57 protein-coding genes and 1 tRNA gene (1 of these 58 cut by a window edge) are annotated in these 55,266 nt (G+C 63.7%); 12 read left to right on the top strand and 46 right to left on the bottom strand.

Features of this window, described 5'->3' with window-relative positions:
• Positions 1-437: 437 nt before the first annotated feature.
• The 26 genes from ispF to RBA40_RS00995 all read right to left on the bottom strand — a co-directional run bounded on the left by ispF (position 438) and on the right by RBA40_RS00995 (position 22,844).
• The gene (ispF, locus tag RBA40_RS01120; protein WP_306624410.1) at positions 438-953 is read right to left on the bottom strand and encodes a 2-C-methyl-D-erythritol 2,4-cyclodiphosphate synthase; all 516 of its coding nucleotides are present in this window, start codon (positions 951-953) and stop codon (positions 438-440) included.
• 18 nt (positions 954-971) lie between these two features.
• Complete coding sequence (ispD, locus tag RBA40_RS01115) at positions 972-1,658, bottom strand: 2-C-methyl-D-erythritol 4-phosphate cytidylyltransferase (RefSeq protein ID WP_306645226.1); 687 nt, start codon at positions 1,656-1,658, stop codon at positions 972-974.
• An 8-nt stretch (positions 1,659-1,666) separates the two neighbouring features.
• A complete protein-coding gene (locus RBA40_RS01110) occupies positions 1,667-2,365 on the bottom strand; it encodes a hypothetical protein (protein ID WP_306645224.1) in 699 nt (232 codons plus the stop codon).
• Between the two features lie 6 nt (positions 2,366-2,371).
• Entirely contained in the window at positions 2,372-2,944 is a 573-nt protein-coding gene (locus tag RBA40_RS01105) for an NUDIX domain-containing protein (protein ID WP_306645222.1), read from the bottom strand.
• 15 nt (positions 2,945-2,959) lie between these two features.
• Entirely contained in the window at positions 2,960-3,283 is a 324-nt protein-coding gene (locus RBA40_RS01100) for a DUF2818 family protein (protein ID WP_306645581.1), read from the bottom strand.
• The gene (gene nuoN, locus RBA40_RS01095) at positions 3,283-4,800 is read right to left on the bottom strand and encodes an NADH-quinone oxidoreductase subunit NuoN (protein WP_306645220.1); all 1,518 of its coding nucleotides are present in this window, start codon (positions 4,798-4,800) and stop codon (positions 3,283-3,285) included. The genes RBA40_RS01100 and nuoN overlap by 1 nt, the downstream gene beginning before the upstream one ends.
• Positions 4,801-4,808: 8 nt before the next feature.
• Complete coding sequence (locus RBA40_RS01090) at positions 4,809-6,314, bottom strand: NADH-quinone oxidoreductase subunit M (RefSeq protein WP_306645218.1); 1,506 nt, start codon at positions 6,312-6,314, stop codon at positions 4,809-4,811.
• Between the two features lie 24 nt (positions 6,315-6,338).
• Positions 6,339-8,522, bottom strand: coding sequence for an NADH-quinone oxidoreductase subunit L (gene nuoL / locus RBA40_RS01085; protein WP_306645216.1), 2,184 nt, complete (start codon positions 8,520-8,522; stop codon positions 6,339-6,341).
• Positions 8,523-8,578: 56 nt separating this feature from the next.
• Positions 8,579-8,887: an NADH-quinone oxidoreductase subunit NuoK gene (gene nuoK, locus RBA40_RS01080; protein WP_099876580.1), complete on the bottom strand. Its 309-nt coding sequence runs from the start codon at positions 8,885-8,887 to the stop codon at positions 8,579-8,581.
• Positions 8,884-9,579, bottom strand: coding sequence for an NADH-quinone oxidoreductase subunit J (locus RBA40_RS01075; RefSeq protein WP_306645214.1), 696 nt, complete (start codon positions 9,577-9,579; stop codon positions 8,884-8,886). Before RBA40_RS01075 ends, nuoK begins: the two co-directional genes overlap by 4 nt.
• A gap of 54 nt (positions 9,580-9,633) precedes the next feature.
• Positions 9,634-10,122 carry an NADH-quinone oxidoreductase subunit NuoI gene (gene nuoI / locus RBA40_RS01070; RefSeq protein ID WP_099876575.1) on the bottom strand — a complete coding sequence of 163 codons (489 nt, stop codon included), beginning with the start codon at positions 10,120-10,122 and terminating at the stop codon, positions 9,634-9,636.
• Between the two features lie 10 nt (positions 10,123-10,132).
• Entirely contained in the window at positions 10,133-11,224 is a 1,092-nt protein-coding gene (nuoH, locus tag RBA40_RS01065) for an NADH-quinone oxidoreductase subunit NuoH (RefSeq protein WP_306645212.1), read from the bottom strand.
• Positions 11,224-13,563: an NADH-quinone oxidoreductase subunit NuoG gene (nuoG, locus tag RBA40_RS01060; protein ID WP_306645210.1), complete on the bottom strand. Its 2,340-nt coding sequence runs from the start codon at positions 13,561-13,563 to the stop codon at positions 11,224-11,226. Before nuoG ends, nuoH begins: the two co-directional genes overlap by 1 nt.
• 15 nt (positions 13,564-13,578) lie before the next feature.
• Positions 13,579-14,874 carry an NADH-quinone oxidoreductase subunit NuoF gene (gene nuoF / locus RBA40_RS01055; RefSeq protein ID WP_167085075.1) on the bottom strand — a complete coding sequence of 432 codons (1,296 nt, stop codon included), beginning with the start codon at positions 14,872-14,874 and terminating at the stop codon, positions 13,579-13,581.
• Positions 14,871-15,350, bottom strand: coding sequence for an NADH-quinone oxidoreductase subunit NuoE (nuoE, locus tag RBA40_RS01050; protein ID WP_054263646.1), 480 nt, complete (start codon positions 15,348-15,350; stop codon positions 14,871-14,873). Before nuoE ends, nuoF begins: the two co-directional genes overlap by 4 nt.
• Positions 15,351-15,375: 25 nt before the next feature.
• Positions 15,376-16,629 (bottom strand): NADH-quinone oxidoreductase subunit D, encoded by a 1,254-nt coding sequence (locus RBA40_RS01045; RefSeq protein WP_306645209.1) that lies wholly within the window; start codon positions 16,627-16,629, stop codon positions 15,376-15,378.
• On the bottom strand, positions 16,622-17,236 hold the full coding sequence (locus RBA40_RS01040) for an NADH-quinone oxidoreductase subunit C (protein ID WP_099876559.1): 615 nt from the start codon (positions 17,234-17,236) through the stop codon (positions 16,622-16,624). The genes RBA40_RS01045 and RBA40_RS01040 overlap by 8 nt, the downstream gene beginning before the upstream one ends.
• A 15-nt stretch (positions 17,237-17,251) precedes the next feature.
• Complete coding sequence (locus tag RBA40_RS01035; RefSeq protein ID WP_054263649.1) at positions 17,252-17,728, bottom strand: NuoB/complex I 20 kDa subunit family protein; 477 nt, start codon at positions 17,726-17,728, stop codon at positions 17,252-17,254.
• A 3-nt stretch (positions 17,729-17,731) separates the two neighbouring features.
• Positions 17,732-18,091, bottom strand: a complete 360-nt coding sequence (locus RBA40_RS01030; RefSeq protein ID WP_099876556.1) for an NADH-quinone oxidoreductase subunit A — start codon at positions 18,089-18,091, stop codon at positions 17,732-17,734.
• 172 nt (positions 18,092-18,263) lie between these two features.
• Positions 18,264-18,350: transfer RNA gene (locus RBA40_RS01025), tRNA-Leu, on the bottom strand.
• A gap of 166 nt (positions 18,351-18,516) precedes the next feature.
• Positions 18,517-18,999 (bottom strand): preprotein translocase subunit SecG, encoded by a 483-nt coding sequence (gene secG, locus RBA40_RS01020; RefSeq protein WP_306645207.1) that lies wholly within the window; start codon positions 18,997-18,999, stop codon positions 18,517-18,519.
• A gap of 36 nt (positions 19,000-19,035) precedes the next feature.
• Positions 19,036-19,782 (bottom strand): triose-phosphate isomerase, encoded by a 747-nt coding sequence (tpiA, locus tag RBA40_RS01015; RefSeq protein WP_306645205.1) that lies wholly within the window; start codon positions 19,780-19,782, stop codon positions 19,036-19,038.
• An 83-nt stretch (positions 19,783-19,865) separates the two neighbouring features.
• Positions 19,866-20,846 carry an NAD(P)H-quinone oxidoreductase gene (locus RBA40_RS01010; protein WP_306645204.1) on the bottom strand — a complete coding sequence of 327 codons (981 nt, stop codon included), beginning with the start codon at positions 20,844-20,846 and terminating at the stop codon, positions 19,866-19,868.
• A 236-nt stretch (positions 20,847-21,082) separates the two neighbouring features.
• Complete coding sequence (locus RBA40_RS01005; protein ID WP_306645203.1) at positions 21,083-21,697, bottom strand: tetratricopeptide repeat protein; 615 nt, start codon at positions 21,695-21,697, stop codon at positions 21,083-21,085.
• A gap of 76 nt (positions 21,698-21,773) precedes the next feature.
• Positions 21,774-22,565 carry a GIN domain-containing protein gene (locus RBA40_RS01000; RefSeq protein ID WP_306645202.1) on the bottom strand — a complete coding sequence of 264 codons (792 nt, stop codon included), beginning with the start codon at positions 22,563-22,565 and terminating at the stop codon, positions 21,774-21,776.
• 81 nt (positions 22,566-22,646) lie between these two features.
• The gene (locus tag RBA40_RS00995) at positions 22,647-22,844 is read right to left on the bottom strand and encodes a hypothetical protein (RefSeq protein ID WP_306645200.1); all 198 of its coding nucleotides are present in this window, start codon (positions 22,842-22,844) and stop codon (positions 22,647-22,649) included.
• Between the two features lie 178 nt (positions 22,845-23,022).
• Between RBA40_RS00995 and RBA40_RS00990 the strand changes: the two genes are divergently transcribed.
• Positions 23,023-24,333 (top strand): GMC family oxidoreductase N-terminal domain-containing protein, encoded by a 1,311-nt coding sequence (locus RBA40_RS00990; RefSeq protein ID WP_306645198.1) that lies wholly within the window; start codon positions 23,023-23,025, stop codon positions 24,331-24,333.
• A gap of 14 nt (positions 24,334-24,347) precedes the next feature.
• Here RBA40_RS00990 and RBA40_RS00985 read toward each other — a convergent pair whose 3' ends face one another.
• Positions 24,348-25,034: a methyl-accepting chemotaxis protein gene (locus tag RBA40_RS00985; RefSeq protein WP_306645196.1), complete on the bottom strand. Its 687-nt coding sequence runs from the start codon at positions 25,032-25,034 to the stop codon at positions 24,348-24,350.
• Between the two features lie 517 nt (positions 25,035-25,551).
• Between RBA40_RS00985 and RBA40_RS00980 the strand changes: the two genes are divergently transcribed.
• From RBA40_RS00980 to RBA40_RS00965, 4 genes are all read left to right on the top strand, one after another.
• On the top strand, positions 25,552-26,109 hold the full coding sequence (locus tag RBA40_RS00980) for an FxDxF family PEP-CTERM protein (protein ID WP_306645194.1): 558 nt from the start codon (positions 25,552-25,554) through the stop codon (positions 26,107-26,109).
• A gap of 177 nt (positions 26,110-26,286) precedes the next feature.
• Positions 26,287-27,696: a M16 family metallopeptidase gene (locus RBA40_RS00975; RefSeq protein WP_306645192.1), complete on the top strand. Its 1,410-nt coding sequence runs from the start codon at positions 26,287-26,289 to the stop codon at positions 27,694-27,696.
• An 11-nt stretch (positions 27,697-27,707) separates the two neighbouring features.
• The gene (locus RBA40_RS00970; RefSeq protein ID WP_306645191.1) at positions 27,708-29,123 is read left to right on the top strand and encodes a M16 family metallopeptidase; all 1,416 of its coding nucleotides are present in this window, start codon (positions 27,708-27,710) and stop codon (positions 29,121-29,123) included.
• A gap of 128 nt (positions 29,124-29,251) precedes the next feature.
• Positions 29,252-29,806: a hypothetical protein gene (locus RBA40_RS00965; protein ID WP_306645190.1), complete on the top strand. Its 555-nt coding sequence runs from the start codon at positions 29,252-29,254 to the stop codon at positions 29,804-29,806.
• 232 nt (positions 29,807-30,038) lie between these two features.
• Here RBA40_RS00965 and RBA40_RS00960 read toward each other — a convergent pair whose 3' ends face one another.
• The gene (locus tag RBA40_RS00960; RefSeq protein WP_306645188.1) at positions 30,039-30,737 is read right to left on the bottom strand and encodes a glutathione S-transferase family protein; all 699 of its coding nucleotides are present in this window, start codon (positions 30,735-30,737) and stop codon (positions 30,039-30,041) included.
• Between the two features lie 91 nt (positions 30,738-30,828).
• On the opposite strand from RBA40_RS00960, the gene RBA40_RS00955 reads away from it, so the two are divergent.
• The 3 genes from RBA40_RS00955 to RBA40_RS00945 all read left to right on the top strand — a co-directional run bounded on the left by RBA40_RS00955 (position 30,829) and on the right by RBA40_RS00945 (position 33,782).
• Positions 30,829-31,794 carry a GlxA family transcriptional regulator gene (locus RBA40_RS00955; RefSeq protein ID WP_306645187.1) on the top strand — a complete coding sequence of 322 codons (966 nt, stop codon included), beginning with the start codon at positions 30,829-30,831 and terminating at the stop codon, positions 31,792-31,794.
• 122 nt (positions 31,795-31,916) lie between these two features.
• Positions 31,917-32,132: a hypothetical protein gene (locus RBA40_RS00950; protein ID WP_306645185.1), complete on the top strand. Its 216-nt coding sequence runs from the start codon at positions 31,917-31,919 to the stop codon at positions 32,130-32,132.
• A gap of 285 nt (positions 32,133-32,417) precedes the next feature.
• Entirely contained in the window at positions 32,418-33,782 is a 1,365-nt protein-coding gene (locus tag RBA40_RS00945) for a sigma-54-dependent transcriptional regulator (RefSeq protein ID WP_306645183.1), read from the top strand.
• A 13-nt stretch (positions 33,783-33,795) separates the two neighbouring features.
• Here RBA40_RS00945 and RBA40_RS00940 read toward each other — a convergent pair whose 3' ends face one another.
• The 8 genes from RBA40_RS00940 to RBA40_RS00905 are packed head-to-tail and all read right to left on the bottom strand — an operon-like array spanning position 33,796 to position 41,819.
• Positions 33,796-34,521 (bottom strand): amidohydrolase family protein, encoded by a 726-nt coding sequence (locus RBA40_RS00940; protein ID WP_306645181.1) that lies wholly within the window; start codon positions 34,519-34,521, stop codon positions 33,796-33,798.
• Entirely contained in the window at positions 34,518-35,147 is a 630-nt protein-coding gene (locus tag RBA40_RS00935) for a hypothetical protein (protein WP_306645179.1), read from the bottom strand. Before RBA40_RS00935 ends, RBA40_RS00940 begins: the two co-directional genes overlap by 4 nt.
• A gap of 36 nt (positions 35,148-35,183) precedes the next feature.
• Positions 35,184-35,873, bottom strand: a complete 690-nt coding sequence (locus RBA40_RS00930) for a GIY-YIG nuclease family protein (protein WP_306645177.1) — start codon at positions 35,871-35,873, stop codon at positions 35,184-35,186.
• Positions 35,857-36,930 (bottom strand): aminotransferase class I/II-fold pyridoxal phosphate-dependent enzyme, encoded by a 1,074-nt coding sequence (locus RBA40_RS00925; RefSeq protein WP_306645175.1) that lies wholly within the window; start codon positions 36,928-36,930, stop codon positions 35,857-35,859. Before RBA40_RS00925 ends, RBA40_RS00930 begins: the two co-directional genes overlap by 17 nt.
• A gap of 13 nt (positions 36,931-36,943) precedes the next feature.
• Positions 36,944-39,100 carry an MSCRAMM family protein gene (locus tag RBA40_RS00920; RefSeq protein WP_306645173.1) on the bottom strand — a complete coding sequence of 719 codons (2,157 nt, stop codon included), beginning with the start codon at positions 39,098-39,100 and terminating at the stop codon, positions 36,944-36,946.
• A gap of 10 nt (positions 39,101-39,110) precedes the next feature.
• A complete protein-coding gene (locus RBA40_RS00915; RefSeq protein ID WP_306645172.1) occupies positions 39,111-40,430 on the bottom strand; it encodes a hypothetical protein in 1,320 nt (439 codons plus the stop codon).
• A gap of 5 nt (positions 40,431-40,435) precedes the next feature.
• A complete protein-coding gene (locus RBA40_RS00910; RefSeq protein WP_306645170.1) occupies positions 40,436-41,158 on the bottom strand; it encodes a hypothetical protein in 723 nt (240 codons plus the stop codon).
• A gap of 58 nt (positions 41,159-41,216) precedes the next feature.
• Positions 41,217-41,819 (bottom strand): hypothetical protein, encoded by a 603-nt coding sequence (locus RBA40_RS00905; RefSeq protein WP_306645169.1) that lies wholly within the window; start codon positions 41,817-41,819, stop codon positions 41,217-41,219.
• Positions 41,820-42,136: 317 nt separating this feature from the next.
• Between RBA40_RS00905 and RBA40_RS00900 the strand changes: the two genes are divergently transcribed.
• Positions 42,137-42,937: an isocitrate lyase/PEP mutase family protein gene (locus RBA40_RS00900; RefSeq protein ID WP_306645168.1), complete on the top strand. Its 801-nt coding sequence runs from the start codon at positions 42,137-42,139 to the stop codon at positions 42,935-42,937.
• Positions 42,938-42,957: 20 nt separating this feature from the next.
• Positions 42,958-43,197, top strand: coding sequence for a hypothetical protein (locus RBA40_RS00895; protein ID WP_306645166.1), 240 nt, complete (start codon positions 42,958-42,960; stop codon positions 43,195-43,197).
• Positions 43,198-43,291: 94 nt separating this feature from the next.
• On the opposite strand, the gene RBA40_RS00890 is transcribed toward RBA40_RS00895, so the two are convergent.
• From RBA40_RS00890 to rpsO, 4 genes are all read right to left on the bottom strand, one after another.
• On the bottom strand, positions 43,292-44,164 hold the full coding sequence (locus RBA40_RS00890) for a PEP-CTERM sorting domain-containing protein (RefSeq protein ID WP_306645165.1): 873 nt from the start codon (positions 44,162-44,164) through the stop codon (positions 43,292-43,294).
• A 204-nt stretch (positions 44,165-44,368) separates the two neighbouring features.
• A complete protein-coding gene (locus RBA40_RS00885) occupies positions 44,369-44,764 on the bottom strand; it encodes a DOPA 4,5-dioxygenase family protein (protein ID WP_306645164.1) in 396 nt (131 codons plus the stop codon).
• Positions 44,765-44,853: 89 nt separating this feature from the next.
• Complete coding sequence (pnp, locus tag RBA40_RS00880) at positions 44,854-46,971, bottom strand: polyribonucleotide nucleotidyltransferase (protein ID WP_306645162.1); 2,118 nt, start codon at positions 46,969-46,971, stop codon at positions 44,854-44,856.
• 164 nt (positions 46,972-47,135) lie between these two features.
• Entirely contained in the window at positions 47,136-47,405 is a 270-nt protein-coding gene (gene rpsO, locus RBA40_RS00875) for a 30S ribosomal protein S15 (RefSeq protein WP_054263682.1), read from the bottom strand.
• Positions 47,406-47,579: 174 nt separating this feature from the next.
• Here rpsO and RBA40_RS00870 point away from each other — a divergent pair, with 174 nt between their 5' ends.
• The gene (locus RBA40_RS00870) at positions 47,580-48,083 is read left to right on the top strand and encodes a hypothetical protein (RefSeq protein WP_306645160.1); all 504 of its coding nucleotides are present in this window, start codon (positions 47,580-47,582) and stop codon (positions 48,081-48,083) included.
• A 93-nt stretch (positions 48,084-48,176) separates the two neighbouring features.
• Here RBA40_RS00870 and RBA40_RS00865 read toward each other — a convergent pair whose 3' ends face one another.
• Positions 48,177-48,953, bottom strand: coding sequence for a substrate-binding periplasmic protein (locus RBA40_RS00865; RefSeq protein WP_306645158.1), 777 nt, complete (start codon positions 48,951-48,953; stop codon positions 48,177-48,179).
• Between the two features lie 298 nt (positions 48,954-49,251).
• Between RBA40_RS00865 and RBA40_RS00860 the strand changes: the two genes are divergently transcribed.
• The gene (locus RBA40_RS00860) at positions 49,252-49,992 is read left to right on the top strand and encodes a hypothetical protein (RefSeq protein WP_306645156.1); all 741 of its coding nucleotides are present in this window, start codon (positions 49,252-49,254) and stop codon (positions 49,990-49,992) included.
• Between the two features lie 106 nt (positions 49,993-50,098).
• On the opposite strand, the gene RBA40_RS00855 is transcribed toward RBA40_RS00860, so the two are convergent.
• From RBA40_RS00855 to ilvC, 5 genes are all read right to left on the bottom strand, one after another.
• Entirely contained in the window at positions 50,099-50,779 is a 681-nt protein-coding gene (locus RBA40_RS00855) for a hypothetical protein (protein WP_306645154.1), read from the bottom strand.
• Positions 50,780-50,784: 5 nt separating this feature from the next.
• The gene (locus RBA40_RS00850) at positions 50,785-52,329 is read right to left on the bottom strand and encodes a 2-isopropylmalate synthase (RefSeq protein WP_306645152.1); all 1,545 of its coding nucleotides are present in this window, start codon (positions 52,327-52,329) and stop codon (positions 50,785-50,787) included.
• 63 nt (positions 52,330-52,392) lie between these two features.
• Positions 52,393-53,262, bottom strand: a complete 870-nt coding sequence (gene pssA / locus RBA40_RS00845; protein ID WP_099876483.1) for a CDP-diacylglycerol--serine O-phosphatidyltransferase — start codon at positions 53,260-53,262, stop codon at positions 52,393-52,395.
• Positions 53,263-53,375: 113 nt separating this feature from the next.
• On the bottom strand, positions 53,376-54,122 hold the full coding sequence (locus RBA40_RS00840) for an SIMPL domain-containing protein (RefSeq protein WP_306645150.1): 747 nt from the start codon (positions 54,120-54,122) through the stop codon (positions 53,376-53,378).
• Between the two features lie 224 nt (positions 54,123-54,346).
• Positions 54,347-55,266, bottom strand: the 3' portion of a protein-coding gene (ilvC, locus tag RBA40_RS00835; protein ID WP_054263690.1) for a ketol-acid reductoisomerase. Its footprint extends 97 nt past the window's final position; 920 of the gene's 1,017 nt are visible here — the last part of the coding sequence; its start codon lies off the right edge, out of view — the gene reads right to left on this strand; its stop codon occupies positions 54,347-54,349.

Genomic DNA, 55,266 nt, shown 5'->3' with positions numbered 1-55,266 from the left:
GGAGCATGTTGTTGTCGCTGCGGTCCGTATGGTCCTGCAGGATGTTGGCGTAGTTCGCCCTGCCTTCCTGACGAACGTTCACACCCGCCACAGTGGCGATCTGGACAATGCCACTTTCACCCAAGGCCGAGTCGCCGATGACATTGTCGGTACCGATTTGCGTCACGGTAACCTGGGCATGGTCCTTGCTCTCGCGCTGCTCGACATGGCTCTTGTTGCCGCTGCCCTGCTGGCTGGTGTTGACGAATACCTGCGCCAGCGCCGGGCCGCTGGCGAACGCCAGGGCGGCGGCGAGGGCCGATAGTGCGGATTTCATGATCTTTCTCCCCATGGTTGAACTTGTTGAATCAAGCTCAAGTCTAGGGGCGCGTTTTCAGGCCCGCCTGACGGCGATCAAGGTTCCCGGTCGCCGGCCCGGCGGGCCTCGCCGCCGATGCTTACGCGGAGGCGGACTTGATCAGCAGACAGATCGCCTCGGCGGCCATGCCCTCTTCCCGCCCCAGGTAGCCCAACTTTTCGTTGGTCTTGGCCTTGACGTTGACCTGCTGGGGCGACACGCCGATGTCTTCGGCGATGCGCGAAATCATCTGCGCAATATGCGGCGCCATCTTCGGCGCCTGGGCGATGATGGTGGCGTCGATGTTGCCGATGGTATAGCCGGTGGCGACCACGCGGTGCGCCACTTCGCGCAGCAGGGTGCGCGAATCGGCGCCGGCGAACATCGGGTCGGTGTCCGGGAAATGCTTGCCGATGTCACCGAGGCCGGCCGCGCCGAGCATCGCATCGATGATCGCGTGCAGCAGGACGTCGGCGTCCGAATGGCCCAACAGGCCCATGCGGTGCGGGATTGCAACCCCGCCGATGATCAGTTTGCGGCCCTCGACGAGGGCGTGGCAGTCGTAGCCGGTTCCGACACGGAACGGCGGGGTGGGATTGTAGGATGCCAGTGCCATGGTCTCACTCATTTCAGGTTAAGGCGCGGCCAGGTACATCTCGGCGATCCGGATGTCCGCCGGCAGCGTCACTTTTAAATTACGGGGATGTCCTTCAACCAGCTTGGGCGACAAGCCCAGGGCCTCGACCGCACTGGCGTCATCGGTAATGACGCTGGCGTCGGTGGCCGCCGCCAGTGCATCGCACAGCAGCTTGTAGCGAAACATCTGCGGGGTCTGCGCCAGCCACAGGCCGTCGCGTGCGACGGTGCTGACGTGATCGCCGCCGCGCTTGACGGTGTCGACCACGGGCAAGGCCAGGAGGCCGCCGACCGGATCGTCGCCGACCGCGTCGATCAGCTTGCCGATCAGCGCGGCGTTCAATCCCGGCCGCGCCGCGTCGTGCACCAGCACCCAGTCATGTTCGTGCAGCTCGCCCTCCAGCGCCCGCAGGGCGTTGCGGACCGACTCCATGCGACTGGCGCCGCCGCAGCGCAGCACGGTGGCTGCGCCGGACGGTACAATGGCGTCGATATACGCGTCGTGCGCGCTGACCACGACGTAGGTATGGGCGATCAGGGGGCTCGACACGAAGGCGTCGAGCGTATGACGCAGCATCGGCTTGGCGCCGATGGGCAGATACTGCTTTGGACTGCTCGATGCCATGCGCGCGCCGACGCCGGCGGCGGGGATCAGGGCAATATAGCGCGGTGCGATCTGCTTCATGGCTGTCTTCATCTGTCTCGGTTAGCCGGTCTTACAAGGGACTGTACCTCACCTGCGCAAACTTTGCTCAGGCGCGCATACTCTTGCGGCGTGTCGATGGCCGCTTGTAGCGGGTCTACTTTGGCCATCTCTTTTTGTATGTACGGCGCCCAGCCGGTATTGAGTTCCTGCTGCAGCAAGGCCATGGCCTGGCCGCGCGGCGCGTACAGGGGTTTGTCGGTGAAGCGCCGTGCCAGTGCCGCGCGCACCGTTACTTCCACTTTCGGCAAATGGTCGAGATAGGTCTTGAGGTGGCGCATCTCATGCGCAAGAATCTCCTGATATGCACAAGAACCCGGGCGAAACTCGCGTCCGACGTACACCACTACCGGGCTGTACAGCAGCGAGACGGTGATCCGCGGCGCCACGCACTCGTAACCGGTGACCGGATCGATCAGCATCGGCGCCTTGAGCGAAATCGTCGAGCGCGACTCGGTGCGGGTCAACCCCAGCACAAAGGTACCGGGCGCGCCCGGCTTCATGGCGGTGAGACCGTGGAAGGACACCGTGTTATTGATGGTGTAGCCGTTCGGGGTCGAGTGCAGCACCGAAATCCCCTTGTCCATCGCGTCCTCGCACTGCGCCTGGAAGGCGCTGCGCGCCGCCCAGCTGCTGGACGAGCAGAGCATGGCAAGCGCCAAGGCGGGGACGAACGCCAGGATTTTCATGGCGGATCAAGCCGGCGGCCAGCTTCCGCCGAGGAGTTTATCGAGCCAGAAGGCGCCGATGATGGTCTTCACGTCCGTGATCTGGCCGCTGCGCACCATCTCGAGCAGCTCGGGCACGGTGGCGCTGAAGGTCTCCAGGAACTCGCCCTCGTCCAGGCGCGCCTGGCCGGCGGTGAGGCCGCGCGCGACGAACAGGTCGAGGTGCTCGTCGGAGTAAGCGATCGCGTTGTGGATGGTGCTGATGAATTGCCAGTCGCTCGCCGTATAGCCGGTTTCTTCCTGCAGCTCGCGCCTGGCGCAGGCGAGCGGCTCCTCGCCCGCATCGATTTTCCCGGCCGGGAATTCGATGAAGACGCGCCCCAGCGGATAGCGGAACTGGCGTTCGAGCAGCACCCGGCCGTCGTCCAGCAGCGGCAGGATGACGACGGCGCCCGGATGGCGGATGTATTCGCGGGTGGCGATGGCGCCGTCGGGCAGGCTGACGCGGTCGCGCGAGACCTTCAGAAAGCTGCCCTCGTAGGCCAGTTCGCCATCGATGCGGCGCTCTGTCAGATGATCCTCGTTCAGGTTCGGCTCCATGCGCTCTCCGATGAATTAGTGATGGCGCTTGCGCAGGTAGCGCATGACGAAGCCGGGGAACGCCAGCACCACGAACAGCGGCACGGTGATCATGTAGAACTCCTTGGTCTGGCTAAAGACGTTGCCGATGCGCGCTTCCAGCAGATAGGCGATGGCGCCGACGACAAAATACAGCACCACCAGTTCCAGCACGCGCCACCAGCCGCCCTTGACCGGCCCCTGGTCGGCGCTCGCGCGCCCGACCGGGAAAAAGCCGAACAGCCGTTCATTCATGAACGGCAGGTTGGCCGCCGCCAGTGCCAGGGCGATGGCCAACCAGCTCGATGCCGACACGTCCATCAGGAACCGATAGTCTTCGTCATCGCGTTCAGGCAAGCGGCCAGCAGCGGACCGGCGAACACTCCCAGCAGCACGGTCGCGATCCCGTTCATCGAGAGCACGGCGCGCATGTCGAACGGCGCCACGATCGGGGTGGTATCAAGCGGTTCGTCAAAGTACATCACCTTGACCACGCGCAGGTAGTAGAACGCGCCGATCAGCGAGAACATCACCGCCAGCACGGTCAGCCACACGGCACCGGTCGAAAGCACCGATTCGAGCACCGCGAACTTGGCCGCGAAGCCCATCATCGGCGGCACGCCGGCCAGCGAGAACAGCAGGATCGCCATGACGGCCGCGAACCACGGGCTGCGCCTGGCCAGGCCCTTGAAGTCGTTCAATTCTTCCGCTTCGAAGCCGGTACGCGCCAGCATCATGATCAGACCAAAAGTACCGAGCGTGGTCAGCACATACGTGATCGAGTAGTACATGGCGGCGCTGTAGGCCGAAGCGGCATTGCTGGCGTCGGGAATCGCGTTGGCGTCGAGCGGATTGGCGACCACGCCGGCCAGCAGGCCCAGCAGCACGAAGCCCATCTGTGCGATGGTCGAATACGCGAGCATCCGTTTCAGGTTGGTCTGGGCAATCGCGGTCAGGTTACCGATCGCCAGCGACAGCACGGCCAGCACCATGAGCATCTGCTGCCAGTCGATCGCCATCGGCAGCAAGCCTTCCACCAGCAGGCGGATGCAGATCGCGAACGCCGCCAGTTTCGGCGCGCCGCCCAGCAGCAGGGTCACCGCGGTCGGCGCGCCCTGGTACACGTCCGGCACCCACATGTGGAACGGGACGACGCCGAGCTTGAACGCCAGGCCGGCCACCAGGAACACCAGGCCGAACACCAGGATGTTCAGGTTGGCGGTGGACGATGCCGCCGCCTTCGAGATTTCATTGATGTCGAGCGAACCGGTGGCGCCGTACAGCATCGAAATACCATACAGCAGGAAGCCGGACGCCAGCGCGCCGAGAATGAAGTACTTCATCGACGCTTCGGTCGAGACGGCGTGATCGCGGCGCAGCGCAACGAGGGCGTACAGCGACAGCGACATCAGTTCCAGCCCCAGGTAAATGATCAGCATGTTGTTACCGGAGATCATGATCATCTGGCCGAGCATCGAGAACAGCGCGAGCACATAGAATTCGCCGCCCAGGTTACCGGACAACATGCCGCGTTCGGTCGCATAGGTGCGCGAATAGACCAGCGTGATGCCGATGGCCAGGTAGGTGAACAGCTTGAGCAGGTTCGCCATCGGATCCGACACGAACATGTTATGGAACGTGTAGACCGTGGTGCCGGCCGCATAGTCCGAGTAAGTCAGGGCGGCGCAGCCGACCAGTGCCGCCAGCGACAGCCAGTAGGTCAGGACGCGCTTGCCATCCTTGAGGAACATGTCGATCAGCAGGATGGCCGAAGCGGCGACCAGCAGGAAGATTTCGGCGTAAACCGGGATCAGGTTGGGATTCGTAGTCTGGATCATAGTCTTCTTTATTGCGGCAGTTTCGACACGGAGACATGCTGGAGCAGGTCCGCGACCGAGGTTTGCATCGTGTCGGTGAACGGCGCCGGGTACAGGCCCATGGCGATCACGGCGATGGCCAGGATGCCGAGCATGACGAATTCGCGCGTGTTCAGGTCCGTCAGTTCGGCGACGTGCTTGTTGGCGACAGCGCCGAAGACGACGCGCTTGACCATCCACAGCGAGTAAGCCGCGCCGAAGATCAGGGCGGTCGCCGCCAGCATGCCGATCCAGAAATTGAATTCGACGGCGCCCAGGATGACCATGAACTCGCCCACGAAGCCGGACGTCGCCGGCAGGCCGCAGTTGGCCATCGAGAACAGCACGATAAAGGCGGCAAACTTGGGCATGCGGTTGACCACCCCTCCGTAGTCGGCGATCTGGCGCGAGTGCATGCGGTCGTACAGAACGCCGATACACAGGAACATGGCGCCCGAGATGAAGCCGTGCGAGATCATTTGCACGATGCCGCCCGAAACCGACATCTGGTTGAACATGAAAAAGCCCAGGGTCACGAAACCCATGTGCGCGATCGACGAATAGGCGACCAGTTTCTTCATGTCCTTCTGGACCAGCGCCACGAGGCCGATGTAGATCACGGCGATCAGCGACAGGGTGATGATGAAGCCGCCCATGTAGTGCGATGCGTCAGGGGTGATCGGCAGCGAAAAACGCAGGAAGCCGTATGCGCCCAGTTTGAGCATGATCGCGGCCAGCACGGCCGAACCGCCCGTTGGCGCTTCGACGTGGACGTCCGGCAGCCAGGTGTGAACCGGAAACATCGGCACCTTGACGGCAAACGCCATCAGGAAGGCCAGGAAGATGAAGATCTGCTCTTTCATCGTCAGCGGCAGCTTGTGCCACGTCAGGATGTCGAAGCTGCCGCCCGAGACGTTGTACAGGTAGATGATGGCGACCAGCGTCAACAGCGAACCGAGGAAGGTGTACAGGAAGAACTTGAACGACGCGTACACGCGGTTCTCGCCACCGAACACGCCGATGATGATGAACATCGGGATCAGGGTCGCTTCGAAGAAGAAGTAGAACAGCAGGCCGTCCATGGCGCAGAACACGCCGATCATCAGGCCCGACAGGATCAGGAAGGAACCCATGTACTGGGCCACGCGCTTTTCGATCACTTCCCAGGCCGAGATCACGACGATCACGGTGATGAAGGCCGTCAGCGGCACGAACCACAGCGACAGGCCGTCGATCGCCAGCGAGTACATGATGTTGAAGCGGCCGATCCACGGCGTGCTTTCGACGAACTGCATGCCGTGAGCGGCGTTATCGAAGTGCTGGATCAGCGGCAGCGTCACCAGGAAGCTGGCGATGGAAGCGATCAGCGCCATCCACCGGGTCATGCCCGGCTTGTCGTCGCGGCCTATCGCAAGAATGGCCGCGCCAAGGACGATCGGGAGCCAGATCGCCAGGCTCAGATACGGAGGGAAGTTAGAAATCGTAGACTGCATCATGTTTTGTTGTCTTTGCGTGTCTGATTAAGCGTGCCAGAACGGGAGGAAGTACATCAGTGCGCCAAGCACGCCGATGATCATCACGAACGCGTAATGGTAGATATAGCCGGTCTGTCCGAGACGGACGATGGAGGAGAACCAGCCAACCACTTTCGCGCTTCCGTTGACGACCAGGCCATCGATCAGGCCCTTGTCGCCGATATTCCACAGGCCGTTGCCAAGCAGGCGCGCGCCACCGGCGAACACCACATCGTTGAACTTGTCCATGTAGTACTTGTTGTCCAGCAGCGTATGGACAGCCGTGAACTTGGCAAAGAACCAGGCCGGTACACGCGGATTGATCATGTAGCAGTAGTAAGCTGCGGCCACGCCGGACAGGGCCAGCCAGAACGGCGCGGTTTGCAGACCGTGGATGACCATGCCGACCGGGCCATGGAAGCCTGCGGCCAGTTCCTTCATGGCGCCGTGGTTGTCGCCGACGGTGATCACACCCTCGAAGAATTTACCGAACAGCATAGGCTCGATGGTCAGGAACCCGATGATCACCGATGGAATGGCCAGCAGGATCAGCGGCAGGGTCACCACCAGCGGCGACTCGTGCGGCTTCTGGCCCGGGGCCAGGCCGTGGTGCGCATGGTCGTCGTGCGCGGCCTCTTCGTGGTGCGCGTCGGAGTCGTGCGCGTGTGCGTGCGCATCGGCGTGCTTGGCGTCGTGCGCCGTAGCGTGCTTGGTGGCGTCCTTCTTGGCGTCCTTCTTCGCGTTCTTCTTGGCCTGCTTCGCATCGTGCTTGGCGTCGTGCGCATGATGGTCATGCGCATGCGCCTTGCCGAAGCGCTCTTCGCCATGGAACACCAGGAAGTACATGCGGAAGGAGTAGAACGCCGTGACGAACACGCCGGCCAGCACCGCAAAGTTGGCAAAGCCAGCGCCCCAGATGTGGGTCGCGTGCACCGCTTCGATGATGCTGTCCTTCGAGTAGAAACCGGAGAAGAATGGCGTTCCGATCAGCGCCAGGGAGCCGAGCAGCGCGGTGATCCAGGTGATCGGCATGTACTTGCGCAGGCCGCCCATGTTGCGGATGTCCTGGTCGTGGTGCATGCCGATGATGACCGAGCCGGCGCCGAGGAACAGCAGCGCCTTGAAGAATGCGTGGGTCATCAGGTGGAACACGGCGACCGAGTAGGCGGACGAACCGAGCGCCACCGTCATGTAGCCGAGCTGCGACAGGGTCGAGTAAGCGACCACGCGCTTGATGTCGTTCTGGATGATGCCCAAAAAGCCCATGAACAGCGCCGTGATCGAACCGATCACCAGCACGAACGACAGCGCCGTATCCGACAGCTCGAACAGCGGCGACATGCGTGCCACCATGAAGATGCCGGCGGTAACCATGGTTGCGGCGTGGATCAGTGCCGAGATCGGGGTCGGGCCTTCCATCGAATCGGGCAGCCAGACGTGCAGCGGGAACTGGGCCGATTTGCCCATCGCGCCGATGAACAGGCAGATGCAGGCAACGGTGAGCAGCATCCAGTCCGAACCCGGCAAGGTCATCAGGGCAAGCGCTTCTTTTTTGGCGAACACTTCGGTGTAATTCATGGAACCTGCGTACGCCAGCAGCAGTCCAATACCGAGGATGAAGCCGAAATCGCCGACGCGGTTGACCAGGAACGCTTTCATGTTCGCAAAGATCGCGGTCGGGCGGGTGTACCAGAAACCGATCAACAGATAGGAGACCAGGCCCACCGCTTCCCAGCCGAAGAACAGCTGCAGGAAGTTGTTGGCCATGACCAGCATCAGCATCGAGAACGTAAACAGCGAAATGTAGGCGAAGAAGCGGTTGTAGCCTTCATCTTCGGCCATGTAGCCGATGGTATAGATGTGCACCATCAGCGACACGAAGGTGACCACGCACATCATCATCGCCGACAGCGAATCGATCTGGAAGCCGACTTCCATTTTCAAGGTGCCGACGGTAATCCAGTTATAGATGGTGCCGTTGAAGCTGGCGCCGTCGAGCACGGCCATCAAGGTCTGCACCGACAGGACCAGCGCGATCAGCACGCCCAAAATCGTGACGGTATGCGACGTTTTACGGCCGACCAGGTTACCGAAGAATTTTGTTCCGAACAAGCCCGCAATCACAGCACCAGCCAGCGGCGCCAGTGGTACGGCAAGAAGGACGTTAGGGTTAAGAAGTTGCCCCGCCATGTTGAACCTTAATCGTTATGTATTCGAGTATGAATGTAAGCGCCAAACGGACCGGATTAGCCTTTGAGGGTATCGAGGTCTTCCACATTGATCGTGTCCAGGTTACGGAACATGACCACCAGGATCGCGAGGCCGATTGCCGATTCGGCGGCGGCCACGGTCAGGATGAAGAAGACGAAGATTTGTCCCGCCGCGTCGCCCAGGTAGTGGGAAAACGCGATGAAGTTCAAATTCACGGCCAGCAGCATCAATTCAATCGCCATCAGCAGGACGATGACGTTTTTGCGGTTCAGGAAGATCCCGACGATCGAGATCGCGAACAGGATCGCGCCCAGGACCAGGTAGTGTGCGAGCGATAAGGTCATTTTGTCTCCTTGGGGGCGGCAGCGACGTCGGGCGCGGCGGCGGCCTGGGCTTCGGCAGCCGCCAGCGCGGCCGCTTTCGATGCCGCGTCGAGGGCGGGCTGGTCGACCGTGGCCATCTTCACGATGCGCAGGCGGTCGTTACGCTTGACGCGCACGGCGTCGCCCGGGTTGAAGGCCTTGGTATCCTTGCGGCGGCGCAGGGTCAGCGCCACGGCGGCCACGATGGCCACCAGCAGAATCGCCGCGGCGATCTCGAAGCCGAGAATGTACTTGGTGTAGATCAGCAAACCCAATTCCTTGGTGCCGCCGATGTTCGCGCCGACCGTTTCGGCCTCCTGCTCGAACTTCATGAAACCGCGCCACAGCACCGCCGCCATTTCCAGCACGATGAGCGCGCCGATGCCGGTGGCCAGCGGCAGGTAGGACCAGAAGCCCTCCCGCATGCGGTCCATATTAATATCGAGCATCATGACCACGAACAGGAACAGCACCATCACCGCGCCGACATACACGAGCACCAGCACGATGGCCAGGAACTCGGCCTTGAGCAGCATCCAGATGCCGGCCGCATTGAAGAACGCCAGCACCAGGAACAGTGCCGCGTGGACCGGATTGCGGGCGGTGATAACGCGGGTCGCGGCGAGGATCATAATCGCCGAGAACACGTAGAACAACACAGTTTTAAATTCCATAACTAACCCAGAGTTCTTGCAATTGAATTTGCTAAATACATCGTTGGCTAACGACTAGCGGTAAGGGGCATCGGCCGCGCGCGCGGCGGCGATGTCGCCTTCGTAGCGATCGCCGACAGCCAGCAACATCTCTTTCGTATAGTACAGATCGCCGCGTTTTTCGCCGTGGTATTCCAGCACGTGCGTCTCGACGATCGAGTCGACCGGGCAGGATTCTTCGCAAAAGCCGCAGAAAATGCACTTGGTCAGGTCGATGTCGTAACGCGTGGTGCGGCGCGAACCGTCGTCGCGCTGTTCCGATTCGATCGTGATCGCCATGGCCGGGCACACCGCTTCGCACAGCTTGCAGGCGATGCAGCGCTCTTCCCCGTTGGGGTAGCGGCGCAGCGCATGCAGGCCGCGGAAACGCGGCGACATCGGGGTCTTCTCTTCCGGATACTGCACGGTGATCTTGCGCGAGAACGCATAGCGTCCGGTCAGCGCCAATCCCTTGATCAGTTCGGTCAGCAGCATGCTGCTGAAAAAGTCTTTCACTCGTTCCATTATCTCTTCCTTACTTCCAAATATTCCAGGATGTCTGCATCCAGCCTGCGACCAGGACCAGCCAGACCAGGCAGATCGGAATGAAAATCTTCCAGCCGAGGCGCATGATCTGGTCATAGCGATAGCGCGGGAAGGTGCCGCGAACCCAGATGAACAGCGAGACAATCACAAAGGCTTTGGCGAACAGCCAGAAGAAGCCGAGGAAGCCGCCCAGCACGCCGCCAACTTCCATGAAGGCGAACGGCGCGTGCCAGCCGCCCAGGAACATGATCGCAGCCAGGGTGCCGATCAGGATCATGTTGGCGTATTCGGCCAGCATGAACATGGCGTAGGACATGCCCGAGTACTCGACCATGTGGCCGGCCACGATTTCCGACTCGCCCTCGACGACGTCGAACGGGGAACGGTTGCATTCGGCCAGGCCCGAGGTCAGGTAGACCACGAACAGCGGCAGCAGCGGCCACACGTTCCACGACAGCATGGAGACGCCGTGCGCCACGCCCCAGCCCATGTTCTGGCCGGCGACGATGTCGGAGAAGTTCAGGCTGCCCGAGACCATCAGGATCACCACCAGCACGAAGCCGATCGGAATTTCGTACGAAATCATCTGGGCCGAGGCGCGCATGGCGCCCATGAACGAGTATTTCGAGTTCGACGCCCAGCCGGCGATGATGATGCCGTACACCTCGATCGAGGTGATCGCCATCAAGAGCAGCAGGCCGGCATTGACGTCGGCCAGGGCCACGCCAGGACCGAACGGCACCACCACCCAGGCGGCCAGCGCCGGCATGATGGTCATGATCGGACCGAGCACGAACAGGCCGCTCGATGCCTTGGCCGGCACCACGATCTCTTTGAAGAGCAGCTTGAGCGCATCGGCGATCGGCTGCAGCAGACCCATCGGGCCGACGCGGTTGGGACCGACGCGGATCTGGATCCAGCCGATCAGCTTGCGTTCCCACAGGGTCGCGTAGGCAACCAGGCCCATCAGCGGCAGCAAGACGCACATGATCTTGGCCATGGTCCAGAACAGCGGCCAGGCGTAGCCGATGTTGGTCGCGCCCCAGGCGTTGATGCCATCAATCATTCCAGGCAGATCCATCAGACCCCCTCCCCTGCTTTTTCAACTGTGATTGCACCGAACATGGCGCCAAGCGTGGCGGTAGCCGGGTGCGCCGAGGCGACACGCACGGTATTCGCCGGCAGGCGCGCATCGATGCCGGCAACGAGGATGGCCGAACCGGAACCCTGCGATACCTTCACTTTGGCGCCGGAGCGCACGCCCAGCTTGTCGGCCAGGGCCGACGGCAAGGTAACCAGCGGCGCGTTGGCGTCGGCGGTGCGCAGCAGCGGCTCGGAACGGCGCGCGATGGCGTCGGCGAAATAGATCGGCACGTCGGTCACGCGCTCGAGGGCACCATTGGTGCCGAAGGCCGCGGACTTCAGGGCGGCCTTGCCGGTGTTGTTCAGCTTGGCCGAGAGGTCGGTCACGCCTTTGCCGAACAGCTCGTCGCGGATCGCTTCGGAGGTGTCGTATTCAAAACCGGACAGGCCCAGCAGATTGCCCAGCACGCGCAGCACTTTCCATGCCGGACGGGTGTCGCCGAGCGGCTTGACGGTGCCGTTGAAGCTTTGCGCGCGGCCTTCGCAGTTCACGAAGGTGCCCGAGGTTTCGCTGAATGGCGAAATCGGCAGCAGCACGTCGGCGTACTCGAAACCATGCTGGAAGGCCGACATGACGACGACCATTTCGGCGGCATCCAAAGCGGCGCGGGCTTGCTGCGGGTTGGCGCAATCGAGTTCAGGCTCGGCGTTGAGCAGCACATAGGCTTTTTTCGGTACCGAGAAGGCCGGTGCGGCGTTCTTGGCGACGGCGCCCACCAGGTAGCCGCCAACCGTGTTGGCAGCTTCCGTCAGGTAGCCGAACTTGGCGCCGGTCTGTTCGGCGATCCACTGCGCAGCCGCGTGCAGCGCGGACGCTTGCGGGTGGTGCGCGGCGGCGTTGCCCAGCAAGACCACGCCCGGCAGGTTTTCGTCGCCGGTGTTCAGGCTGGCGGCGATGGCCTTGGCGGCGTCGGTGGCTTCAATATTCTCGAAACCGGCTGGGGCGGCCACGCCCTTGGCGGCGGCAACAGCGGCAACGATGCCTGACAAGGCAGCGAGCCAGTCGGACGGCGCGGCGATGATCTTGTTGGCGGTCGGGATCAAGAGTTCGTCATCCGACGCGTGCACCAGCGACAGCTTGGCGCCGCTCTTGACGGCGGCGCGCAGGCGCGTGGCGACCAGCGGGTGATCCTTGCGCACGAACGAACCGATGACGAGGGCGCGCTTGACCGTCGAGAGTTCGGCGATCGGCATGCCCAGCCATGGGGTGACCTGGCCGTCCAGCGCGAAGTCGCTCTGGCGCAGGCGGAAGTCGATATTCTCGGAACCGATGCCACGCATTGCCTTTTGCAGCAAATGCAGCTCTTCGACGGTCGAATGCGCGGTGGCGACGGCGGCGATGCTGTCGGCGCCATGCTCATGCTTGATGTTGCGCAAGCCGTGCGCCACGTATTCGAGCGCGGTCTGCCAGTCGGTCTCGGCCCACTGGCCGCCCTGCTTGATCATCGGCTTGGTCAGACGCGACTGGTTGTCCAGCGCTTCGTACGAAAAACGGTCTTTATCCGAAATCCAGCATTCGTTGATGCCGTCGTTTTCCAGCGGCAGAACGCGCATGACTTTGCCGCCCTTGACCTGAACGATCAGGTTGGTGCCGAGCGAATCGTGCGGGCTGATCGATTTGCGGCGCGACAGTTCCCAGGTACGGGCGCTGTAGCGGAACGGCTTCGAGGTCAGTGCGCCGACCGGGCACAGGTCGATCATGTTGCCCGACACTTCGGAGTCGACGGTCTTGCCGACGAAGGAAGTGATTTCGGCGTGTTCGCCGCGGCCCAGCATGCCCAGTTCCATGACGCCGGCCACTTCCTGGCCGAAACGCACGCAGCGGGTGCAGTGGATGCAACGGGTCATTTCCTGCATCGAGATCAGCGGGCCGGCATCCTTCGGCGGAACCACGCGTTTTTCTTCTTCGTAGCGCGAGTTCGATTTGCCGTAGCCGACCGCCAAGTCTTGCAACTGGCATTCGCCGCCCTGGTCGCAGATCGGGCAGTCGAGCGGGTGGTTAATGAGCAGGAATTCCATCACGGATTTCTGTGCCTGTACCGCCTTCTCGCTGTTCGAGCGCACGATCATGCCCGCCGACACCGGCGTGGCGCAAGCCGGCAAAGGCTTCGGTGCCTTCTCGACTTCGACCAGGCACATGCGGCAGTTGGCTGCGATCGACAATTTCTTGTGATAGCAGAAGTGCGGAATGTAGGTGCCCAGCTTGTTGGCTGCGTCCATCACCATGCTACCCGGTGGGACTTCTACCTTCTTACCGTCAATTTCAATTTCAACCATGAGAGTTCTCTGGCCTTAGATATAAGCGGGCACCAGACAGTGCTTGTGCTCGATGTGATATTCAAATTCTTCGCGGAAGTTCTTCACGAAAGCGCGTACCGGCATCGCCGCCGCATCACCGAGGGCGCAAATGGTGCGGCCCTGGATGTTGTCGGCGATCGAGTTGAGCATGTCCAGGTCGTCGGGACGGCCCTGGCCGTGCTCGATGCGGTGGACCATGCGGTACATCCAGCCCGTGCCTTCGCGGCACGGCGTGCACTGGCCGCAAGACTCTTCATAATAGAAATACGACAGGCGCAGCAGCGACTTGACCATGCAGCGCGTCTCGTCCATGACGATCACGGCACCCGAACCGAGCATCGAGCCGGCCTTGGCGATCGAATCGTAGTCGAGATCGGTGTTCATCATCACGTCGCCGCGGATCACCGGGGCGGACGAACCGCCGGGAATGACCGCCTTGATCTTTTTATCGCCGCGCATGCCGCCAGCCAGTTCCAGCAGCTTGGCGAACGGCGTGCCGAGCGGCACTTCGTAATTGCCCGGCAGGTTAACGTCGCCCGAGATCGAGAAAATCTTGCTGCCGCCATTGTTCGGCTTGCCGATGGCGGCGTACTTCTCGCCACCCATGTTCAGCAGGAACGGCACGGCGGCGAACGTTTCGGTGTTGTTGATCGTGGTCGGCTTGCCGTACAGGCCGAACGAGGCTGGGAACGGCGGCTTGAAGCGCGGCTGTCCCTTCTTGCCTTCGAGCGACTCGAGCAGCGCGGTTTCTTCGCCGCAGATGTAGGCGCCGTAGCCGTGCGCGGCGTGCAGCTGGAAGTTGAATTCGCTGCCCATGATCTTGTCGCCCAGGAAGCCGGCGGCGCGCGCCTCGTCCAGTGCGTCTTCAAAGCGCGCGTATTCGGCCCAGATTTCGCCGTGGATGTAGTTGTAGCCGACCGTGATGCCCATCGCGTAGGCGCCGATGGCCATGCCTTCGATCAGCGCGTGCGGATTGTAGCGAATGATGTCGCGGTCCTTGAACGTGCCCGGCTCGCCTTCGTCGGTATTGCAGACGAGGTATTTCTGGCCCGGGAACTGGCGTGGCATGAAGCTCCACTTCAGGCCCGTCGGGAAACCGGCGCCGCCGCGGCCGCGCAGGGAACCGGCTTTCAGTTCGGCGATGATCGCTTCCGGCGTGATTTTTTCTTCCAGGATACGGCGCAGCGCGGAGTAACCGCCGCGGTTCACGTAATCCTGCAAATGCCAGTTCTGGCCGTCGAGGCCGGCCAGGATGACCGGGTCGATGTGACGTGAATGGAGCGATGTCATTTCTTGAGTTCCTCGACCAATGCATCGATTTTGCTATCCGACATCAGGCTGCACATGCGCTTGTTATTGACCAGCATCACCGGCGCATCGGCGCACGCGCCCATGCACTCGCCTTCGACCAGCGTGAACTGGCCGTCGGCCGAGGTGGCGCGGTAGCCGATGCCGAGTTTTTCTTGCAAATAGTGACCGGCGTGCTCGCCGCCCGACAGGGCGCATGGCAAGTTGGTGCACACGGTAATCTTGTACTTGCCGACCGGCTTGACGTTGTACATATTGTAGAACGTGGCCACTTCCTGCACGGCGATAGCGGGCATGCCGAGGTAATCGGCGACGTCCTGCATCACTTCCGGCGGGAGCCAGCCTTTTTCATCCTGCGCAATGGCGAGCGCCGCCATGACCGCGGACTCTTTATGGTCGGGCGGATACTTGGCGACTTCACGGTCGATTTTTTTGTATGACTGCTCTGATAACAACATGGTTGTGCCTCAATTAATCGACAGCTTAGCGGTCGATACTGCCGAATACGATGTCCTGGGTGCCGATGATGGTGACGGCGTCGGCGAGCATGTGCCCGCGCGCCATTTCGTCCAGGCTCTGCAAGTGCGCATAGTCCGGGGTGCGGATCTTCAGGCGGTACGGCTTGTTGGCGCCGTCCGACACGATGTAGATGCCGAACTCGCCCTTCGGATGCTCGACCGCGGCATACGCCTCGCCCGGCGGCACGTGGAAGCCTTCGGTAAACAGCTTGAAGTGGTGAATCAGCGATTCCATGTTCGACTTCATCTCGGTGCGCTTGGGCGGCGCGACCTTGTGGTTGTCGGTCATCACCGGGCCCGGGTTGGCGCGCAGCCAGCTTGATGCCTGCTTGATGATGCGGTTCGACTGGCGCATCTCTTCCACGCGCACCAGGTAGCGGTCGTAGCAATCGCCATTGGTGCCGACCGGGACGTCGAAATCCATCTTGTCGTACACGGCGTACGGCTGCTTCTTGCGCAGATCCCACTCCACGCCCGAGCCGCGCAGCATGGCGCCGGTAAAGCCCATCGCTTTCGCCGCTTCCGGACTGACCACGCCGATGCCGACGGTACGCTGCTTCCAGATACGGTTGTCGGTCAGCAGGGTTTCATACTCGTCCACATAGGTGACGAAACGCTTGCAGAAGTCGTCGAGGAAGTCGAGCAGCGAGCCCTGGCGGTGTTCATTCAGTTCGTCGATCGCCTTGGCGCTGCGGATGATCGAGGCCTTGTGCTTCGGCATCGCGTCCGGCAGGTCGCGGTACACGCCGCCCGGGCGGTAGTAGGCGGCGTGCATGCGCGCGCCGGACACCGCTTCGTAGCAGTCGAACAAATCTTCGCGGTCGCGGAACGCGTACAGGAACGGACCCATCGCGCCGACGTCGAGCGCGTGCGTGCCGAGCCACATCAGGTGGTTCAGCAGGCGTGTGATTTCGTCGAACATGACGCGGATATACTGGGCGCGCACCGGCACTTCAATGCCGAGCAGCTTCTCGATCGCCATCACGTAGCCGTGCTCGTTGCTCATCATCGACACATAGTCGAGACGGTCCATGTACGGCACCGATTGCAGATAGGTGCGGGTTTCGGCCAGCTTTTCGGTGGCGCGGTGCAGCAGCCCGATGTGCGGGTCGGCGCGCTGGATCACTTCGCCGTCGAGCTCGAGCACCAGGCGCAGCACGCCGTGCGCGGCCGGGTGCTGCGGACCGAAGTTGAGGGTGTAGTTCTTAATTTCAGCCAAGGTTTTTGCTCCCAGGATTCATCCCGTAGGTTTCTTCGCGGATCACGCGCGGAATGATTTCACGCGGCTCGATCGTCACGGCTTGGTAGATCACGCGCTTCTGTTCGGGGTCGTAACGCATTTCGACGTAACCGGACATCGGGAAATCCTTGCGGAACGGATGGCCGATGAAGCCGTAGTCGGTCAGGATGCGGCGCAAGTCGTTGTGGCCTTCGAACAGGATGCCGTACAGGTCGAACGCTTCGCGCTCGTACCAGTTGGCCGAACGCCACAGCTCGACGACCGAGGCCAGTACCGGCGTGTCGTCGTCCTCGGCGAACACGCGCACGCGCACACGCCAGTTGTGTTCGATCGACAGCAGATGCGAGACGGCCGCGAAGCGCGCGCCATCCCAGGTGCCTTCGCCGTAGGTGGAGTAATCCACGCCGCACAGGTCGAGCAATTGTTCAAATTTGAGCGCAGGATGGTCGCGCAGGGTCTGCATCGCGGCAATATAGCCGGCGGCCTTGACCACTACGGTCACCTCGCCCAGCGCCACGCTGATAGCGGCGCCCTCACCCAGTGCGGTGCGCAGGGCGAGTTCAAGAGCTTCGAGTTTTGTCGTCATGGTGGAAACCGCTTCTTAACGTGCGATGGTATTGGTGCGCTTGATCTTGTTCTGCAGTTGCAGAATTCCGTACAGCAGCGCTTCAGCGGTCGGCGGACAGCCCGGCACGTAGACATCGACCGGTACGATGCGGTCGCAACCGCGCACCACCGAGTACGAATAGTGATAGTAGCCGCCGCCGTTCGCGCACGAGCCCATCGAGATGACCCAGCGCGGTTCCGGCATCTGGTCGTAGACCTTGCGCAGGGCCGGGGCCATCTTGTTGCACAGCGTGCCGGCGACGATCATCACGTCGGACTGGCGCGGCGAGGGACGGAACACGACGCCGAAGCGGTCCATGTCGTAGCGGGCCGCGCCCGTGTGCATCATTTCGACGGCGCAGCAAGCCAGGCCGAACGTCATCGGGAACATCGACCCGGTACGCGCCCAGTTGATCAGCTTGTCTGCTGTCGTGGTGATGAAACCTTCGTTTAATACGCCTTCAATTGACATGGCTTATTCCCAATCAAGGGCACCTTTCTTCCAGATATACCAAAAACCGACCACAAACTCGGCGATGAAGACCATCATCGTCACGAAGCCGGACCAGCCCAGCTCACGCATGGAGACGCCCCATGGGAAGAAGAATGCCGTTTCCAGATCGAACAAAATAAACAGGATTGCCACCAGATAGTAGCGGACGTCGAACTTCATGCGCGCGTCTTCAAACGCTTCAAAGCCGCACTCGTAAGGCGACAGCTTGGCGGAATCGGGCTTATGGGGAGAGAGCAGATATCCCAGGACCTGCGGGACGACACCGACACCGATGCCAACCAGGATGAACAACAGGACGGGGAAATAATTATCGAGGTTCACTTGATGGAGCCTATATTGAACGATCGGTTAATGAAACACTGCATGTCGCAGCGCCCTACCGCACGAACCTGGCTTGAACCTTGCCACCAGGACCGAACGACTGATCCTCGCAAAAAAGCCAGCTTAGGCATAAACATGTTCGCTTATGCAACCTTGCTGGCTTTTATATTCTTGGTGCCGACGGCGAGACTCGAACTCGCACAGGCTTTCGCCCACTACCCCCTCAAGATAGCGTGTCTACCAATTTCACCACGTCGGCATTGAGTCCGCTATTCTAACATTGTTACATCACTGTATTCAATGCAAAATTGCGCGAAAACAAGGATAAAACAGAAAAACTTTACTTCTTTTTGATACTGGCCAATACCCGGCCATGCTGCCTGCGCTAATACTCTGTGCGCGGGCAGTATTCTACCAGAACTGGATTACTTTGGCACCTGATTAGCAGGTACTTCCGGTACAGTTGTCGCTGGCGCGGCCGGAACTGCTCCGCCGGTCACTGGCGCGGCAGGAACTGCTCCACCGGTGACTGGCGCGTTCGGCACGGCCGAAGGAGCGGCAGGTGCACTGAGCGACGGTGCGGCGGTCGGGATTGCGCCCGGGCCGGTCACTGGCGCTGGCGCCGTCACGGCTGCGCGATCCATCACGCCGCCGCCGACCTGGCCCTTGTTTTTCGTGGCAAAGAACGCCAGGCCCAGGGTGGCGCCGAAAAACACCGCGGCGGCCACGCCGGTCGACTTCGACATGAAGTTCGAGGAGCCGGTGGCACCGAACAGACTGCCGGAAGCGCCGGAACCGAAAGCCGCTCCCATATCGGCGCCCTTGCCATGCTGCAGCAAGACCAGACCGATAATCGCCAGAGCGGAAATAACCTGTACAACTACAACCAGATTGAACAACGTGTTCATTGCTTATTCCATTCCAAGTTTAACAACAATAATATTTCAATTGGCTGCATTAAGGATGGCAAGAAAATCTGCCGCCTTCAGCGCTGCCCCGCCGATCAAGCCGCCGTCGATATCTGGCTGAGCCATCAATTCCAGGGCGTTATCGGGCTTCATGCTGCCGCCGTACAAAATCTGCACTGTCTCGGCTGCTACTGCATTCTTGGCCATCAGCTGCGCGCGCAGCTGGGCGTGGACTTCCTGGGCCATGGCAGGGGTGGCCGTCTTGCCGGTGCCGATCGCCCACACGGGCTCGTAGGCAACGACGATCTGCGCCACGCGCTCGCCCACCAGGTCGAGCACGGCGCCGAGCTGGCTCGACACCACGGCGGCGGTCTGGCCGGCTTCGCGCTCGGCCAGCGTTTCGCCGACACACACGATCGGAGTCATGCCAGCGTCGAGCACGGCGACGGCTTTTTTCGCCACCAGTTCGCTGCTTTCGCCATGGTAGGCACGGCGTTCGGAGTGACCGACGATGACGTACTTGCACGCAAAATCGGCCAGCATGGCCGCCGCGACTTCGCCGGTGAAGGCGCCGCCGGGCTGGGCGGAGACATCCTGGGCGCCCCAGGCAACCGGGCTGGCGCTCAACGCATCCTGGCACTGGGCCAGATATGGTGCCGGTGCACACACCGCACAAGAGGCATTCGAACCAGTCGCGCCGGCGACAATGCCCGCCAACAGGCTTGCATTCGCGGCACGGTTGCCGTTCATTTTCCAATTTCCTACGACGAGTTTGCGACGCATAGTAGCCCAGATTTAATTAACCCGCTATTTTAACCCCCGATCCGATGTCGGTCAAACAAAGGCCGGGGGCAGTTGCCAGCCGATCACACCACTTGCAACATGATCTTCCCGATATGGGCAGAACTCTCCATCAGCGCATGGGCCTGGGCGGCCTGTTCCAGGGGGAAGGTCTTGAAAATGACGGGACGCACCTTGCCCGCTTCAAACAGCGGCCAGACGTGTTCGCGCAGGTTTGCCGCGATCGCGCCCTTGAAGGCGACCGGGCGCGGGCGCAGGGTCGAGCCGGAAATCGTCAGGCGCCGCCGCAGCACCTGGCCGAGGTCGATATTGGCCTTGGCGCCGCCCAGCAGGGCGATCAGGGCAATGCGCCCATCGTCGGCCAGGCACTCGATTTCGCGCGGGAGGTAGTCGCCGCCGACCATGTCGAGGATGACGTCGACGCCCTTGTTGGCGGTAAGCGACTTGGCCACGGCGACGAAGTCTTCGGTCTTGTAATCGATGCCGCGTTCGGCGCCGAGCGACTCGGTGGCGCGGCATTTGTCGGCGTTGCCGGCGGTGGCGAACACGCGCAGGCCGAAAGCGGCGGCCAGCTGGATGGCGGTCACGCCGATGCCGGAGGTGCCGCCCTGCACCAGCAGGGTTTCGCCGGCCGCCAGTTTGGCGCGGTCGAACACGTTGCTCCAGACTGTGAAGTAGTTTTCAGGCAGGGACGCTGCTTCGAGCGGGCTCAGGCCGGCGGGCACGGGCAGGCATTGCTGGAGCGGCGCGGCGCAGAATTCTGCGTAGCCGCCGCCCTGGACCAGGGCGCAGACCATGTCGCCTTTCTGGAATGCGCTGCCGGCCAGGTCGCCGCCGACGATTTCGCCGGCCACTTCGAGGCCCGGCAGGTCTGAGGCGCCGGGCGGGACCGGGTAGTGGCCGAGGCGCTGCAGCACGTCGGGACGGTTGATGCCGGCCGCGTGCACGCGGATGAGCACTTCGCCGGGTTTCAGTTCAGGGACGGGACGCTCGCACAGTTGCAGAACATCGGCAGGGCCGGGTTGCTTGATTTCGATGGCACGCATGGGATGGGGCTCGCTGGAAGCAAAAGGCGATTGTACGGGAAGTGGGGGTGGCCCGTCGTTCGGGCCAGCCCATTGCTCTCACCGCAATCATGGACATTCGCGCCACCATCCTGGTCAATTCCGCCCCCACCTCCGTCGTTCCCGCGAAGGCGGGAACGACGGAGGTGGGGCTAGCGGGAACGACGTATAGGTGGCATGCACGACGGAGGCGGACGCGGCGGACGCAACGACGCCCCCTACCCCGCCCCTCCCCCGCTGCGCGACTGCCTCGGCAACGGCGTCCCCGGGCGCCAGGCGCGCGAGAGCGCCTGCGCCTCGTCGATCTGCTCCTGCGTCATGCGCTTGGCAATCGCCGCCCGGTGCTCGGTCGCATTCGCATTGCCGCTGGCCGCCGCCAGATTCCACAACATATAAGCGAGCACCTTATCCTGCGGCATGCCCGCCGCGTGATACCGGTACATCAGCCCCAGCGCATGCTGCGCCTCCGCGTGTCCCTGCTCGGCGGCCTTGCGGAACCACGAAATTGCTTCCTTGTGATCGAGCGGCACCGCATTGCCGGTGTAATACATCGCCCCCACCACATACTGCGCGTCGGCCTTGCCCTGCTCGGCCGCCTTGCGGTGCCACAGCATGGCTTGCTTGTAGTCGCGCGCCACCCCGCGTCCCATGTAATACATGAGGCCGAGCAAATGCTGGGCCTCCATATGCCCCGCCCGCGCCAGCGGCGCGACTTCTTTCAGCGCGCGCGCATAATCGCGCGCATTGTAGGCGTTGGCGCCTTCGGTAAAACCGGCCAGCGCGCTGGCGTGCAGGCCGAATGCGACGATCATCGCAACGAGTAGTTTTTTCATGGTTCGCGTATCGCACCAGGAACGGCTTGCCCGTCCTGTTGATCCAGTCGTCCGTCGCACGGGGAAGGCATGACGGTTATTTCCAGCTGATTTTGCCGAGGCCATCGACGCTGACGTTGCGGTTGGGCGGCTTGCCGTACACCGTCACCGAACCGAGCCCGCTCAGGCGCAGGGTCGCGCTGTGGCGCGCCATCACCGTGGCATTGCCCAGCCCGTTCAAGTCGAGGGTCACGCTGTCGACCTGGAAATGCTGCGCGTCGAGGCCACCGAGCCCGCCCAGATTGGCCTGGAGCCACTTGGCGCTCCCACCCAGGGTCGCATACCCTGCCCCGCGCAGCGCCAGCTCGACGCCCTCGCTGACCACGCCCTGCAGGTTCATGCTGCCCACCCCGCCCAGGCTGGCGCTGACGAGACGGTAATGACAATTGACCTTCATCGAACCGGCCCCTTCCAGCGACAACTCCAGCTCGTCGCCCGAAAACCCGCTGACATCGGTCCAGCCGATACTTTCGGACGATACTTCGCGCAGGCTCGGCAGGGTCAGCTCGGCCCGCACGCTGTTGCCGCGCGTGAGCGCGCGCACGCCGCGCGCTTCGCTGCCGATGGTCAGCGTGTCGCCCTCCTGCTCGGTGGTAATCGAGCTCATCAGGCGCTTTTCGCCCGTGATGACCAGGCTGGGCACGGCGCCCTGGCGCAGGCGCAGGTCGATGGCGCCGTCAAGCCTGACCCGCTGCGCCCTGGCGTCGACCACGCGCGTCTCAGTGATCCGGTCCGTACTGTCGTCCGGGGCGGCGCTGGCCGTGCCGGCCGGGGCAAACAGCGTGCACAAGGCTGCCGCCAGCGCTCCGGTGTGGAAAAACTGATTCATTGCGCGTCTCCAGATCTTCTTATCAATGCCGGTCCGGCCGGCCGGTACGTACACTACCAGCAAGCGGACCGGCGTTCCAGCTTATTGTGGCAACTGCGCTTTTTCAGCCGTGCTCAGGCGGCGGGCGCTGACCACCACCACCGGCATGGCGGCCTCGGTGACAGCGGAAACGCCTGGCGCGCTGGGCTGGACCGGCGCGCCGGCCGTGGCGAAGGTGGTGGCGCCGATCACGGCGACAACGGCAAGAAAGATGGCTTCCATGTGTTTGGCGATGTTCATGATGCGCTCCTTGTGTGGGGTTCAACGGCGTTGCGGTATGGTGTGACTGTAGCCATGCGCCGCCCAGGCTTCCAGCCGATTGCGATGAACTGCATTTTTCGCCACCTGTTCCAACAAATAGGCGCGATGGAACGCATTGCGATTGACGCGCCCGCCACGCGGGCCGATACTCGGACCCATGTCCGACACCACAACCCCATCGGCCGCCGCGCGCGGCACAGCGCCGTACGACGCGATCGTCGTCGGCAGCGGACCCGGCGGCGCCAGCGGCGCGCGCGAACTGGCCAGCCGCGGCCTGCGCGTGCTGATCCTCGAACAGGGCAGCGCCGCTCCGCTCAGCGGCACGCTGGGCCAGATGGCGCGCATCGCCGCCATCCCCGGCAAAGGCGCCTTTCTCCACCGCGACGGCTCGCTGCTGGTCCAGGGCATCAACGCCGGCGGCAGTTCCAGCATCAATTTCGCCACCGCCGCCGATCCGCCCCTGGCCCGCTTCGCGGCGCTCGGCATCGACCTGGCGCCGGCCCTGCAGGCGCTGCGCGCCGAGCTGCCGATCGGCCCGCTCCCCGATGAGCTGATCGGCCCGATGGCGACACGCATCATGGAGGGTGCCCGGGCGCTGGGCATGAACTGGCAAAAACTCGACAAGATGATCCGCCCGCAGCTGTGCCGCAGCGGCTGCTGGCGCTGCGCCTACGGCTGCCCGTTCGGAGCCAAATGGAGCGCGCGCGACTTCATCGACGAAGCGTGCCGCCACGGCGCCACCCTGGTGGACGCGGCGCGCGTCACGCGCGTGCTGCTGGAACACGGCAAGGCGACGGGGGTGGAGTACGTGCGCGGCGGCAAGGCGCAGGAAGCGCTGGCGCCGCTGGTGATCCTGGCCGGCGGCGGGGTCGGCAGCCCGCGCCTGCTGCATCAGAGCGGCTTGCGGGCGCAAACCAGCACCCTGTTCAGCGATCCGGTGGTGGCGCTCATGGGCAGCGTGGATGGCCTGGACGGCGGCGCCGAGGTGCCGATGGCGGCCGGGATGCGCCTGGACGAAGCCGGCATTTCGCTGGCGGACATGACCCTGCCCAAACCGATGTACCAGGGCTTTACGGCGCAGGCCGGACGCTTCGACCGCCTGTTCGCGCACCAGCGCACGCTTTCCATCATGGTCAAGATTGGCGACCAGGCCGGCGGCGCGGTGGGGCCGCGCTGGGTCGACAAGACCTTGCACCCGGCCGACCGCGCCAAGTTCGCGCAGGGCGAAGCCATGGCGCGCGCGATTCTGGCCGCCTGCGGCGCCACCCATGTGTTCAAGAGCCGCCATTTCGCGGCCCATCCGGGCGGCAGCGTGCGCCTCGGCGACGGCGTCGACGGCAATCTGCAAGCCGGCGCGCGCGGCCTGCATGTGTGCGACGCCTCGGTCATTCCGGGGCCATGGGGCTTGCCGCCGACCTTGACCCTGCTGTGCCTTGGCAAATGGCTGGGCCAGCGCCTGGCGCGCTGACGCTTTTCCCTGTCTTAGCAGGCCAGCGCGCCGTTCAGCGCTTCGTGCACCAGGTCGTCGATTTCGCCGGTGATCAGGGTCATGCTGCTGGCGACCACGGAAAACTCCTTGCCGGCCTCGCCGGCGCGCGCGGCGACGATCTGGGCATTGAAGGCGACCATGCGGGCTTGCCTGGCGATGGTCTTGATATCGCCCATCATCACCTGCAGCTGGCGCTTTTGCATCTGGGCGTGGCGCTTCGACTGTTCTTCATAGACCAGGGTCAGGCCGTTGAGCACGCTCAGCAGGGCGGTGGCGGTGCGCACCAGCTCGTCGAGCAGCGCGGGCGCGCCGCGGCCTTCGCCGACGATGGCGTCGAGGGTCGATTCGGCCAGGGCGATAAAGTCGCGGATCACGCGGTCGCCCTGCAGCACGCCGAAATAGGCGTCGCGCAGCGGGGCGCAGAACACGCCCGGCAAGCCGCCCTTGCCTTCGACCAGGGTGACATGGGCGTCGCGAAACAGCGCCAGCGTGTCGCGCGCGGTGGCGACCGCGCCCTCGTGGCCCATCGAGGCCAGGACCGCGTACAGGACCACCCGCTGCGACGTGAAGCGGCGCCGGCCCGACAGATTGATCAGCGCGCCAAAAACGTCGCCCGACAGCTTGACGCCGGCAAACCCATCTTCGCGCGGGCGCTCCGCGATGCTCGCATCTTCCAACATATTGCTCTCCTTCTTCCTGCCGGCGGCGCCTTCGCCATCCGGACCAGCAAGCAGCTGCAGTTTCCATGCCAGCTTCGGAGTGCAATGTCGGCCGTCCTCCTCACCAAACTGGCGCAATACGGCACAAGCCGGGCACCAAGATGGCGAGCCGCACGCCAGCATGAGGCGGGTCTGGCGTATTGACACGACTCGACAGTGCGCCAGCTTAGGATTTACTTAAAGCTAAGCTTCCGAAATTTCTCGTCTTATTGTAGGACTAGGACTACAAACAAAAAAGATATGAACACAAATGCTGCTCTGCAGCAGATTTCAAGCAAGCTCTTCACTATGAAGATGGGTTTGTCATAGGGTTTCCATATCAACAAATCGTTCTGTGTAGCAAATTGCAACGAGATGTAAAGAACCGGGCTCATCCTTACTCGTGTCACAAGCCGATGTTAGATTGGCCTCTCGCGTTCACATACGCGATTTAAGCCAAAACCCGGCCTTAACAAAAGGCAACTTTAATAGGTGTTATATGATGAAAAAATCCAAAGTATTCCTGTCGGCCATCGCGCTGGCATCCGCTGCACTCGTGTCGAGCCAGGCATCCGCTGTCGAAATCATCAACACGTCGACGCTGGAACTGGTCGACAACTTCGCTGAAGCCGACGGCTTCTTCAAAGGCGGCCAAAAAGGCGACACGTTCATCGACAACTACAACTTCACCCTGACCCAGGCTGGCGAATTCGCCGCTGGCGTTCTGTCGATCACCGGCAACGCTAAAAACGGTCTGGACATCACCGCTTTCAACCTGATCGACAGCACCGGTTCGCTGTTCGGCGGCACCCTGCTGTCGACCGGTGCGACCGACCAATGGTCGCTGTCGACCTCCAGCCTGACCGCTGGCGCCTACACGATCCAGATCAAAGGCAGCATCCTGTCGAATGCCGCTGGCCGTTACTCGGCAAACATCGCTCTGGCACCAGTACCTGAGCCAGAAACCTACGCCATGATGCTGGCCGGCCTCGGCCTGCTGGGCTTCACCGCTCGCCGCCGCAACAAAAAGGCAGCAGCCGCCGCACTGGCAGCGTAACTAATCACGCGCCGTGCATAGAAACCCTCGCGTAGCGCTCCCTGGCGCGTGGCGCGAGGGTTTTTTTCGCATGCATATGTTTGTTTAAAAACCAACGTACGTTAAGATACTTCGCCGTGCAGCGGGCCCCGCCCCTGCGGCCAACGTCGTTTCCAGGTTTTTATCGTGAGGTCTTTCATGCGCATGCGCCATCTACCCGTTCTCATCGCCGGACTTTCCCTGTCGCTGACCGCCTTCGCGGCCACCAGCGACAAATGGAACATTCCCGTCAACGTCAAAAAGCTCGATAACGGCCTGACCGTGATCGTCTCGCCCGACCATACCTCGCCCACCGTCGGCGTGAGCGTGGTGTACCACGTCGGCATGCGGCTCGAACCGAAAAACCGCACCGGCTTCGCCCACCTGTTCGAACACCTGATGTTCCAGGGCACGCCGAACGCCCCCAAGGGTGTATTCGACAAGACCATCACGGGCGGCGGCGGACGCAACAACGGTTCGACCCGGCCCGACTTCACCAACTATATTGAAACGGCGCCGGTGTCGTCGATCGACTCGATCCTGTGGCTCGAAGCGGACCGCATGAAGACGCTCGACTTCAATGAAAAAACCCTCAAGAACCAGCAGGACGTGGTCAAGGAAGAAATCCGGGTCAACGTGAAGAACCAGCCGTACGGGGGCTTCATGTGGATCGACATTAATCAGCAGGCGTTCCAGAAGTGGGAAAACAACCACGACGGCTACGGCAGCTTCCAGGACCTGGAAGGCGCCAGCCTGGACGACGTGCGCAATTTCCACCGCGATTACTACGGCCCCAACAATGCGGTCCTGGCGATCTCGGGCGACGTAACGCCGGCCCAGGGCTTCGCGCTGGCGAAAAAGTATTTCGCAGGCATCCCGAAACGCCCTACCCCGCCGACGAGCGACTTCAGCGAGCCTCTCAACACAGCCGAAAAACGCATCGAGCAGAGCGATGCGCTGGCCCAGGTGCCGGCCATTGCCGCTGGCTGGAAAATGCCGGCGCGCGGCAGCAAGGACCTGGCCCCGATGGCGGTGCTGGGCGAACTGCTGGCCGGCGGCGACGCCTCGGTGCTGTACCAGGGCCTGGTCAAGGGGCGCGAAGTGGCGCTCAACGTCGATTCCCTGTACGGGCTGACCAGCCCGTGGGAATTCGACGGTCCGACCTTGTTTACCGTGTTCGCCCTGTACAAGCCGACCAGCAGCGCCGACGTCATGCTCAAGAGCATCGATGAAGAAATCGCCAAGGTGGTCGCGAGCGGCGCCGATGCCGCCACGCTCGCCCGCGTCAAGACGCGCATGCTGGCCAACTGGTACAACACGCTGGAAAGCTTCATGGACCGCGCCGACACCCTGGCCAAGCTGCAAACCCTGTGGGGCGACGCCAACGTGGTCAACCAGATCCCGGGCTGGATCGATGGCGTGACGTCCGAAGACCTCCAGCGCGTCGCAAAGACCTACCTGAGCGCCGCCAACCGCACCGTCATCGACCGCAAGCCGGTGGCCAAGACCGCCGCCGCGCCTGCCGCTGCCGCCCCTGCGCCGGGCACCCCAACCGCCGTGAAGAATTAAGGAGAGCCGCCATGAAAAAACTGATGCTGGCACTGAGCATTTCCCTGCTGTTCGCGCCGGCCGCCTTCGCCGCCGACAGCGCCAAGGCCGCCGCCAATTCCCTGCCCCCGTACGGCAAGGACAAGACCATTCCGGCGCCGAAAATCATCAAGAAGACCCTGGCCAACGGCCTGCAGGTGTGGGTCGTGCCGCGCCAGGGCTTGCCGCGCGTGGACTACGTGCTGGCCGTGCGCGGCGCCGGCCTGGCCGCCGACGACAGCAAGCACCCAGGCTTCGCCAACCTGATGGCCAGCCTGCTCAATGAAGGCAGCACCAAACGCGACTCGCGCGCCATCGCCGAAGCGGCCCAGGGCCTGGGCGGCGAAGTCGGCGCCGGCGCCAGCCACGACGGCGTCATCGTCTCGGCCAACGCCCTGACCTCGAACGCCGGCCCGATGCTGCAACTGCTGGCCGAAGTGGCGCGCATGCCGGCCTTCCCGCCGCAGGAAGTCGAACTGGGCAAGGGCAATGCGCTGGAAGGCTTGAAAGTGTCCGAAACCAGCCCGGGCTTTCGCGCCGAGCGCGCCCTGAACAAGGCGGTTTTCGGCCCTCACCCGTACGGCAACACCAGCCCGACGGTCGAGTCGATCAAGGGCGTCACGCCGGAATTGTTGCGTGCCGAGCACGCCAAGCGCTTCCGCCCCGACCGCAGCCTGCTGGTGATCACCGGCCGCATCGGCGAAGCCGAGGCGCTCAAGCTGGCCACGGCCGCCTTCGGCGACTGGAAAGCCGAGGGCGCCGCCCTGCCCGACACCCCGGGCGCGAGCCTGGCCGCCAAGCCGGTACGCATGATCCTGCAGCGCGACGGCAGCGTGCAGTCGACCATGCGCCTGGGCAGCCCGGGCATGGCCGCCAGCGCCACCGACTACGTGCCGCTGCGCCTGACGAGCACCATCCTCGGCGGCGGTTTCAGCAGCCGCGTGAACCTCAACCTGCGCGAGGAAAAGGGCTATACCTACGGCGCCTCGGCCGGCGCGCGCATCTTCCGCAACGGCGGCAGCATTGTCGGCGGGGCCGATGTGCGCAACGAAGTGACCGGCGCCGCGCTCAAGGAATATCTGCACGAGTACAAACGTATCGGCACCGAGCTGGTGACGGACGCGGAAATGAGCATGAACAAGCGCTATGTGGCCGGCGGCTACCTGATCAGCAATCAGATGCAGCGCGCCGTGGCCGGTACGCTGGCCAACAACTGGCTGGTGGGGCTGCCGTCCGAATTCCTCGGCCAGTATGTGCCGCTGATCCAGAAGGTCACGCCCGAGCAGGTGCGCGAGATGGGCAAGAAATATTTTGCTCCAGAGCTACAATCGGTGGTGGTGGTCGGCGATAATGCCGCCGTCGCCGAGCAATTGAAGCAATACGGGGAGTTCACCGTCCAGGAGAAGTAAGCCGGGAGCAGGCACGGCGTGCCTGTGCTCGATTGACCGGCCCGACAGCCGCCGCTGCGCAAGCACCGGCGGCTTGTTTTTTGCCCGCTTTTCCGAACATTATCCACCGGCTCGGCCGGCCACCTGCCATGACCATCAAAACTTTCCCCCTGCTCATCCTGCTGGCAGCCTTGACCGGCTGCGTTACCTACGCGCCGCCGCCCGACGGGCCGACCGCGTCCCTGGGAATGTACTTCGAGAACGATACATCCGGCCACATGCTTACCGGATTGGCAACGGTGTTTGCCAATCCGGCGTGCGACAGGCTGCCCTCAGGCGAACGCATTGGCACCCGCATGGGCATGGACGAGCGTGACGAATTGCCGACCCAGCAAATCGCCGCGGGCAAGGAGTTCACCTTCGACTTGGCGATGATCGAGGTGCAGGGTGGCGCCAATGCAGGCTGTTCCGTGACCGCGACGTTCCTGCCCGCACCGGGTGCAAAGTACGAAGCGCGCTTGTATATCCGCGGCAACTCGGCACGATGCGAGATGGTGATCGTCGACGACCAGAACGTCGCTGTTCCATTCACGACGCCGGCTTTTTCCTCCATGGGCGGCATGAACGGTAAGACCCAAAATGGGTCCGGCTGGTTCGCCTACCCCAAGATTCCCCCTCTGATTCTGAACGTCCCGTTTAAATAAGCGGCGTTCAACACCTCGTTTAGGGAAATCCTCCGCGTTGCCCGCACGGCACGCGAGCGCAGCATGCAGGAAGCGCGAAAACCCGGCTGCCCGCCTCCACCGCAGGCGGTTTTTTTCAGCACCGGCACGGCGGACGGTGCTACGTCATGGAGTACACCGCCGAATCCGCAATGGCTGCATCTCATGTCGAATGAACCCGCTTGTCTTCCAAATTATGATTCGATTACGTTGGTCATCCTGTAAAGCGTGCCGAGAGGGGCTGTTGGGTGGCGTCGAGCACGAACTCGTGCAAGTCCGAAAATGCGGCGCCAAACGCTGGCCGCTTCGAGATGAGCGACATGTATCGCTTGAATACCTCGTCGCGGCATAAGCCATAGCCGCGCGCCCACAAAACAGACTGGCCGACGATGCAATCGGCCGCTGTAAATTTCTGTCCACAGACGAACGGCGCCCGCTCGAGCCGCGCAGCAAGCTGGGGTTCGATTTCCTCGCTGAATTTCTTGCGGTATCTCGACACCGTGCGCAGGTCGCGCTCCGATTCCGGCAAGACATGCTCGTGGGCACGAATTTGCCATAGCGTCATGTCCATCCAGGTTGACCCGAAGTGGAGCATTTGCAAGTAGTCGGCGCGCTCCGGCGATGCGGTGGGGGATGGCGCCAGATCGGCATCGGGAAAGGCGTCCGCAAGAAAAGCGACCATGGCAGCGCTTTCGAGCATGTGCTGCACTGTACCGTTGTCCCACGTAATCTCAAGTACCGGCACAGAATGGTTGGGATTGAGGCGCAGGAAATCGGGAGAATACTGAGCGGCGCCGTAAAGGTCCACTTTCTCTACGTCGAAGGCATCGCCAACGACCTCATGCAGCATCCATTTCGTACGTGCACTTCGGCTGGCAGGGTAATGGTACAGTTTCAGGTGTTGAATTGGCATGGTTTTCTCCAGAGAAGGAGTCGGCAGTGTGGCGCCTTGCAGCTCGCCGGTGAAGAAGGATATTTGACATTTTTTATGTCAAAATGGACAAATGAAGATAATCACGGTTCTGGTGTTGGATGGCGTATTTGACAGCAGCCTGTCGATTACGCTCGATACCTTGCATGCGGCCCAGGCCATTCTTTCAGCGCGCGGCGGTGCACCGCAAGTGAAGGTCATGACCATCGCCGCGAAGACGTACATTACTACCGGCGCCGGATTGCGGATGAAGGCTGACCTCCAGTTCAAGACAGCAGAACAGGCGGTATCGGACTGGATCATTGTTCCAGGCCTTGGTTACCATTCGGATCAGGACCTTAGCGACTGTTTTGCGCGCGGCGATACCATGCAGGCGATGCGCTGGCTGGCCACGGCGGGAGCCGGCACGGCAAAGATTGCGGCATCATGCAGTGCGGCGTTTCTGCTGGCGCAAGCCGGTCTGCTCGACGGGCGCAAGGCAACCACGGCATGGTGGCTGGCCCAGGCATTTCGCGCGCGTTATCCAGCGGTGATTCTCGACGAAGCGCGCATCCTGGTGCGCGATGGACCGTGCCTGACCGCGGGCGCGGCCTTGTCGCAGCTCGATCTCATGCTGGCAATCGTGTCCGACGTAGCGGGGAAATCGGTGGCGCATTTGTGTTCGCGTTATTTGCTGATCGATCAGCGCTCGTCGCAGGCGCGTTACATGATGCGGGACCATCTGGAACATGAAGATAGGACGGTGATTGCGGCGGAGCGCTGGATCGATGCGCATCTGGCGCAGCCGATCACGGTAACCGCGCTGTCGTCCGAATTGGCGCTGTCGCCCAAGACGCTGGCGCGGCGTATTCAAGCGGCGACCGGCGTATCGCCGATCAAATTCATTCAGCAGCGGCGTTTGTCGCATGCGGCGCATTTGCTGGAAACGACGGCGCTCTCGATCGAGACGGTCGCGGCGCAGGTCGGCTATCAGGACAGTACAGCCTTGCGTAAATTGATCAAGCGCGAGTTTGGCGTGACACCGAGTACCTTGCGCTAACTCATCTTTGCCAAACGGCATCACAATCTTCATGTAAAACGTGCGCGAAAGGCACTGCCGCCGCCCCAACGCAGGCGGTTTTTTAATGCTGGCCATCAGTTTGGCATCCAGCAACGCCACTTATGCGCTCCCCACCAACCTGCCGGCCAGGTGCCGCGCATCGTTGGACTGCCTGCAATGCCTACGGCGCGCTGTACGACAACCTGGTCAGCAGCACCGATGGCCTCAGGAACAGCAAGGCACTGACGCTGGGCTCGACCGCGATGCAAACCGTGTATGCCGCCTGCAAGGCGGACAGCCAGGGTCCCGAGCAGGAACAGGCCATCCTGCTCAAGTAGGTGATTTTTCAGCTGCCAATGTAAGCGCTTACATCGGGAATGCAAAAACCACCCAGGCGCGGCCCCGGCGGTCTTTTGTCGTCCCGAATCGGACCGCGTGCCGGCGCGGCGCGCGGCATTTTTCGTGCCATGCACTGCACTTTTGCGCAACAAAATCAGTATTGATCTAGATCAAAGTTTGTGCAGATAGGAGCACGTATAGTGGTTTATGTCCATCCGGGCTCAATGAAAATTTGAGCCCTGTCAAATATTGTGCAACTTTCTTTGACCGGGAGAATGACGCGCATGCAAGCCCGACTGGCCCTCCCACTCTGGATCCAAGCGTTTGAACCGGTCAGTGCGGCACTGCGCGCCAAGGTAGCGGCAGCGCTGGAGCAGGCCGGGCTGCAGCCGGAAGTGCCCGGCGCCCTGCCGGCCGGCTTCGGCCTGGCCTTGATCGACGGCGTCGATAGCGCGGTGCTGGAGCGGGTGCGGACCCTGGCCGCCAGCGCCAGCGTGCTCGCCATCGCCGTCGGCTCGCGCGCGCCGGCCACGGCCGATATGTGGGCCCTGCTGGAAGCCGGCGCCTTCGACGTGCTCAGCTGGACCGACGCCAGCGGCGACGCCGCCCAGGTCCGGGCGCGCCTGGAGCGGCGCGACGCCCTGCAGCGCATGGCGGACTCGCCCGCCGTGTGCAACTGCCTGGTCGGCGTCAGCCCGGCCTGGCGCGCGCTGGTGCGCAGCGTGGTCGAAGTGGCCGCCTTCACCGAGTCGCCGGTGCTGATTACGGGTGAAACCGGCACCGGCAAGGACCAGATCGCGCAACTGATCCACCGCCTCGGCGGGCGCGGCGAGCTCACCGTGCTCGACTGCACCACCCTCACGCCCGAGCTGGCCGGCAGCGAACTGTTCGGCCACGAGCGCGGCGCCTTTACCGGCGCCGCCAACGCGCGCGACGGCGCCTTCGCGCTGGCCGACGGCGGCGTGCTGTTCCTCGACGAAGTGGGCGAGCTGCCCCTGCCGCTGCAGGCGCAATTGCTGCGCGTGCTGCAGGAAAACACCTATAAAAGGGTCGGCAGCAATACCTGGCAGCACTCGCGCTTCAGGCTGGTGTGCGCCACCAACCGCAGCCTGGAGGAGGACGTGGCGAACGGCCGCTTCCGGGCCGACCTGTACCACCGCATCGCCGCCTGGCGCTGCCGTACCCCGCCCCTGCGCGAACGCAGCGACGACGTGCTACCGCTGGCGCGCCACTTCCTGGCGCTGCTGGCCGGGCCGGGCGTGGTCTGCGAATTCGACGACGCCGTGCGCGAATACCTGCTGCTGCGCCAGTACCCCGGCAATGTGCGCGAACTGCGCCAGACCGTCTCGCGCCTGTGGTACCGCCACAGCGGCCCCGGGCCGATCACCATCGGCGACCTGGCGCCCGACGAGCGGCCCGCGCGCGGTGCCGTGGCCCCCTGCTGGCCCGATGTGCGCTTCGAGAGCGCGATCCGCGAGGCCATCGATCTGCGCATCGGCCTGGCGCGCATCAGCCAGGCCGCGGCCGACATCGCGATCCAGCTGGTGCTGGAACAGGAAGGCGACAATAACCAGCGCGCCGCGCTGCGCCTGGGCGTGACCGACCGCGCGCTGCAGATCAGGAGGAAGGCCTGGGCCGAGGCCCACTGACGCCAGACGCGCCTCAATGCCCGATCAGGCGCAGCAGGTTTTGGCCCAGCACCAGCGCCTCGTCGTCCGGCGCGAGGCCCAGCATGCCGATCTTGGCCAGTTCCACGCCCGGATGCAGCCACGGACCGTCGGAGCCGAACAGCAGCTTGTGCGCGCCGGCGCGCCGCACCGCCATCTCCAGCAGATCGAAGCGGCGCACGCCGGCGCTGTCGGCGTATATGTTGCGGTGCCGCGCAAGATGGTCGATCAGCGCCAGCTGCGCGCTCCAGTCGTCGGCAAAGCTGCCCAGGTGCGGCAGGATGAAGTTCACGTCCGGGAACTGGCCGGCCAGCAGTTCGGCCGCCGCCACCTCGCCTGTGACGTCGTACAGCACCGGCAGGCGGAAGAAGCGCGCCGTCTCGCACACCTCGCGCGAGATGCGCGCATCGTGCCGGTGCAGCTTGATGCCCACGAAGCCGTACTCCTCGACCGCGACGCGCACCATCGCGCGCACGCGCCCGCGGTCGCGTTGCGCATGCACGAAGGCGAAGCCGTAGAAGCGCCCCGGATCGGCGGCCACGATGCGCGCCACGCTGCGGTTGGCCTGCGCATAGTCGGAGTGAAACGCGGCCAGCAGCACCGTACGCGCGATGCCGGCCTGGCGCGCCCGCGCCAGGTAGCGTTCGAGGCCGGCGTCGCTGTCCCATGGGCCGGAAAAGCCGTCGCCCTCGCCCGCATGGCAGTGGCAGTCGATGATCATAAATCCAGCACGATCTGGCCGCCCCCCTGGCGCCGCCAGGTGCCGCTGTTGCCTGCGCGGGAAGGCGATGGCAGGCGCAATTGCGGCATGTGCGAGCGCAGCGCAGCATCGATTGCCTGGCGCGCGGCGCGCTGCGGGTCGGCGCCCTGCCCCGCCATGCCGGCCTGCTGCGCGGCGCTGCCGGCGATGCGCACGAAGCGGCGCGCCATTTCCAGCTCGCGCTCCTCGCCATCGAGGCCGGCCGTTTCCATCTCCAGCGCCTTGGCCAGGGCGCCGCCCAGCGCGCCGCCGATGGCTGTGCCCACGCCCGGAATCGGAATGAAGGAGCCGAGCGCCTTGCCCACGAACGGCAGCGCGGTCTTGGCCAGGCCCTTGAGCATTCCGCCGAGCGGCTTGGCGACCTTGCCGATGACCGAGCCGACCTTCTTCACGCCCTTCCAGATCCCCTTGAACATCTTGCCGAGGAACTGTTCGAGTTCTTCCTCGCTGGCGACGGACATCAATTCCATCGCCAGCGCGATTTCCTCCTGCTCCCCGAACGGACCGGGCGCTTCGAATTCGAGCATTTCCAGTTCGCTTTCCGCCGCCTGGCGGCATTTGGCGCAACCACATCCTGACTCTTGCATGATGATCTCCTTCGGTTGATGAAGCGTTTGCCAGCGTCAGCCCCAGAACTCGCCGAGCAGTTCGGCCTCCAGTTCGGTGCGCTGGTTGGTCAGCACCTGTTTATCCTTGCCGACTTTTTTGGTGTGGTCGGCCATTTTCGCGTGCAGGTCCTTCTCGATCTGGCGGCGCTGGGCATCCGACTTGTCGGAGACGGCCACGAACACCTTGTGTCCGGCCACGTCCAGTCCCATCATGGTGGCGCACAGCAGGTGCTGCTGGAGGCGGCGCCGCACGTTGTCGCTCTGGCCGCTGTAGGCACGCTTGCGTCCATCGGCATCGAACTCGATCAGGTACAGTCCCGCGACGCCGGGGCCCATGGTGCGCACGGCGTCGCGCAACAGGCCGAGCGGTTTGTACTTGGGCCGCTCCTTCGATGGCATCTGCCTCAGTGCCGGCTTGATGGTCTTGGGACCTTCATCCTGCGGCTCGTCCTGCGGTTCGTCATCCGGCGCGGCGGCGGGATATGGCGCCCGATACGGCTCCCGGTACGGTTCCCCGTACGGTTCCGGCCACGGCGCCAGCACCGGATAACGCCAGCCGCCGCCCCACGCCGGCCGGCGCGGCGCACGTGGCTTGGCCGGCCAGGTGCGCCCCGACGAGGGCCGTGGCGCGCGCGCCGCCCCGCCCCTGCGGCCACCGCGCTCTTCTTCCAGCTCGAAAGCCACCATTTCAAATTCCGTATTCATACTCCCTCCTTGTGTGTTCGACTGAACCCGTCTGCGCACGCAGGCAGGCCGCCAGCAGCGCCAGGGCGCGTTCGATGTCGCCCGGCGCATGGCGCGCCGTGACGATGAAACTGAGCGTGGCCCGCGTGCCCGCCCGCTGCAGCACCGCGTCCACGCCGGCGCGGCGCAGGCAGGCGTGCAGCGCCACGCCATTGGTGCGGCCATAGAGCGCCAGCGTCTGCACCGGAAAGGCGCTGGCGCGCAGTGCGATGCCATGCCTGGCCGCGCTGGCGCGCCACTGCGCCACGCGGCACCACAGGCGCTGCCGCAACTGGTCGCCGTGCGCGCGGTTGATGCGCAGTGCCGCCAGCGCGGCCCGGATCGACGCCACCGACGGCGGGCTGGAATGCACGCGCGCCTGGCTCGATTGCCCGAAGCCCCGCACCAGGTCCGCACTGGCGCACAGCACCGCCAGCGGCGCGCCGAACGCTTTTGAAAGCGAACTGCCGACCACCACGTGCGGCCCCTTGATGCCGTGCCGGCGCAGCGAACCGCCACCGCCCTCGCCGAACAGGCCGATGGCCTGGGTGTCGTCCAGCACCAGCCAGCCGCCCGCCTCGCGCGCCAGCGCCGCATAAGCTGCCAGCGGCGGCGCCTGGGCCGCGCCGGGCGAGTAGCCGTCGGCCAGGATCAGCGGACGCCTCCCCTGGCGGCGCGCCGCCTGCGCCAGCCCGCGCAGCGCGCCCACGTCGCCATGCGCGAACACCGTCAGCGGCGTGCCCTTGGCCGCCGCGCGTTCGGCGCCGGCGCGCGCGATCGGGTAGCTGGCGCCGTCGACCAGGATCGCCACCGGGGTCTGCGCCATCAGCTCGAACAGATCGCAGAACAGATGCAGGGTCGATGGCAGCAGGGTCGCCGCCTCGCAGCCGCACAGCAGCGCCAGCGCCGCCGCCAGTTGCGCCGCGCCCGGCGGCTCCGCGCTGGCCGCGGGCCGCCCCAGGGTCAGCGCATCCCACTCCCCCAGCCCGGTGCTGGGGTGGCGCAGGCCCAGGTACAGGGCATTGGCAAAGTCGAGCATGTCCCGGGCTGGCTCAAGCCATCCGCGCTTGCTGGTCGAGGCGCTTGCGCAGCAGGATCGAGGGCAAGGTGCCTTCGGCCTTGGCGTCGCGCGCATCATCCGTCAGGTCGACCCCAGTGGCGGCGCGGTAGGCGTGGATGTAGCCCTGGATTTGCGGGCGCCAGAAGCGCGCCCAGTTGAAGGCCTGGGTCGGCTCGTAGATATCGCTCCAGGCGCCGTAGCGCACCGACAGCAGCACCTGTTCGCCGAACATGGCCAGGCTGCGGAAGTGCATCACGCTGGTGTCGGACCATCCCTGCAGCTTCTTCATGGCGTCGACCCGGTCCATCCACGGTTCCGGATAAGCGACCATGACGCGGGTCGGGAGGAACTCGCGGAACTCGGGCCGCGCCAGCATCCACTGCTGCATCAGCATTTCGATGCGCGCCGTCGACGGCAGGTCGCCGAACTGGTTGTGCGCGCCCTGAGACAGGATCAGGTGCACTTCCTTGAGGCCATTCAAGACCGGGAAGGCGTCCGCCTTGACGGTGGTGTCGTCGTCCTGGCGGTAGAAGGAGGTGCACAGGCGCAGCAGGTAGTGGAACGCTTCCAGGAATTTCGAACGCGTGTCGGCCGGGCGGAAATGCTGGACCGCCTTGCCGTCGAGCCGCACGCCGTAGTGGTGGTCGTACTCGTAATTGCGCCGTACCACGGTGAGGCGATGTTGTTCGTCCTGCGTGTAACCCCAGATCAGGTTATTGAGCGGGCGCAGGGGATCGATTTCGAGATTCGCCAGCGGGTCGGCGCGGCCCAGTGCGCGCACGTTCTGGAAGCGCTGGGTGATCGCGTTCATGGTTTGCACCAGCATGCCCTCTTCGTGCCAGTAGGACCAGATCAGCTCCAGCAGGCAGGGGCTGGCCAGCTTTTGCTGGACGATGCCGAAGCACAGATCGGCCTCGCCCTCCTTCCCGCGCAGGAAGTTCATCGGTACGTCGGGCAGCTTGCGCCGGATGATCGCCAGGTACGGCAGCACCTTGGTGCCGTCGACCGTCTCTTCGAGATAATGAGCGTTGAAGGTGGTCTCCAGGTCGCGCGTGGCGGGGATGTCGCGCCGATCCAGGTAAGCCTGGTCCGCCGCCGGATTGAAATGCGCCGGCTGGCTGAGCACCCCGCAATTGACCATCACGAACGCTTCGGTGGCGACCTTCAGCACGCGGTAGGCTTCCGAATCGGTGAAGGGCAGCGCGCGGCGCTGGCGCAGCTGCTCGAATAGCTGGTTCTTGGCCTCGAAGCCGGGACCGCGGTTGGCCGGGGTGCAGAACAGCGCATCCATGAAGTTCAGGTAATTCGTAAACGACATCGCATCGGTACTGTTGCGGATCAGGGTCCACAGCGGCAGGTCGTCGGTCGGCTCGGTCTCGGTGCGCGTCATCGACACGCCGATGCTGCCCGAGATCGGGGTCGGCGTGCGCTCGTCGGCCACGAAACCCTGGCGGATGCCGATCAGGGCCGGCGGCGCCGTGTCCATGCTGACGCTGGGCGCCAGCGGAGCGGCCGCTGCGGCCGCTGCGGCCGCAGCGATGGGGCCGGGCGTACCGACCATGGCGACCGAGCGGCGCGCGAACCCCAGCACCGCCTCGAACTGCTGCGGCCCGGCATGGTGCACCACGCGCGAAAACTCGTAGGGATCATCCGGCCGCACGCTCCACCCTGGCGCGGGCGTGACCCGCACGTAGGGCTTGAGGGTGCTCTGGTTATCGCTGAAGCAGATTTTCGCCACCACCCGGTCCGACACGCGCGCCACGCTGCAGGTGTTGGCGTTGCAGTCGACCGTCTCGTATCGGAGTTCGGCGCGCAGTTCCAGCGCCAGCTGGAAGCAGACCACGGCGCGGCAGCCGCCATCGACCTGCACACAGCGCGGCGCCGTGTCCGGGTAGTGTTCGTACACCACCACGTAACTGCCCGGCGCCAGGTTGGCGACGGTGACCTCGCCGGCGCTGCCGGTGAGGGCGGTGGCCTCCAGCATGGCCGCCGACGGCGTCCAGCCCGACGCATCGAAACCGCTGGTGCCACCCGGGTGGCGGTAGATGCTGACCATCGCGTTCGATACCGGCGCGCCGGTCTGGGCCTCGTGCACGGTCACTTCGAGCGACCCCGCGCGGGCTTCCTTCACATTGTTCTTGCTGCTCATGTCATTCTCCTCAGTGGAAAGTCAAAGGTGCCCGGGGAAGCGCCGGCGCTCGCGCGTCCAGCGAGGCGCACAGGAAGCTCGTGTCGAGCGTGCTGCGCAGCGCCCAGTGCGTCAGCAGTTTGGCCAGCAGGACGTTTTCGTCTTCCGGCCCGACCATGCCATCGGCGCGCGCCTGGCCCAGCACCGCGAACACCAGCGATGGCGGGGCGCGGTACATCTGCGCGGGCGCGCCTTCCCAGCGCCGGTACAGGGCCGAGAGCGCGGCCGGCTGGCGCGCCGCCACGTCGAGCACCTCGGGCAGCGTCTTGCCGCGCAGCGCGGCCGGCCGGTGCCGCGTCAGCAGCGCCACGAAGGCCGGCATGCCGCGCCGCAGCCGCGCCAGGAGATCGACCGTTTCCGGCGCCAGCGTCGCGCTCGGGTAGTAGTCGTGCCACACATTGGCCAGGCGCTCCCATTGCGGATGCGGATATAGCGCCTGCCCCATCGCGCAGCTGAGCATCACGCGGATCCACGGAATCGGATGCGGGTCGTCGGGACTCAAGCGAAACACGAACACGCGCGGCAGGCTGACCACCCCGATCAGGCCCAGGGTCGAGACCACGCCGACCCGTGCCACCGACCAGAAATCGGCCACGATCTCGGAAATCCAGCGCTCCCACCACTGCCACACCTCGCGCTGGGCCGGGTCGCTTTGCTGCATCGCCTGCAATTCCGGGCGCAGCGAGTTGACCAGGTCGAGCAGGGCCGCGCCCTGGTGTCCGACTTCGTGGATCAGCGACGAGGCGATGCCGCTGCCGATCATGCGTTCGCGCGGCACCCGCACCACCGCCACCGGATTCTCGCCGCCGCCCGGCAGGCGGGTGCGCGCGCGCCGGATCGCCGCGCCCGGCCCGCGGTCGAGATAACAGACCACGGGCGGCAGGCGGTAATAGTCGCCCGGCAGGCTCAAGGCGTCGGCCGCGACCGCGTCCAGGCCTGACAGCCAGACCCCGTTTTCGTGCTCGCTGCGCTGGGTAATGACGTCGTTGAACAGGTCGAACTGGGTCAGCGTGGCATTGAACTTCAGGCGCAGGAAGGTGAAGCGGCGCTGCGCCTCGGCCGCGCTGGCGGTTTCGCGCGCACCGGCCAGCCAGTGCTGGAAGGCCGCCACTAGCGCCTGCAGCTCGCGCCGCCCCGTGACCAGGTAGCGCTCGAGCGCCGCCTGCGCCGTCGGCAGCAGCGCCGCCGCCGGTACCATGGGCTCGATCAGGGCAAAGGGGCGGACCCGCGCCAGCCTGGTTTGCAGGGAGCGCGCTTCCTGTTCGAGCAGCGACGCGGCATAGGGGCTCATGGCGGTCAGACGCCGTAGATGACGATCTTGTTGCCCTGGCGGCTCCAGCGTCCGCTGGCACCGCGTCCGCCACCGGCTCCCAGGCCACCACCGGACGACATGCCGGCACCACCCAGGCCCGCACCGCCGCCGCTGCATTTTGCGCAGCCGCCGCCGGCGGCGCCCCGTCCGAGCAGGCCTGGCGCATGCTGGCGCGCCGCGGCCGTTGCCGCATTCTGGGCGATCATGCGCGGGTCGCCCGAGCCAGGCGCCTGCGATGCCTTCTGCACCGTATCGGCGGCCAGGCGCACGAACTGGCGCGCGCCTTCGTACTCACGGTCTTCGCCGCTCATTTCGCCTTCCAGCCCGAGCGCGCCGCCGGCCGCCGATGCCAGGCCGCTGCCGATCTTGGCGCCCAGCGGGCCGCCGAAATAGCCGCCGATGGCGCCGCCGGCGAGGGGCAGCGCTTTTTTGGCCACGCCTTTGAGCACGCCGCCGACGGCCTGCCCGACCGGCGAGCGGATTACGCGGCCGGCGGTGGCGCCGACCTTGCGAATGAAGTCGCCCAGGAAGCGGTCAAGCTCCTCTTCATTGTTCACGTTCAGCAGCTCCTGTGCGAATTCGGCTTCCTGCTGTTCGTTCAGGCCCGATTCGCCGCTCCATTCTCCCTGGCCGAATTCGAACTGTTCGCCTTCATAGCTGGAGGTTTCCTGGCCATATTCCATTGTCGTGCGGTCGATGTCATGCATGATGCGCTCCCAAAGAAGAGTGAAACAACAAAATGCCCGGATGGACAATCCGTCCGGATCAGCAATCGTGAAGAACCAGCCGGCCTGCCTGGCGGGTCCAGCGTCCCTGTTGTGCCGGCTGCGCATGCACATGCGGCAGCAGGCCCGGGGCAATCTGGCGCGCGGCGGCCTGCACGGCGGCGCGCGCGGACTGCGGCGACGCGCTGCGCGCATTGCCGGCGTGGCGCGCGGCTTCGTCGGCCAGGCGCACCAGCTGGCGCGCCAGGACGAATTCCTTGTCCTCGGGGCTCAAGCCTTCGAGTTCGAGCCCGAACATGCGCGCACCGAGGTTGATGCTCACGGTCTTGGCGCTGGCACCATGCGGCAGGCGGCGCTGCGGCGTGAGGATCGGCTGCACGGCGCGCAGCAGTTCCGCCACCAGCAATGGGCCCATGGGCGAGCGGGCCACACGCGCACCGAGCACACCGGCGCCGGCGATGGCGCGGCGCAGCACGCGTTGCAGGTCGGCCGGCTGGTCCGCTTCGAGCAGTTCGGCGGCCAGCGCCAGGTCGGCGCTTTCGTCGGAAAGCGGGCCGGCCTCGAATTCCTGCGCCTGCGCGCGCGGCGCGGCGTTGGTGAAGATGTCGAAGACCGGACTGTATTCAAGCAGGCGACGGTTCACGGGCAGCCCCTCTGGTTAGTGGTGGATGCGCGTGGAAGAATGGTTGTTGCTGCTGCGCGTCCTGATCCATCTATTGCAAGGGCTGTGCCAGCGCGCGCACCGGGCAAACGGCCAGCCTGGCGGGGGCGGCGGCGAAATGCGTTTCGTGCAAGCCGTGGTCCGGGGCCGGCACGGCGAAATGCGTTTCGCAAGCGCCGCATGCCCCTTCCACCCGGGGGCATGCCGAACTATTTTTCGTGGAACCGGTATAGTGATATCAATAGCGCAACAGGCGTTTTGTGCTTGCGCCCCGGTTTGACGTTCACGAAGGAGAAACGATGCAAGTCCGTAATGATGTTCTGTTTCACGCCCTGCACGCCGATGGCCTGCTGATGCTGTCCAATTGCGGGGATGCCGGCAGCGCGCGCATTGCCGCGGCGGCAGGCTCGAAGGCGCTGGCCACGAGCAGCGCCGCCGTCGCCTGGTCGCACGGCTTCGCCGATGGCAGCACCTTGCCGCGCAATCTGCTGATGGCGTCCGTCAAGGCGATTCTGCGGGTCAGTTCCCTTCCGCTGACGGTCGATGCGGAGGATGGCTACAGCGCCGATCCGGCCGAGGCGGCGGCGCTGGTGGGCGAGCTGATCGATGCGGGTGTGGTCGGCATCAATATCGAAGATGGCGGCGGCACGCCGGCGCTGCTGGCGGAAAAGATCAGGGCAATCCGGGCAGTTGCCGACGCGCGCGGCGTGAACCTGTTCATCAATGCGCGCACCGATGTCTATTTGCGTGGGGTGGATGCGAGCCTGCGCGTGCAGGAAGTCCTTGCCCGCGCCGCCCTATACGAAGCGGCCGGCGCCAGCGGCCTGTTCGTGCCCGGCATTACGTCCGAGGATGACATCGCGGCCGTGGTCAAGGCAACGCCTCTGCCGCTCAATGTGATGGTGCGCGATGGCGTGCCGGCGCCGGCACGCCTGGCACAACTGGGCGCGCGCCGCCTGAGCGCCGGCTCGGCCATCTCCGAGGCAATGTTCGGCTGCATCGATAGCCTGACCCGCCAATTCCTCGACAGCGGCAAGGTCGCTGCCGCGCCGTATGCGCCACTCGGCTATTCAGCGCTGAACCGGCTGATGACGCAGTAAGGCCAGCCTGGAACGCCGACTTGCCGAAGCGCGCCACGCCCCGATTCAGGCCGGGCGGTTCCAGGACTGAGGGTGTGCCGGCGCCGGCGCGGCTGGTGCAACCGGGCGCGCGCCGGCTAAGGGCCGGCTCGGCTATCTCGGAGGTGATGTTCGGATGCGCCGATACGCTGACCCGGCAATTCCTCGACAGCGGCAAAGTCAACGAAGCGGGGTTTGCGCGGATGGCTTATACGGCGCTCAATCGCCTCATGAGCCAGTAAAGCGCGCGCCGTAGCTGGCCACGCAAGCGCACTACGCGGGAGCGCCCGAGCGGCCCGCGCCGGGGCTGGCTGAGAAAGAAACAGGGCTTCCCGATCAGCCCGGTTCGCGCCCGCCGTGCGCCTGCAGCGCCGCCCGACGTTGCCGCCTGCGCGCCGTGGCGCCGAGTACGAGCAAGCCCATGCCAAGCATGGCATAGGTCTCGGGCTCGGGAACCGCCGGGATCTCATGCCCGATTGCGCCCATATTCACCGAGTCGGAGATGAAAGCGTAATACTGTATCGTTTCTGCCCAGGGGTTATTGTTGGTATAAGCCAGATCGAATTGGCCGCTCTTGCTCTGGTTGCCGGAAGAATCGAACACCTCTTGCGATGCGCGATACTCGTCGTTGAAGGTATTGGTAGGTACCCCGTTATCATTGAAGCTCCACTGGTTGAGCGACATGCCGGCACTTGCTATTGCCGTCGAATATGCCATGTGGGAGCCGGTGCGCTCGATCGACAGCATGTACGTCCCGGTCAGGTGCACTTTCGTGAACGGCAAAATCGTCAGAGAGAAAAACTGATTGCTGTGGCCGTTGGCGTTTGTTGCCGACGTACCATGCTTGGCGATGCTCAGTGTCGTGTCGCTGGCAAACAGACCGAGGTCGGGCCCGTAGCTTTGCTTCGTATGATTCGTGCCGCTCTGGAACGACAGCGTATCGGCGAGCCCCACGCCTCCTTTGCGGTCGGAGTCAAAGAAATGCTGGTTAGAAAATGAAGCGAATACCTCATAGTGTACCGCTCCTTTGGTGAAACCGGCTGCGCGACCGTCGTTCGGCGTCAGGTCGATGACCGTGATGGCGACCGGCGACGTCTCGCTACGGACCCGATAACCGGCGTCAGCCGATGCGTTGAAACCGACCAAGGCCAGACTTGCGCCCAACACTACTGCGCTCAGTGAACCAGGATTGAATTGACGGGGAAACATACATCCTCTAGGAAAGTTAAATACAAGAGAAATTATATTTTAATTAATCTTAAATTGAGCTCAGTGTTACAAATTAAGTCACATTCAGGCCGCGCTGGAGATTGATCCGCAGGATGACAAGCAATCCGGGCCGGCGTGCCACGGAGCCCAACTAGCGAGGCCGGTGTCACGGACGGCGCTCGGCGTCGTGGACAGCCTGGTGCGCTAAAACGCCGACTTGCCGAAGCGCGCCACGCCCTGGTTCACGCCGGGCGGGTCCAAGGTTTCCAGCTTGAGAGGCAGCGCCTCGCCGATCCAGTGCGCCAAGGTGGTGTGATCGGCCACGTCGTCGTCGGTCAGCGGGTGCACCAGGGCGCGCAGGCCGGACGCTTCGAGCAGCGCAATGACCGCCGGCAGCATGGCGGCGCTGCAGTGAATCTCGTATTCGGGCAGCGGGTGCGGGCCGACCGCGTGGTCGCCCAGTTCGCCGACAAAAAACAATTCGGCGATGGCGCCCGACTGTTTGGCGTCGAGCAAACGCTGGCGCAAGGCCAGTGCCTGCGGGCGGCTGACTGCATCGTAGTAAATGTGGGCGTGGTACGGGGCGTTGAGGTCATCCATGTGCTTCATCCTTTTTAATGTAATGGCCTGAAAAAAACCGCCAGGGCTTGCGCGCTGGCGGTTTTTTCACAGGCGTTGCTTGGCAACGATTACTGAGGAGCCGCTTCCGCGCCTTCAGCAGCTTTCATCGACAGCTTGAGGCGGCCGCGGTCGTCGGTCTCGAGGACCTTGACGCGCACGGCCTGGCCTTCTTTCAGGTAGTCGGCAACAGCGTTCACACGCTCGTTGGCGATCTGCGAGATGTGCAGCAGGCCATCCTTGCCTGGCATGACCTGAACGATCGCGCCGAAGTCCAGCAGCTTGAGCACGACGCCATCGTAGGTCTTGCCCACTTCGACCGAGGCGGTCAGTTCTTCGATGCGGCGCTTGGCTTCCTGGCCGGCGGCGGCGTCGACCGACGCGATGGTGACGATACCTTCATCGCTGATGTCGATCTGGGTGCCGGTTTCTTCGGTCAGCGCGCGAATGACTGCGCCGCCCTTGCCGATGACGTCACGGATTTTCTCAGGATTGATCTTGATGGTGATCAGGCGCGGCGCGAAATCCGACAGTTCGGTTTTCACGTGCGGCATGGCCTTCTGCATTTCGCCGAGGATGTGCTGGCGGCCTTCCTTGGCTTGCGCCAGCGCCACTTGCATGATTTCCTTGGTGATGCCCATGATCTTGATGTCCATCTGCAGCGCGGTAATGCCGTTGGCGGTACCGGCTACCTTGAAGTCCATGTCGCCCAGGTGATCTTCGTCGCCCAGAATGTCGGACAGGACGGCGAACTTGCCGCCTTCCTTGATCAGGCCCATGGCGATACCGGCCACGTGCGCTTTCATCGGCACGCCGGCGTCCATCAGCGCCAGGCAGCCGCCGCAGACGGAAGCCATCGACGAGGAACCGTTCGATTCGGTGATTTCGGACACCAGGCGCACCGAGTAGCTGAAGTCTTCAGGGTTGGGCAAGGCGGCGATCAGCGCGCGCTTGGCCAGGCGGCCGTGACCGATTTCGCGACGCTTCGGCGTACCGACACGGCCGGTTTCGCCGGTGGCGAACGGAGGCATGTTGTAGTGCATCATGAAGTCATCGGTGTACTCGCCCATCAGCGCATCGATCTTCTGGCTGTCGCGCGCGGTGCCGAGGGTAGCCACGACCAGCGCTTGCGTTTCGCCGCGGGTGAACAGGGCCGAACCGTGGGTGCGTGGCAGGATGCTGGTGCGGATCGCGATCGGACGCACGGTGCGGGTGTCGCGCCCGTCGATGCGTGGCTCGCCGTTGAGGATCTGCGAACGCACGACTTTGGCTTCGATATCGAACAGGACGTTGCCGACGTCGACATTGTCCGGCTGGGGTATGCCGGTGGCGGCAGCGTCAGCGGCCAGGGCGGCGTAGACTTCCTGGAACGATGCTTTCAGCTTGGCGGTACGGGCAACCTTGTCCTTGATCTGGTAGGTTTCGTTGATGTTCGTTTCAGCCAGTTCCTTGACGCGGGCGATCAGCGCTTCGTTCTTGGCCGGAGCGGTCCATTCGACTTCCGGCTTGCCGCCGTCGCGCACCAGTTCGTGGATCGCATCGATCACCACTTTCATCTGGTCGTGGCCGTAGACAACGGCGCCGAGCATGATTTCTTCGGACAGTTGCTTCGCTTCCGATTCGACCATCAGCACGGCCATTTCGGTACCGGCAACGACCAGGTCCATCTCGGATGTTTTCAGTTGCGTCGTGGTCGGGTTCAGGATGAACTGGCCGTTGGCGTAGCCGACGCGCGCGGCGCCGATCGGGCCGCTGAACGGGATGCCGGAGACGCACAGGGCGGCGGATGCGCCGATCATGGCGGCGATGTCCGGATCGATCTCAGGATTGACCGACAGCACGTGGATGATGATCTGAACTTCGTTCAGGTAGCCTTCTGGGAACAGCGGGCGGATCGGACGGTCGATCAGGCGGCTGGTCAGGGTTTCTTTCTCGGAAGGGCGGCCTTCGCGCTTGAAGAAACCGCCTGGGATTTTACCGGCAGCGTACGTTTTCTCGACGTAGTCGACCGTCAGCGGGAAGAAATCCTGGCCTGGCTTGGCGTCTTTGCGCGCAACCACGGTAGCGAGGACGACGGTGTCTTCGATCGACACCATGACGGCGCCGGAGGCTTGACGGGCGATTTCGCCGGTTTCCAGGGTAACTTGATGTTGGCCGTACTGGAAGGTTTTCGTAACTTTATTAAACATGGGTAATCCCTTTCTATTTGCCGACAGATTTTCAGGCGCTGTCGTCCACCTCACCACAGGCAACATTGCTTGCTGCCTTTACTACTTTTTCGGGACTAAAAATGCAAAATGCCCGCGACAGCAAGCTGCGCAGGCATTTCTTGATAAACTTGAATCCGCAAAAATTACTTGCGCAGGCCGAGTTTAGCGATCAGATCGCGATAGCGGGTTGCGTCTTTGCTTTTCAGGTAGGACAGCAGGCTCTTACGACGGTTGACCATCATGATCAGACCACGGCGCGAGTGGTGATCTTTAGCGTGAGCTTTGAAGTGGCCGTTCAGTTCGTTGATGCGTGCGGTCAGCAGAGCGACCTGAACTTCAGGGGAGCCGGTGTCGTTTTGCGCACGGGCGTTGTCCGCGATGATCGCGGCTTTGTTGATGTTTTCTACGGTCATGATGATACCTTTCACATGCGGTGCACGAGTCGCAACCCGACACACCGTGAACTTCGATTAAACCGGCCAAAACGGCCAGACCCGCAAGTATATGCGAAAAGCCGGCGTGCTGCCAGTGCTGCTTGGCGCAAGCTGGGGCATGATGGTGTTTTGGTCCTTTCAAAGGTGGTTTTTATGCGAAAACTAGTCAAAGTGGCAATCCTGAGCGCGCTGCTGGCCCTGGGCGGCTGCGCGGCGATGATGCGCACGCCGCCGGTGCCGGGCGACACGCTCGAGGTGGTGCGCGCCAAGTTCGGCGAGCCGACCGCGGTCCACGCGCTGCCGCCGGGCCAGGTGCTCGAATACGCGACCGGGCCGTACGGGCAGTTCACGTGGATGGCGCGCATGGGGCCCGATGGCAAGCTGCTCGCGTTCGAGCAGGTGCTGGGCGACGTGGGATTCGGACGCATCAAGATCGACAAGTCGACCAGGGCCGATGTGATGGCGACGGTGGGACGCCCGGCCGAGCGCTCGTATCTGGCGCTGTCGGACCTGGAGGTGTGGTCGTACCGCTATAAAGAGAGCGGCGTGTGGAATTCGATGATGCACGTGCACTTCGACCGCGCCGGCATCGTCAGGAAGATGATCAGCGGGCCGGATCCGATGTATGAAGAGAAGCGCGGGTTTTTCAGGGATTGAGAACGGCTGGCAGGAGCGCCGGCAACTCGCCGGGCATCGCAACGCCGGCGTATCGGGTCAGACGACATGACAGAGTCGCGCCCCGCGCCGCATTTATCTGTCGGCCGCCGCCGCCCGCCTGTCCGGTGAGCGTGAAGGCGGCGCCAGCCAGGTCCTGTCGCGCCTTAACGCCTCGACCGCACCCTGCAGGAAGCGATACAGCTCGGGTTGATCGAGCGGCACAAGGATGCCGCGCTCGTACGACGCAGTCCTGGGCCGGCTCGCCACATGCAGCAGCGCCGGGTCCATGAAGGCATCATTCCTGAGCGCGTCCAGGGTGGAACGGTCGACAATGGTAAAGTCCAGGCGCCGGTTCGAGACGATCATCTGCAGCGCGTTCTTGATTTGCGGCACATCGACGCGGGTAATCTCGCCGGCCGCAATCAGCGGGTCCAGGTCGGGAAAGCGGTGCCCGCTCGGCGCACCGAAGCGCTTGCCGCGCAGGGAGTCCGGCCCCTTGTACTCCAGCGGCGCGGCGCGCGGCGACACCACCAGCGATTCGTCGTCCATCAGCCCGGTAGTCCAGAGATAGCGCGTGCGCCCGGGATCGTCGAAAAATCGTGGATGTACCCAGGGAACGACGATCGTGATTTTTCGGTCGTGCAGAAGCACATCGAGCCGCCGGCGCGGAATGTAGACCGGTTCAAAATGGTAGCGTCCGCCGGCCAGGCCATTCAGCCTGCTCGCCAGCCGGGCATTGAACCCGGCGGAAGGTTGGCCCGGCACGAACCAAGGTGCGTACTCATAGTAGGTCGCCAGCTGCACGGTTTCGGCGGCATGCGCGAGGCGCAGCGCCAGCGCCGGCAAGAGAAACAGATACCTCAGCCGCATGACCATACCGCCATTAACGTCGCCATCTGTTCGTCACTCCCCAAGCCGCTTTGAAGGAACCGGAAATCACCACCCCATTTAACCACGACTGGCTGGGGAGCTGTGTCCGCTTGCGTGTCCCCGGAAACCGTTCACCATCTTCGCCGGCTGCGTCAGCCTCTGCTGTCGAAATGATGTGCCGTTCAAACTCCCCGCTGCCGCAGCGCAGCTCGCCTGGCGGCACCACTGGTACCGCCGCACGCCACTTTCGCGAAGAGATGAAAACAGGAAAGCACACCTCTGTTACGCGTGCGAAACCATGCCTATACTTGCTGCCATGGTTCTCGCCTTCACGCCACATCCAGACAATCGCCACGCCACCGCTTTCGCGCTGACCTTGCTCGTGCACGCTGTGCTGATCGTGGGCTGGCAATATGCCCGGCGCATCCCGCCCGCCGACAACGCTCCAGTCCAGAGGATCCAGTGGGTCACGATCACGCCGCAAGCGAAGAAGGCGAACACCCCGGCACCAAAACCGGTGCCGCCAGACCTGCGGAAAACGGTCGGCGCGAGTGCGACGACGGCGCGCGCTGCCCCCGCCGCGCCGCCCATGCAAGCGCCAGCCCAGCCGGCAGCTGAACTGCCGGCCGAGGTGGTGGCAGAGGACACGCCGTCCACGCCAGCGCCGAGTGCGGCCGAGATCATGCAGCAAGCCAGGCGCGGCATCGGAAAAATCGATCAGGATTTACGCAAGGCCCATCCCGGGCAGCCGATCACGGCGCCTGTGACTAACGGGGCAACCCGGCTGGCCCAGGGTTTGCAGGCAGCGGCCGACGCGGTGCCCAACCGCTGGTACGAGGCGCCCAAGGTCACCGAGATCATCGATCCCGGGCCGTACAGCAGGCGGCGCTACCGGGTGGTCGGCGCCGACGGCACCTATTGCATCACGGTCGAATCGAATCACGCGCCCGATGGCCTGGACATCATGAAAAACGGCATCCAGCACAAGACGACCACCTGCGAACCGAGCGAACAGGCGGCCACCAAGCAGAAATGGTAGGCCGGTGGCGAAGAAGGCATTCAGGTTCGCTGGGCGAGAAGTCCTCGAAGCGCGGCGAGGCTGAGCGACGATGGCGCCAACTGGCAGCAGGGGTGCGTGCGCGCCGTCACATGCGCGTTTTGTGGCATAGCGTCCAGGGGAGCTTGGTCAGGGACTGGCCGTCGATGTTGATCCAGTTGGCGCCCGCGGCAAAACTGACCCAGAGCTTGTTTGGTCCGGCGTACGCCATGCTGCCATCGTCGCTGATGAAAAAGGCGCGCGCGCCTTCGGCCAGCGCTTCGTCGAGGTCCACCAGCTTCTCGGCACGGCCAGCGCTGGCGCGGTACAAGGCACTCGGGCGCACCGGCGACGCTTGCGAATCGACGCCGCCGATGATGTACAGGGTGCGTCGTTGCGCACCCACCAGCACCGCGTTATACGGGGCGGCAGTACCGACATAATCGAGTTCGAGTGGCATCCAGGGCGCGCCAGCAGCGGCCTTGCGCACCAGATGACGGCGATGATTGGCGCTGCGGGTGGCGTACTGCACGCCGTCGCTGTCGGTGTACACGAAGGATTCACCACCACCGGCGGCCACGGTATCGCTGCGCTCGGCGAGCTTGCCGGTCACGTCGCGCCATGTCTTTCCATGGTCAAGACTGCGCACGGTGCCGAAGCTCGCGCGCACCAGGATCTCGCCTGTGGCGCTGGTGCGGGCCCAGTGGATTAGCTGGAACGTGCAGGAACTGGCCTGCACGCCGCCGGCGACGGTGCACCAACCAGCGACGAACAATGCGGACAGACGCATGCCTGCTACTGCTGCGGGTTGACGCGCTCGATCTTCGAGTGCAGCTTGTTCAGGCCTGACAGGTAAGCCTTGGCCGAGGCGACGATGATATCCGGGTCGGAGCCAACGCCGTTGACGATGCGGCCCGAACGCGACAGGCGCATCGTGACTTCGCCCTGCGACTGGGTGCCGTTGCTGATCGCGTTGATCGAAAACAGCACCAGTTCCGCGCCGCTGGCCGCTTCCTTTTCGATGGCGTTGACGGTGGCGTCGACCGGGCCATCGCCCTCGCCTTCGCACGCGAACTCCTTGCCGCCGATCGCGAACACCACTTTGGCGGTCGGGATTTCGCCGGTTTCGGAGCGCTGCGACAGCGACACGAAGCGGTAATGCTCGTCTTCCTGCGCGTGTTCTTCGTCCGACACCAGCGCCATGATGTCTTCATCAAAAATCTCGGACTTGCGGTCGGCCAGTTCCTTGAAACGGGCAAAGGCGGCATTGACTTCGGCTTCGGATTCGAGTTCGATCCCCAGTTCCCGCAGCCGTTCCTTGAACGCGTTGCGGCCAGAGAGCTTGCCCAGCACGATCTTGTTGGCGGCCCAGCCCACGTCTTCGGCGCGCATGATCTCGTACGTTTCGCGCGCCTTCAGGATGCCGTCCTGGTGGATGCCGGAGGCGTGCGCAAAGGCGTTGGCGCCCACCACGGCCTTATTCGGCTGCACCGCGAAGCCGGTAATCTGCGACACCATTTTGGATGCCGCCACGATCTGGGTGGTGTCGATGCCCAGTTCCAGGCCGAAGTGGTCGCTGCGGGTGCGCAGCGCCATCACGACTTCTTCGAGCGCGGTGTTACCGGCCCGTTCGCCCAGGCCGTTGATGGTGCATTCGATCTGGCGCGCGCCGCCGATCATCACGCCGGCCAGCGAGTTGGCGACCGCCAGGCCAAGGTCGTTGTGGCAGTGGACCGACCAGACGGCCTTGTCGGAGTTGGGGATGCGCTCGCGCAGGCGGCGGATGGTGGCCCCGAACACCTCCGGCACCGCGTAGCCGACCGTGTCGGGGAAGTTGATGGTGGTGGCGCCTTCGGCGATGACAGCTTCGAGCACGCGGCACAGAAAGTCTTCGTCGGAGCGGCTGCCGTCTTCGGGCGAGAACTCGATATCGTCGGTGTACTGGCGCGCGCAGCGGATGGCGATTTTCGCCTGTTCGAGCACCTGTTCCGGCTCCATGCGCAGCTTCATCTGCATGTGCAGGGGCGAGGTGGCGATGAAGGTGTGGATGCGTTTGCGCTCGGCCGGCGCCAGCGCTTCGGCGGCGCGCGCAATGTCGCGGTCGTTGGCGCGCGAGAGCGAGCAGATGGTCGATTCGCGCACGGCGCTGGCAATGGCGCGGATAGCTTCGAAGTCGCCCGGCGAGGCGGCCGCGAAGCCGGCTTCGATGACGTCGACGCGCATGCGCTCCAGCTGGCGCGCGATGCGGACCTTTTCATCCTTGGTCATCGATGCGCCTGGCGATTGCTCGCCGTCGCGCAGGGTGGTGTCAAAAATGATCAGGCGATTCGAATTCGTCATGGCGGCTCCATTGGGCTAGTGTAAGGCGGGTGCGTGCCGGCCGCCATCGAATCGCATCGATGGTCAGCGGCGTTCGCTCGGGTCGACAGGTTCGTCTGCGGTCTGCACGATGCTCACTGGCTTGCCCTTGGCAAGGCGCCACGCGTACACGGCATAACCGGACAAACCATAAATAACAAACAGCGGCATCAGCACTTTTGGCGGGTCGATCGAGACCAGCGCCAGCGCCAGCGCGATCAGGAACACGACGATGAACGGTACCGATTTGCGGAAGTTGACGTCCTTGAAGCTGTAGAACGGGACGTTGGTGACCATGGTCAGGCCGGCGAACAGCGCGATGCCCCACGAGATCCACGGCAGCTCGGCGCCGGAAAATCCCAGGTCGGTCATCATCAGCACGAAGCCGGCCACCATGGCGGCGGCGGCCGGGCTGGGCAAGCCCTGGAAGAAGCGCTTGTCGACCACTTCGATATTGGTGTTGAAGCGGGCCAGGCGCAAGGCTGCGGCGGCGCAGTAGACAAAGGCGGCCAGCCAGCCGAATTTGCCCAGGCCGCGCAGCGACCATTCGTAGATCACCAGCGCCGGCGCGGCGCCGAAGGAAACCATGTCGGCCAGGCTGTCGTACTGGGCGCCGAATTCGGATTGGGTGTTGGTCAGGCGGGCGATGCGCCCGTCGAGGCCATCGAGAATCATGGCGATGAAAATGGCCCAGCCGGCGTGCTCGAAGCGCTGGTTCATGGCCATGACGATGGCGTAAAAGCCGCAGAACAGCGCGGCGGTGGTGAAGGCATTCGGTAAGAGGTAGATTCCACGGCGCCGCATCGGGTTGCCGTCGGCATCGAGCCGCTGGCGGCCAATCTTGCTGAAGCGGGACAACTTGCCACCCTTCGCTTTCGGGACTGAGGGCTTTCTGCGGCGTGGGAAGGTGGCCATATGTTTCCGTTTCAAGTAATTGGATCGCTTCGTGCGGCCGCGTCCGAGAGTGGACGCGGCTGGTTTGCCACTTATTATAGTGGGAGCACCGTCAACTTAGCGATCAGATACTTTTACTTGAATTTCACCTTTCCTACAAGACGCATCTGCAAGGTGGTTTCGCCAGGCTCGAAGCTCGGTTCGGCCACTTCGACCGCTTCGGCCTTGGCGGCGCGCATGAACTGCTGCGGCGCAGCATCACCAGCATAGTTGCCGGAACCTTCGTAGTCCAGCGTCTCGATGACCGCTTCGGTCATCTTGCGGCCCATGGCGCTGGCGATCGCGGCAACGCGTTCGTTCAGGTTCTTGTAGGTGGCGATGAGACGCTGGTCGTCGAGCTTGCGGGTAGTTTCCGCCGACAGGCCGAAATTGAGACCGTTCAGGGCCAGGATTTTTTGCACGGCGGCCGTCATTTTCGGCAAGTTGGCCAGGTTGGTGGTTTTCACTTCCAGATACTGGCCCACGCGCCAGCCGGTCGGCACAAGCGGACGAGGCTGCGGCTGGCCGTCGGGACGCGGTGTCACTTCCGGATAGACCGGATAAGTATAGTAGCCGACCGTTTTCAGGATCGCTTTCGGGTCTTCCCGGCGCACGATCTCGGTGCCCTGCTTCATCTTCTGGTTCACGCGCGAGGCGGCTGCGGCCTTGTCCTTGTCCTGCTCTTCGATAAAGAAGGTGGCAACGACCTGGTCGTTCGGATGGGTCACTTCACCGTAGGCGGGAACGATCACCAGCGCGCCGGCGGTCGCGAGCGTGTTCTGCGCGGAAGCGTGGGTGGCGAGCGTCAGGGCGGCGATTAATGCAATTTTTTTGAGGGACATGTTTTTCTCCAGGTGAATGACAAGCACACGAGGTATGACTACCTCATCAGCTTGGTTAACCCGGACGATACCCGGAATCGGACAGACCACGTACCGTTGTAATCAAAATTTGCAAATTTGGGAAGGTTGATTACATCTCGTTAACTCGTCGTTCCCGCGCCTTGGCGCGGGAACGACGGTCTGAAGTGTAACGGTACCATCGACGTGTACCGTTACGCCAACAATTAGTTCTTCGACTGATCAACCAGCTTGTTCTTGGCGATCCACGGCATCATTGCGCGCAGCTTGGCGCCGACTTCTTCGATCGGGTGCTCGGACGTCAAGCGGCGGCGCGAGATCAGGGTTGGTGCGCCGGCTTTGTTTTCCAGGATGAAGCTCTTGGCGTATTCACCGGTCTGGATATCCTTCAGGCATTGGCGCATCGCATCCTTGGTGGCCGACGTCACCACTTTCGGACCCGTCACGTATTCGCCGTACTCGGCGTTGTTCGAGATCGAGTAGTTCATGTTGGCGATGCCGCCCTCGTAGATCAGGTCGACGATCAGTTTCAACTCGTGCAAGCACTCGAAGTACGCCATTTCCGGCGCGTAGCCCGCTTCGGTCAGGGTTTCGAAGCCGGCCTTGATCAGCTCGACCGCACCGCCGCACAGAACCGCTTGCTCGCCGAACAGATCGGTCTCGGTTTCTTCACGGAAGTTGGTTTCGATGATGCCGGCACGGCCGCCGCCGTTAGCCATGGCGTACGACAGGGCGATATCGCGCGCCGAGCCGGACTTGTCCTGGTACACGGCGATCAGGTGCGGCACGCCGCCACCGGCTGCGTAGGTACCGCGCACGGTGTGGCCCGGCGCTTTCGGGGCGATCATGATCACGTCGAGGTCGGCGCGCGGCACCACCTGGCCGTAGTGCACGTTAAAGCCGTGCGCGAAGGCCAGCACGGCGCCCTGCTTGGCGTGCGGCGCCACGTTTTCGGTGTAGACCTGGGCAATGTTTTCGTCAGGCAGCAAGATCATGATGATGTCGGCTGCCTTGATCGCATCGTTCACTTCCGCCACTTTCAGGCCAGCCTGCTCGACCTTGGTCCACGATGCGCCGCCCTTGCGCAGGCCGACGGTGACGTTGACGCCCGAATCGTTCAGGTTCT

The sequence above is a fragment of the Massilia pseudoviolaceinigra genome (assembly GCF_030846505.1).
Lineage (GTDB): Bacteria > Pseudomonadota > Gammaproteobacteria > Burkholderiales > Burkholderiaceae_D > Telluria_A > Telluria_A violaceinigra.
Note: the sequence above shows the minus strand (reverse complement) of the source record. Positions and strands in the feature narration are given on the sequence as shown.

What these genes read in the sequence shown, in the direction of transcription:
- RBA40_RS01100 (WP_306645581.1), bottom strand. Translation starts at nt 3,283, where the DNA reads ATGGACGTGTCGGCATCGAGCTGGTTGGCCATCGCCCTGGCACTGGCG.
- RBA40_RS01090 (WP_306645218.1), bottom strand. Translation starts at nt 6,314, where the DNA reads ATGATGCAGTCTACGATTTCTAACTTCCCTCCGTATCTGAGCCTGGCG.
- RBA40_RS01000 (WP_306645202.1), bottom strand. Translation starts at nt 22,565, where the DNA reads ATGAATCAGTTTTTCCACACCGGAGCGCTGGCGGCAGCCTTGTGCACG.
- nuoI (WP_099876575.1), bottom strand. Translation starts at nt 10,122, where the DNA reads ATGGAACGAGTGAAAGACTTTTTCAGCAGCATGCTGCTGACCGAACTG.
- nuoN (WP_306645220.1), bottom strand. Translation starts at nt 4,800, where the DNA reads ATGATCCAGACTACGAATCCCAACCTGATCCCGGTTTACGCCGAAATC.
- RBA40_RS00975 (WP_306645192.1), top strand. Translation starts at nt 26,287, where the DNA reads ATGCGCATGCGCCATCTACCCGTTCTCATCGCCGGACTTTCCCTGTCG.
- tpiA (WP_306645205.1), bottom strand. Translation starts at nt 19,782, where the DNA reads ATGCGTCGCAAACTCGTCGTAGGAAATTGGAAAATGAACGGCAACCGT.
- RBA40_RS00955 (WP_306645187.1), top strand. Translation starts at nt 30,829, where the DNA reads ATGAAGATAATCACGGTTCTGGTGTTGGATGGCGTATTTGACAGCAGC.
- nuoG (WP_306645210.1), bottom strand. Translation starts at nt 13,563, where the DNA reads ATGGTTGAAATTGAAATTGACGGTAAGAAGGTAGAAGTCCCACCGGGT.
- RBA40_RS00940 (WP_306645181.1), bottom strand. Translation starts at nt 34,521, where the DNA reads ATGATCATCGACTGCCACTGCCATGCGGGCGAGGGCGACGGCTTTTCC.
- RBA40_RS01035 (WP_054263649.1), bottom strand. Translation starts at nt 17,728, where the DNA reads ATGTCAATTGAAGGCGTATTAAACGAAGGTTTCATCACCACGACAGCA.
- RBA40_RS00915 (WP_306645172.1), bottom strand. Translation starts at nt 40,430, where the DNA reads ATGAGCCCCTATGCCGCGTCGCTGCTCGAACAGGAAGCGCGCTCCCTG.
- RBA40_RS00850 (WP_306645152.1), bottom strand. Translation starts at nt 52,329, where the DNA reads ATGACGAATTCGAATCGCCTGATCATTTTTGACACCACCCTGCGCGAC.
- RBA40_RS01005 (WP_306645203.1), bottom strand. Translation starts at nt 21,697, where the DNA reads ATGAAAAAACTACTCGTTGCGATGATCGTCGCATTCGGCCTGCACGCC.
- RBA40_RS00945 (WP_306645183.1), top strand. Translation starts at nt 32,418, where the DNA reads ATGCAAGCCCGACTGGCCCTCCCACTCTGGATCCAAGCGTTTGAACCG.
- nuoL (WP_306645216.1), bottom strand. Translation starts at nt 8,522, where the DNA reads ATGGCGGGGCAACTTCTTAACCCTAACGTCCTTCTTGCCGTACCACTG.
- secG (WP_306645207.1), bottom strand. Translation starts at nt 18,999, where the DNA reads ATGAACACGTTGTTCAATCTGGTTGTAGTTGTACAGGTTATTTCCGCT.
- RBA40_RS00985 (WP_306645196.1), bottom strand. Translation starts at nt 25,034, where the DNA reads ATGTTGGAAGATGCGAGCATCGCGGAGCGCCCGCGCGAAGATGGGTTT.
- pssA (WP_099876483.1), bottom strand. Translation starts at nt 53,262, where the DNA reads ATGGCCACCTTCCCACGCCGCAGAAAGCCCTCAGTCCCGAAAGCGAAG.
- RBA40_RS00855 (WP_306645154.1), bottom strand. Translation starts at nt 50,779, where the DNA reads ATGCGTCTGTCCGCATTGTTCGTCGCTGGTTGGTGCACCGTCGCCGGC.
- RBA40_RS00970 (WP_306645191.1), top strand. Translation starts at nt 27,708, where the DNA reads ATGAAAAAACTGATGCTGGCACTGAGCATTTCCCTGCTGTTCGCGCCG.
- RBA40_RS01075 (WP_306645214.1), bottom strand. Translation starts at nt 9,579, where the DNA reads ATGGAATTTAAAACTGTGTTGTTCTACGTGTTCTCGGCGATTATGATC.
- RBA40_RS01105 (WP_306645222.1), bottom strand. Translation starts at nt 2,944, where the DNA reads ATGGAGCCGAACCTGAACGAGGATCATCTGACAGAGCGCCGCATCGAT.
- nuoK (WP_099876580.1), bottom strand. Translation starts at nt 8,887, where the DNA reads ATGACCTTATCGCTCGCACACTACCTGGTCCTGGGCGCGATCCTGTTC.
- RBA40_RS00995 (WP_306645200.1), bottom strand. Translation starts at nt 22,844, where the DNA reads ATGAACATCGCCAAACACATGGAAGCCATCTTTCTTGCCGTTGTCGCC.
- RBA40_RS00900 (WP_306645168.1), top strand. Translation starts at nt 42,137, where the DNA reads ATGCAAGTCCGTAATGATGTTCTGTTTCACGCCCTGCACGCCGATGGC.
- RBA40_RS00980 (WP_306645194.1), top strand. Translation starts at nt 25,552, where the DNA reads ATGATGAAAAAATCCAAAGTATTCCTGTCGGCCATCGCGCTGGCATCC.
- nuoF (WP_167085075.1), bottom strand. Translation starts at nt 14,874, where the DNA reads ATGACATCGCTCCATTCACGTCACATCGACCCGGTCATCCTGGCCGGC.
- RBA40_RS00960 (WP_306645188.1), bottom strand. Translation starts at nt 30,737, where the DNA reads ATGCCAATTCAACACCTGAAACTGTACCATTACCCTGCCAGCCGAAGT.
- RBA40_RS00990 (WP_306645198.1), top strand. Translation starts at nt 23,023, where the DNA reads ATGTCCGACACCACAACCCCATCGGCCGCCGCGCGCGGCACAGCGCCG.
- nuoE (WP_054263646.1), bottom strand. Translation starts at nt 15,350, where the DNA reads ATGTTGTTATCAGAGCAGTCATACAAAAAAATCGACCGTGAAGTCGCC.
- pnp (WP_306645162.1), bottom strand. Translation starts at nt 46,971, where the DNA reads ATGTTTAATAAAGTTACGAAAACCTTCCAGTACGGCCAACATCAAGTT.
- RBA40_RS00920 (WP_306645173.1), bottom strand. Translation starts at nt 39,100, where the DNA reads ATGAGCAGCAAGAACAATGTGAAGGAAGCCCGCGCGGGGTCGCTCGAA.
- RBA40_RS00910 (WP_306645170.1), bottom strand. Translation starts at nt 41,158, where the DNA reads ATGCATGACATCGACCGCACGACAATGGAATATGGCCAGGAAACCTCC.
- RBA40_RS00840 (WP_306645150.1), bottom strand. Translation starts at nt 54,122, where the DNA reads ATGTCCCTCAAAAAAATTGCATTAATCGCCGCCCTGACGCTCGCCACC.
- ispD (WP_306645226.1), bottom strand. Translation starts at nt 1,658, where the DNA reads ATGAAGCAGATCGCACCGCGCTATATTGCCCTGATCCCCGCCGCCGGC.
- RBA40_RS00965 (WP_306645190.1), top strand. Translation starts at nt 29,252, where the DNA reads ATGACCATCAAAACTTTCCCCCTGCTCATCCTGCTGGCAGCCTTGACC.
- RBA40_RS01110 (WP_306645224.1), bottom strand. Translation starts at nt 2,365, where the DNA reads ATGAAAATCCTGGCGTTCGTCCCCGCCTTGGCGCTTGCCATGCTCTGC.
- ispF (WP_306624410.1), bottom strand. Translation starts at nt 953, where the DNA reads ATGGCACTGGCATCCTACAATCCCACCCCGCCGTTCCGTGTCGGAACC.
- RBA40_RS00865 (WP_306645158.1), bottom strand. Translation starts at nt 48,953, where the DNA reads ATGCGGCTGAGGTATCTGTTTCTCTTGCCGGCGCTGGCGCTGCGCCTC.
- RBA40_RS01010 (WP_306645204.1), bottom strand. Translation starts at nt 20,846, where the DNA reads ATGCGTGCCATCGAAATCAAGCAACCCGGCCCTGCCGATGTTCTGCAA.
- RBA40_RS00885 (WP_306645164.1), bottom strand. Translation starts at nt 44,764, where the DNA reads ATGGATGACCTCAACGCCCCGTACCACGCCCACATTTACTACGATGCA.
- rpsO (WP_054263682.1), bottom strand. Translation starts at nt 47,405, where the DNA reads ATGACCGTAGAAAACATCAACAAAGCCGCGATCATCGCGGACAACGCC.
- RBA40_RS00950 (WP_306645185.1), top strand. Translation starts at nt 31,917, where the DNA reads ATGCGCTCCCCACCAACCTGCCGGCCAGGTGCCGCGCATCGTTGGACT.
- RBA40_RS00890 (WP_306645165.1), bottom strand. Translation starts at nt 44,164, where the DNA reads ATGTTTCCCCGTCAATTCAATCCTGGTTCACTGAGCGCAGTAGTGTTG.
- RBA40_RS00925 (WP_306645175.1), bottom strand. Translation starts at nt 36,930, where the DNA reads ATGCTCGACTTTGCCAATGCCCTGTACCTGGGCCTGCGCCACCCCAGC.
- RBA40_RS00935 (WP_306645179.1), bottom strand. Translation starts at nt 35,147, where the DNA reads ATGCAAGAGTCAGGATGTGGTTGCGCCAAATGCCGCCAGGCGGCGGAA.
- RBA40_RS01040 (WP_099876559.1), bottom strand. Translation starts at nt 17,236, where the DNA reads ATGACGACAAAACTCGAAGCTCTTGAACTCGCCCTGCGCACCGCACTG.
- RBA40_RS00930 (WP_306645177.1), bottom strand. Translation starts at nt 35,873, where the DNA reads ATGAATACGGAATTTGAAATGGTGGCTTTCGAGCTGGAAGAAGAGCGC.
- nuoH (WP_306645212.1), bottom strand. Translation starts at nt 11,224, where the DNA reads ATGGATCTGCCTGGAATGATTGATGGCATCAACGCCTGGGGCGCGACC.
- RBA40_RS00870 (WP_306645160.1), top strand. Translation starts at nt 47,580, where the DNA reads ATGCGAAAACTAGTCAAAGTGGCAATCCTGAGCGCGCTGCTGGCCCTG.
- RBA40_RS00860 (WP_306645156.1), top strand. Translation starts at nt 49,252, where the DNA reads ATGCCTATACTTGCTGCCATGGTTCTCGCCTTCACGCCACATCCAGAC.